Below are 57,671 nucleotides of genomic sequence, written 5' to 3'. Positions count from 1 at the left end.
GGCGAGGCGTCCGGATACGATTATAACTTACCACAGGTTTTACAATTGACATAAACACCAGATTTTATTTGACTTTTTGGAACTTCTGCGCCATTTTAGGGTCATCATCGACCCCTCAAGTGTCCGAAATCGAACATGTCTGACTCCCGCCGCAAAGCCCTGTTTCTAGATGATGACGCCGATATCCTGGCGGCGGGTGGTCTGGCCCTGCGCCGGCATGGCTATGACATGACCGGTGCCCAAACCCCGGACGAGGCCCGCGCGCACCTGGCTGACCAGACGTTCGATATCATCCTGCTGGATCTCAACTTTCGCCGCGGCGATACGTCGGGCGAGGCCGGACTGACCTTCCTTGAGGAGCGTAAGCGAGTCGATCCGCACACGCCCATCGTCGTCATCACCGGCCACAGCGGCCTCAGCATCGCCGTTCAGGCCATGCGTCTGGGGGCCGAGGACTTTGTCGTCAAGCCATGGCACAATGACCGGCTGATCGCCACACTGAATGCCGCCATCGAACAACCGCGTGTGGCGCCACCGCCTCCGCCGCCGGTTGACCTCAATCTGGAACGCTCGGAACGGGAACTAATTCGCGAGGCGCTGAACCGCCACGCTTTCAACATCTCCCATGCCGCCAAGGAGCTGGGTCTGACGCGCGCGGCGCTATACCGGCGGATGGAAAAGCATGGTCTCTAAAAATGGGCTTTAGCGGCTGGATCCGTCTCGGCGGGGCCCAGGCCGGCGTCTTTGTCTTTGGCGCCCTGTGCTGGGCCGCCGCCGGCGCTGGCCATGTCGCCACCGCCCTGGTCTGCGCCGTCGCCGGCCTGATCCTGATCAATATCCTGCTGCTGAACCAGCGCCGCCGACAATCTCCGGTCCAGCGCGCGCCCGACGCTACCTTCGCCTCCGAACAGAGCCGTCGCCGGCTTGGCGCCCTCGTCGACGAAACCCCCTCCCCCCTGCTGCTGCAGGAGGAGGACGGCCGGCTGATCGCCGTCAACCGCGCCGCCCGCCAGATGTTCGACGTCTCGTCCGAACTGCCGGTGGCCACGCGCTGGGCTCTTTTGGGGCCGGGCGACCGGCTGGACAGCCTGCGCGGCCAGATCGACTGGGCCGGCGGCCGTTACGCCATCCATAAGGCGCGGCTGGACCACGCCCTGCTGGCCATCCTGATCGACATCACGCCGGAAGTCCGCGCCGCCGAGGCCTCGGCCCTGCGCGACCTGCTCAAGGTGCTGAACCACGAGTTGATGAACGCCTTGACCCCGGTGGCTTCGATGAGCCGCAGCGCCCTGGAGCTGATCGATGACAATACGCCCGAAAGCCTGGCGACGGCGCGCGGCGCGCTCCGCACCGTAGTGGCGCGGACCGAAGGCCTGGTCGGGTTCGTCGATTCCTACCGCATCCTGACGCGGCTGCCGCCGCCTGACACCCGACCCATCGCGCTGGGGCCGTTCGCCGACGAAGTCGCCCGGTCCTTCCGGGCGCAATGGGACAGGCACGGCGTTTCCTTTGAACTCAGGACCGATATCGCCGGCGCCATTGCCGTGATGGACGCCGAACAAATCCGGCTCTGCCTGACAAATTTGCTGAACAACGCCGCCGAAGCCGCCTTCGACAGTGCCCAACCGCGGGTGCGGCTGGCTCTGACCCTGGCCGGCCACCAGGTCGAGGTCGCCATCGAGGACAGTGGCCGCGGCATCGAAACGGCCATGGCCGAGACCATCTTCCTGCCGTTCTACACCACCAAGGCCAATGGCACAGGCGTCGGTTTGAGCCTGGCACGGCAAATCCTGCAGGGCCACGGCAGCAGCCTGGTCCTGCGGCCGCCAGGCGAACTGGGCGGGGCGCATTTCTGCTTTGCCCTGCCGCGTCCGGCGAATGCTGCCAATCCCTGGGAAGCCAACTGAACCAGCCTTTCCGAAGGTTTACCGGCGCCCTCCGGCATAAGCGTAAAAATCTAGAGCGCAATCCGATAAGGTGTGAAGCCACCGCACGGGCATCCCCATTTTCGGATAAATTACGTTACACAACAAAAATTCAGAGCGGCACATTGGTTTGCATCAGCGCGCATTCCGCACTAGTTGCCAGGATGATAGGTGAACTGCACGCCATTATGACTCGCGCCATTGATCGTCAGGTCACCGGTCATTACCACCTCGGTTGACGCCTTGCCCTCCTCGACATAGGGCTGAATCTTGTCGAGCCGGACCGTGCCCGCAAAGGTCACTTCGCCGACCTGATCCTGGCGTCCCGTGAAAATGACCTTGTCATCGATAACGCTGTAGCTGGCCGGCATGACGTTCAGTCGTCCACGCTCTGCGCTGGAGACAACCACCCGCACCGGCGCCCAGCCGATGACATCGTCGGCGCTCTTGACGCTGACAAATTCGTCCTGGGAGCCCAGTACGATGTCCTCGATACGATAGACTCCGCTGACGATCGGTGCCATTGGGCGGTAATAACCGAAAAGCTGATCCGATCCTTCACGGACAAAGGCACCGTCCGCCGATCTGGCGTTGACTTGCAACGGATCGGCAAGAGCCGCAACCGGCGCTCTTGAGATCGATGCCTTGGCGGAACTGTCGTCGCTCAATTCGGGGTTCCTGATTTCGAACTTCGATTTCAGAAAATATAAAGCGATCGCCAGGTGCACGAGCACGAGCAGACCCAATAAACCACCAACAATCAGGGCGATGAGGCACCCCGGGTGCATTTTCTTGCCCGCCATTATCTCCCCCTGTCGAACGGCCACAGTTAGAGTAACTATCAGGACCATGACCTTATCTCAAGAGATAGCCGCCTGCCGGGTGTGTGCCGCCCACCTGCCGCTGGGGCCACGGCCGGTGGTTCGCGTCGGCGATGCGCGGGCGCGGATCCTGATCATAGGTCAGGCGCCCGGCACCAGGGTCCATGCCTCGGGCGTTCCGTGGGACGATGCCTCGGGAAAGCGTCTGCGAGACTGGCTAGGGGTGACTTCCGGGCAATTCTACGATGAGGCGCTATTTGCCATCATGCCGACGGGTTTCTGCTATCCCGGCCGCGGCAAGGCAGGCGACAATCCGCCTCGGCCCGAATGCGCGCCTCTGTGGCATGATCGCGTGATGCAGACCTTGCCCGATATCCGCCTGACCGTGCTGATCGGCACCTATGCCCAGGCACGCTATCTCGGCGAGAGGCGCAAAGCGACGTTGGGGCAAACCGTGCGCGCTTGGCGCGACTATATCGGAGATGGCTTCCTGCCGATGGTGCATCCCAGCCCGCGCAACAGTATCTGGCTGCGCAAAAATCCCTGGTTCGAATCCGAAATCGTGTTGCACCTACGAACCGAGGTTGCCAGATGGACATGACCACGCGCACCATCGCCCGCATTCTGAAGGTCAATCATGCCGGCGAATTCGGCGCCATCCGCATCTATCGTGCCCAACTGTGGGCGGCCCGGCGCTGGCAGCCGTCGTTGATAACTTTTTTGACCGAGACCTTGAGCCACGAGATCGACCATTGCGGCAAATTCCTGAAAGCGATGCAGGAACGCAAGGCCCGGCCCTGCACCGCCATGTGGTTATGGGGCATTGGCGGCTATGTCCTTGGCCTGGCCACGGCAGCGATGGGCGTAAACGCCGTCATGGCCTGCACCAAGGCGGTCGAGCAGACTGTCCACCGCCATCTCGACGCGCAGATCCGGTATCTGAGCGGGCGCGACGAGCCTTTGCGAGACATTATACTGGCCATTCAGGTCGAGGAAAACGCCCATCTTAGCCATGCCGTCGCGCATTTGCGGCCGTCTCTGCTCAACGGGCCGCTGGAGGCCGTCATCGTCGCCGCCACCGAAGCCGTCATCTGGCTCTCAACACAGGGCGCGGTCTCACGCATGGAACACGAACTCCGCCGAAAAACATAGTCGAAGTGAGGGGGGGCTGACGTTCTTTCGGATCCGAGAGCGGGAGGTGTTTTGGTAGAATCGAAACCCCGCTCTGCTAGAGCGCAATCCGATAAAGTGTGCAGCACTTTTCGGATAAATTGCGCGAAAAAACAAAAACTTAGAGCGAGATGGCGATTCTACCTAAAGCCATCCCGCTCTAGGCATCAAGGACCTCGTCAGACCATCCCCTTCATTTTTTTCGCTTTCGATTTGGCAGGGGACCTCTTTATTCCCCGAAAAACTCCCTCTGGGCCTTTTCCAGTTCTTCGGCGTAGCGCCGGTTGACATAGCGCTCGGTCAGCAGGCCCAGGAGCTTATGGTCTTCATTGACCACTGCCAAATCGTCGACACCGAAATGTTCGAACATCCGCAGGATGGCGGCGATATCCATGTCCGGCCGAACATAGACTTCGGTCTGTTTGGCCAAGGCGCTGAGCGGCGTCGCAAGGTCATGCTTGTCCTGGTAGGCGTCGGCTGTCGGCAGGATGCCACGGTAATCGCCGTTGCGGTCGATCAGAAGCACGCGCGCCGTCGACCCCAGGGGGACCTGTTCGCGCATCCGGCCCAGACTTTCCTCGTCACGCAGGGTGGTATGATTGCGCCGCATCAGGCTCTGGGCGGTCAGGGCCCTGACCCAGCCGACATCGCGGGCGGTGCGAATCGAATGGCCACGCAGGTGCAGCCGCCACGTTGAGAACGAATAACCGAACTTGTCGCGGACGATGGCGGCGCTAACCAGAGCAGCGGTCACCACGGCGGCTGTAAGGGCAAAATCCTGGGTCACTTCCAGCACCATGAATGACATGGTCATCGGCCCGCCCACCACGGCTACGGCCAGGGCGCCCATGCCGACCAATGCGGCGTTGGTGGTGTCGAGCATGGCTGCCGGATAAATGAAGTTGACGGCTTGTGCGAAGGCTGCGCCGACCAGCGAGCCCAGGAACAAGGAGGCAAAGAACAGGCCGCCGCGAAAACCGAAGGCCAGGGAAATCACCGAGGCGCAGACCTTCAACGCGAACACCGCCAGCAGAGTGGTCATCAGGGGCTGCTGATCGAGATAGAGATGCATGGCGCCGTGCCCCGACGACAGGACTTGGGGGGCAATGAAGGCGAGCGGCATCAGGAGGATGCCGCCAGCCAGGGGACGCCAGATCTCGCCGATCGGCAGCTTGCGCACGATCGACTCGGCGAGGGCGATCAGGCGCATGATCAGAATCCCCAGACCGGCGCAGATGAGGCCCAGAACGGCATAGAGCAGATAGCCCTGAATCTCGATCACCCGGCCGATCGTGCTGGCCATCACAAAGGGTTCATTGTTCATCAGGGTCGCGGCCAGGACGGCCATCAGCGAGGCGGCCGCGACGGGCGCCAGGGCCGCCGGGGTATAGGCGCCCAGCACGATCTCGAAAGCGTAAAAGGCGCCGGCTAACGGCGCTCCGAACGCTGCACCGATGGCCCCGCCGGCCCCGGCGCCGACCAGAGTGCGCAGGTATGAACGCTTGAGTTCGAGCCACTGGCCGATTTTCGACGCCACCCCACCGCCCATTTGGGCGAAGGCGGCTTCCAGGCCGACCGAAGCGCCGAAACCATTGGAAATCAGGGTTTGCAGCGAGACAATCAGGGTGTCGCGGGCCGGGATGCGGCCGCCGTGCAGGGCATTGGCTTCGACGGCGTCGATCGGCGCGCGGGTCCGGCGTGGGAAGGCAAAACGGACGGCGCCCAGAACCAGCCCACCGGCTGGCAGGGCCAGCAGATGCCACCAGTCGAGCTCAAGTTGGCCGCTCAGTCGCATATCGGGCGAGAAACCGTAAAGCAAAACCTGAATGGCGTGGGCGACGTGCGCCAGCGCTGCCGACATGACTCCGGCCAGCAGCCCGACTCCAGCGGCCAGGACGATGAACATCAGGTCGGAGGTTTGCAGCAGCCTGCGGAGGCGGGCCGCACCGCGCATCATGGGTCGGCTGACAGCTTTGCCCAGGTCTAGTTCGGTTTCAAGCGCCATGGCCGGTCCCGGTGACTCAACGGCGCGAGCTTAGGGCCGGACGATGGATTATGCCAGCAAATCCCGCAACATCGCCTTGGCCGAATCGAACGCCTGGGTACGGCGCTGCCGGGGTGACCGCCGCCCTGTCGGGTGCGACCGTGATCATGGGAGGGGACCACGGCCAGGCGAGGCTGCTGCCGCCACTGATCCTGTTCATTGAGTCATGAGCTTTCAGCCAGGGCGCGGTCATCTGGGTCTAGATGAGCGAAATCTTCCCAAGCCCGGTCCGCGCCACCGGCCAGAGACTGGGTTCGGCAACTCACTGGGTCGCCAATGCGGTGATCGCGCCGGTGTTTCCATGGTCGCCGCCCAGACCAGGGCCCTGCCGTTTGTTTTTTGCCGCCTGCACGCTGGTGCAGTTGATCGTCGTGGCAAAGTCCTTCCCGGTGACCAAAGGGGTAGAACCGGAAGATATGGAGAAGCGGATATAGCATCGAGTGGCTCGCAGCAGAGCCAGTCCGCGATAACCTTGACGCGTTGCGGGTTGGCAAGCGCGACTGCGTACGTCTCTGGGGCTCCCGAGCTTTTGCGAGGCGCCATCGGGGCCGCCCGTGCGGCGGCACTTGAGCTGAAAAAATGCAGATACCAGGCGTCATTCTTTGTGAGGCTTGGTAACAAGACCATAAGCCCCTTGCCTTTCGCCTTGTTTTGCCGTGACATGTGACAGTGCAACAGGAACTTCCCGCCATGCCCGATACCTACGCCGTCGCCGCCCTCGCTACCTTTGTCGATGGCCTGCCCAAGGCGGAACTGCACCTGCACATCGAAGGCTCGCTGGAACCTGAATTGATGTTCGCCCTGGCCCGGCGCAACCATATCGCCCTGCCCTTCGCCGATGTCGAAGCCGTGCGCGCCGCCTACGACTTTTCCAATCTCCAGGACTTTCTCGACATCTATTACCAGGGCGCCAATGTCCTGCAGACCGAGGACGACTTCTACGACCTGGCCATGGCCTATTTCCGCCGCGCCGCCGCCGACAATGTCCGCCATGCCGAGATCTTCTTCGATCCGCAAACCCATACCGACCGCGGCATCCCCTATGCCGTCGTCATCGACGGCCTGTGGCGCGCCATACAGGATGCCAAAACCCTGAACCTGTCCGTGTCGCTGATTCACAGTTTCCTGCGCCACCTCAGCGAAGACGCCGCCTTCGACAGCCTGGCGATGGCGCAGCCCTATCTCGACCGCCTGGTCGCGGTTGGGCTCGATTCATCCGAACTCGGCCATCCTCCGTCGAAGTTCGCCGGTGTGTTCGCCAAGGCGCGCGACATGGGCCTGATGCTGTGCTGCCATGCCGGTGAAGAAGGCCCACCAGACTATGTTTATGAAGCGCTCGATGTCCTGGAAATCGACCGGATCGATCACGGCAACCGGGCGCTTGAAGACCCGCTGCTGGTCGCCCGCATCATTGACGAAGGCCTGACCCTGACTGTATGCCCGCTGTCGAACCACAAGCTGTGCGTCGTGCCCGATCTGGATTTTCATCCCATTCCGGCCATGCTGAAACAGGGGCTGAAGGCGACGATCAATTCCGACGATCCGGCCTATTTCGGTGGCTACGTCAATGACAACTTCAAGGCCCTGACTGGGCGCGGCCTGATCGGCAAGAAGGACTGCGTCACCCTGGCGCTGAACAGCATCGACGGGGCCTTCATCGATTTCGACCGCAAGGCGCAGCTACGTGCCGAGATCGAGGCGTACGCGGCCGGCCGGTGACCGTGACACGGCCGGTGTGAGTTTGCCGCCGATCCGGCGTGACAGGCCCTCGCCCATGGCCGCGGTCCATAACACCACGCCCAGGCCCAGCACCAGCATGGCAACCGCGAGGCGCAACATGTCGAGATCGTAGGCGTGTACGAAGCGGACCAGGAAGATGACGGCGCCGAAACCGTAGGCCGCCAGGGCGTTGCGCACATAGTGCCGGTCACCCAGGAGGCAGGCCAACAGCGAGGCGAAGATATAGAGGCTCGACAGATAGCCGTAGACCGCAACGACATAGACTGACGCCAGATAGGTCTGGACGGCATAGGCAGTGTAGGACCCTTCAAGGAAGTTGGTGGTGACATAGGCGGCGTCTTCGACGGTGCCACGATAGGTGTCCTCAATCCCGCCGGCGAAGGCATTGAGGCTGACATAGGCATCGTCCGACAACGGCAGGAAGACCTTGACGATCAGCACGGCCGCCACCGCCAGGTGCAGTTCAAACAGTTTTTCGACCAGCCAGACCAGGACGCGCTTAAAGCCCATAGCGGTAATGCCCCGTGACATCGTAGTCGAAGAGGACGGCCTCCTCCTTTGGCCCGGCGCCGATATTGTGCACGACCCGTTGCCGCTCCGGGTCGGTGACGACGGCGATGTGCGGCAGGTTACCTGGCAGGTTGTAGGTCACCAGATCGCCGGCGGCATAGTCCGATACCTGCCGGCTGACCGGCCGGGCTATGCCGAAGCGTTTGAAGAAGACGCGCAGATTGGGTACGCGGCGGTGGTCGATATTTCTGTCGGCGCGCTTCAGGCCCCAGGCCTTGGGATAGAGGGCGAAATGGGCCTTCATATCCTCGTGGACCTTCTGCTGCAGGTCGATGCCAAGTGCGGTTCGGTAGCCGCGGATGACGACGTCGGTGCAGACGCCGCGGTCGGCGGCGACATCGCCCATCGGATAGGGAATGCGGGTATAGGCGCCGTCATAGGTGACGCGGTGGCGGGTCTGTTCGCGTACGGCAGCGACCAGCTTCTGCGCCGGCGTATCGGCCCGGGCTGGAAAGGCAGCCAGAACCGGCAAGGCAAAAATTAAAGCACGTCGGTCCATCACCGATTCCCCTGTCACGGGATCAAGACGTAAAACGCAATTGCGACCGCATATAGACCAACCAGAAAATCATTCAGGCTGAGTCGAAAAGGGCTGGTTTCGAGAACCGGAGCGGAGCGTACTTAAGTACGTGAGCACCGGAAGCGCAGAAACCGGCCTTTTGCAGACCAGCCTCAATGATTTTCAAAGGCTGTATCGGTAGTGGCCAGTGAGTGGATAGGCGAACAGTTCGTCGTCTTCGCGTGCACCCAGACCTCCATTCTGGATCACCATCAGCCGGCCCGACCGCCAGGATTTTCGGTCGCCAACGACGGCAATATGGGTGCGGCCGTAAGGCAGGTTGGTGATGATGTCGCCGGGCTGGTAGTCGGCTGGATCTTTGGTCACCGGCAAAGACGCGGCAAAGCGCGAAAAAAAGACCATCAGGTTGGGCACCCGGCGATGATCGATATTCGGGTCGGGCGCTGTCAGCTCCCACCGTTTCGGATACAGCTCGAAATTGGCAGCCATGTCGTCGTGGACCAGCTTTTGCAGGTCCAGGCCCAGCTTGCGGTAGGCGCGGATGACGACGTCGGTGCAGACGCCGCGTTCCAGCGGCACGTCACCCATGGGGTAGCTGATCTTCGTATAGGCGCTGTCGTAGCTGACAGTTTTACGGATCTGGTCGCGCGCGGCGTCTACGAGGGTTTTGGCCCGGCCCTGGGTCGGAACGGTGGCGTGCGTGCACCCCGCAAGCACACCCGGTAAAGCCACGAGTACGGCGCGACGACCCCGGTTCATGGATTAATTGACGGCGTCTTCCAGGCCCTTGCCGACGGCGGTGACGTCTTCGCCAATGCCCTGGATGGTGTTGCAGGCAGTGGTCAACAGCGGCAGCAGGGCCAGCATCGAGATTATGACAAAACGCTTCATGGCAGACTCCTCAGATTCAGTCGTCGTGGTCCGGTATGAGTCCGGAATATGGCATTTTTTGGCGAGATGAGCTTACAATACGCAAAAGGCTGCGACGTGGGACGTCGCAGCCTCATGATGGCGTTTTCAGCCTAGTTGGCGGCGTCCTGAACGGATTCGCCCACGGCTTCCACGTCCTTACCTGCACCTTCGACAGTATTGCAGGCGGCCAGCGTCAGCGACATCGGGAAAAGAACGCAACAGGAAATCAACAGGAAACGTTTCATAAGAGTGGTCCTTTCGTGAACACACCTTATCATCCCCTATACGACGTAAGGATGTTGTACGCAGTACCAGCCAATTTTCGTAAAAAACACAGGCGTTGATCAGGTGATGCGAACAAAGAGATTACCGGTCAGCCGTCCGGTCCGCGGCTCGCTGCTGAAGGTGAAATTGTCGGGGATAAAGCCCGAATGCAACAGCGATCCCTGATAGATCAGCAGGCGGTTAAAGCGCCCATCGACGTGCAGGATCTTCTCATAGCGTTCGTCCGAATCACCGATGAATCCGGGTTTAGGCTGGCCGAATTGCGCGAGTTCCTGCGCCGCGGCAGCACTCAGCACTGGCAGGGCGTCAGGAGTAACGCGCTCGATTCCGGTGGCGCGGTGACGGTAGAAACAGGTGCCGGTGCCGGGAATATCGTTGAGATAGTGCAGCACAGCCAGAAGGCCGGGATCGGGCGAATCGAAGTGTGGCACACGCTGGGTCGCGGCCAGGTCGTCGCGTTGCCGTGTCACCAGTGAGAAGCTTGCCTCCACCAGCTCGAACGACTCGGCATCGAACACTCCACCGATAAAAGGTGACGCTTGCTCCAGCACGGCGACCATATAGGCGTCGGCGGCGCCATCCGCCTCAGTGACCACGCGGCGCAGGCCAGGATAGGCCGTACCGCTCTCGGCCGGGAATGGCGCCAGCGCCGCGGCGGCATCGACAGCATGGTGGGCGTCGGGCAAAAAGTTGTCTATGACCACAACCCGGTTCTTGCCGTGGCCGATTTCGTGAACCTCGATATCCATGGTTCATAGCTTTGCACAGAATGCGAACGAGGTTAAGGCGAGTTCATGCAGGTTGTTGTCATTGGCGCCGGTCCGGCCGGTTTGATGTGCGCCGAAGTGTTGAGCGCCGCAGGTCTTAACGTTGCCGTGTATGACCGCATGCCTTCGCCGGCGCGCAAGTTTCTTATGGCCGGACGCGGCGGACTGAACCTGACGCATTCGGAGCCGTTCGAACGGTTCGTGTCGCGCTACGGCAAGGCCGCCGCGCGTTTGCGCACCAGCCTGGAAGCGTTCACCCCGGCCGATCTGCGCGCCTGGGCCGATGGCATGGGCGCCGAGACCTTTGTAGGCTCCAGCGGACGGGTGTTTCCCAAGGCCATGAAGGCCTCGCCCCTGCTGCGCGCGTGGTTGAAACGACTGGAAAGCCAGGGCGTCACCCTCCATCAGCGTCACGACTGGCTCGGCTGGGACGAAGGTCAACTGTTGTTCCAACAGGACGGAAAGCTTTTGCGAATCAGAGCCGACGCCACAATGCTAGCCCTGGGCGGCGCCAGTTGGCCGCGTCTGGGCGGAGACGGCGGCTGGAAGGCTATTCTAGAAGGTTGCGGTGTGCCGGTTAAGCCATTTCAACCGTCCAACGTTGGTTTTACTGTGGCGTGGAGCGCGGTGTTTACCGGGCGCCATGCTGGCACGCCGTTGAAAACCATCGCCCTGACCTTTGGCGGCAAGACGGTGCGCGGTGAGGTCATGCTGACCCGAGGCGGCGTTGAAGGGGGCGCCATCTATGCCCTCAGCGCCGCTTTGCGTGATGCGATTGCCCGTGATGGTCATGCCGATCTCAGCCTCGACCTGCGCCCGGATCTGACCCAGGGGCAGGTGATCTCGAAACTGGGCCGCGCCTCGCCCAAGGACAGCCTCAGCAACCGCCTTCGCAAGGCCCTGGGCCTGACACCGGCGGCGATCGCGCTGATGCACGAAACAGACGCAGCGGACGTCAAAGCGGTGACGGTGCGGTTGACGGCCGTCCAGGGCCTGGACCGGGCCATTTCCAGCGCCGGCGGCATCGCACTCGACGCGGTCACCGACAGCTTCGAACTGAAGGCCTTGCCTGGCGTTTATGCGATCGGCGAAATGCTGGACTGGGAAGCGCCGACGGGCGGTTATCTGCTCCAGGCCTGTTTCAGCACCGCGGTCACCGCTGTCCGAGCTCTATCACAAAGCCGCGAACCATAGTGACAACCGCGCGCGGGCATGCACATCCTGCGCGTCGCGGAATGCCTCTTTTCTTTGCCGCTTCACAATAGTATCTGGCGTAACAAACAGCCCATTCAAGGAGCCACGCCCCATGCCCGACGCCAGCCCCGCGCGCACTTCGGACCCCGTTCAGGTCTTCGACTGGGACAGCCTTGACGACCACAAATATCTGTCCGATGCCGGTATCTGCGCCCGCTTGCTTCGTGACAATCCGCTGGATGACGAGACCCGCGCTGTCGTTCGCGCCGAGGCCGAATCCCTGGTCCGCGCCACCCGCAAGGCCGCCCAGCGCCAGGGTGTCGTCGAAAGCTTTCTGAAGGAATTTTCGCTCGGCACCCGCGAAGGCCTGGCCCTGATGTGTCTCGCAGAAGCCCTGCTGCGCGTGCCGGATGAAGCCACCCGCGACCAGCTGATTGCGGAGAAGATTTCCGCCGCCGACTGGGCGTCGCACCTCGGCCATTCCGACAACTGGTTCGTCAATGCCTCGACCTGGGGACTGATGCTGACCGGCAAGATCATCGACGTCGAAGACAAGGCCAAGACTGATCTCGGCGGCTATCTCGCCGGCCTGACCCAGCGCATGGGTGAACCGGTCATCCGCGCCGCGGTGGCCCAGGCCATCCGCATCATGGGTGAGCAGTTCGTTCTGGGCCGTACCATCGAGGACGCTCTGAAACGCTCCAAGAAGGACGGCTATCTCTGCTCCTTCGACATGCTGGGCGAAGGCGCGCGCACCGAACACGACGCCGTCCGCTATGCCCAGGCCTATGCCGACGCCATCACGGCGCTGAGCAAGGTCGCCAGGGGCGGGCCCGAGGCGGATCATGGCATCTCCGTCAAGCTGTCGGCGCTCTATTCGCGCTACGAGGCCGTGAAGGACGCCGATGTTCTGACCCATCTTTATCCGCGTGTTAAGGCCCTGGCCATCCAGGCAGCGAAAGCCGATATCAACTTCACGCTCGATGCCGAGGAAACCGATCGACTGGCCCTGTCCCTGAAGATTCTCGACCGCCTGTCGCACGAAGCGGAACTGGGCGACTGGACGGGTCTCGGCCTGGCCGTCCAGGCCTACCAGAAGCGCTGCCCCGAGGTCATTTCCGCTTTACGGGAATTGGCCAAATCCAGCGGCCGTCGGCTAATGGTCCGCCTGGTCAAGGGCGCCTACTGGGACACCGAAATCAAACGCGCCCAGGTCTATGGCCGCGAAGACTATCCCGTCCACACCACCAAGGCGGCGACCGACCTGTCCTATCTGGTCTGCGCCAGGGCCCTGATCGACGCGGCGCCCTACATCTATTCGCAGTTCGCCACGCACAACGCCCACTCGCTGGCCGCCGTACGCCGCATGGCCAATGCCAGGGGCGTCAAGGTGGAATTCCAGCGCCTCCATGGCATGGGCGAGCAACTCTATGCCGAGGCGCTGGATCAGTTCGAGCCCTTCCCGCTGCGCGCCTACGCCCCGGTCGGCGGCCATGAGGACCTGTTGCCCTATCTCGTCCGCCGCCTGCTCGAAAACGGCGCCAACAGCAGCTTCGTCAATGCCTTGCTGGATGAGCGCATCCGCCCAGCCGACGTCATCAGCGACCCCGTGGTCAAGGTCATGGCCCATCCCGCGCGCCACGCCCGCCTGCCACTGCCGCGCGACATGTATGGCGACCGACTGAACTCGCATGGACCCGACATCTCCGTTGCCGCCATCCGTCAACGCTTGACGGCGGCGGTTGCGGCACTCGACAACGACCCGAAGGACGCCAATGCCCTGATCGGCGGCAAGCCCCATTCAACCTATGCCGCGCACATTTACGCCCCGGCCGATCGCACGCGCATTGTCGGCGAGGCCCACGATGCCGATCCAACCATGATCGCCGAAGCCTTTGACCGCGCCGCCGCCGCGCAGCCGGCGTGGAACGCCCTGGGTGGCGACGGCCGTGCCAGGGTGCTGGAGGCCATGGCCGATGCCCTGGAAGACCGCCATGACAAGCTGTGCGCCGTCCTGGTGCGCGAAGCCGGCAAGACCTGGGGCGACGCCATTTCCGAAGTTCGCGAAGCGGCCGACTTCTGCCGTTACTACGCCAAGCTGGCGCGCGAGCAATTCTGCGGCCCGAAAATCCTGACCGGCCCGGTCGGAGAGCGCAATTCGCACGAACTGCATGGCCGTGGCGTCTTCGTCTGTATCTCGCCTTGGAACTTCCCGCTGGCCATCTTCACCGGTCAGATCGCCGCCGCTCTGGCGGCCGGCAATGCCGTCCTGGCCAAGCCGGCCGAACAGACCCCGCTGATCGCGCAGAAGGCGGTCAAGCTGTTCTATGGCGCCGGACTGAAGCCAGACCTGCTGGCCCTGTTGCCCGGCGGTGGCGCCAGCGTGGGCGCGGCCCTGGCGGCCCATCCCGGCATCGCCGGTGTGGCCTTTACCGGTGGCACGGACACAGCGCGAATGATCAACAAAACCCTGGCCGACAAGGAAGGGCCGATCGTGCCCTTTATCGCCGAGACCGGTGGACTAAACGGCATGTTCGTCGACACCACCGCCCTGAGGGAGCAGGTGGTCGACGATGTCATCGCCTCGGCCTTCGGCTCGGCCGGTCAGCGCTGCTCGGCCTTGCGCCTGCTGTTCCTGCCCAGCGAACTGGCCGACGACTATATCGCCACCTTGAAAGGGGCCATGGATCAACTCCGCCTCGGCGATCCGGCACATTTCGATGTCGATGTCGGCCCTGTCATCGACGCCGACGCTCAGGACATGCTGCAACGGCACCTCGATACCCTGACGGCCAGGGGGCAGGTGCTGCATCGCTCTCCCATGCCCGCCGATTTGAACGGCTATTTCTTTGCCCCGACCCTGGCCGAAATTTCGGGCCCGCAGGAATTGGAACGTGAGGTCTTCGGCCCGATTCTGCATATCGTTCGCTATGATTCTCAAAACCCGGAAGCGATGACCGAGGCCCTGAAGGCCAGCGGTTACGGCCTGACGCTTGGCGTTCATTCGCGCCTGGAAGCCTTTGCCGAACGCATCATGCAGGCGGTTCCAGTCGGCAATGTCTATGTCAACCGCACGGTCATCGGGGCCGTGGTCGGGGTTCAGCCGTTCGGCGGCGAAGGCCTGTCGGGCACGGGTCCCAAGGCCGGTGGTCCGCTGAGCCTGACCCGGTTTGCCTCGGAGCGGGCGGTGTCGGTGAACATCACGGCTCAGGGCGGCGATCCGGCCCTGCTCAATTTGTGATGCAGCGGTTTCTGTTTATCTGCACCGCCAACAGACTACGAAGCCCGACGGCGGAGCAGGTGTTTTCGCAATATCCCGACATCGAGGCCAGTTCGGCAGGACTGGCTCACGATGCCGTCGATCCGCTGACGCCTGAGCATTTCGAAGGCATCGACATCATCTTCGTGATGGAGAAGGCCCCCCGCAACAAGTTGAGCCGCCATTTCAAAGCCTATATCGGCAAGGCACGAGTCGTCTGTCTCGATATCCCGGACGACTACGACTATATGCAGCCGGATTTGATCAGCCTCTTATAGCCCGACTCAAAAGTTCATGAGACATAGCAGTACCTTGCGAGTCTCCGGGTCAGGAGCCTGACGCTGGCGATGACGGTCCAAGCGGTTGCGCTTTGGATGGATGTTTCCCAATCTTTGGCCAGCCGCCTGCATCGTCCCAGCCAAGCGAAGGTGCGTTCGACGACCCAACGGCGTGGCAAGACTTCGAAGCCTTTGGCGGTATCACAACGCTTTATGATCTCTACGGTCCAATCCCCGTGGTCCTTCATAGCTCCCTTAAGTTTGTCGCCAGAATAGCCACCATCAGCGAAGACATGGCGTAACCAGGAAAGTGGTAGCGAACGGCGCGAAGTACAGCGGGTGCGCCGTCGCGGTCCTGAATATCGGCCGAATGGATGATGACAAACAGCAGCAGCCCCAAGGTGTCGGTAAGGACATGTCGTTTGCGGCCTGTGATCTTTTTCCCGGCATCATAACCACGCACACCGCCGCTTTCGGTCGTTTTGACGCTTTGACTGTCGATGACACCAGCCGTAGGGCTGGCATCGCGGCCTTCCAGTTCGCGAGCTGCCATGACCAGCAGATGATTGATTTTCTGCTATAGACCACGGCTATCGTGCCAAGTGCCATCAAATGGCATTGGCCGTCTGCTCGCTCGAACAACTCCAGCTCGGTGGCGAAACGCTAATGCAAAAGCTTGTAAAAGTCGGCTGTCACATAAAAATTGTCGTCGGGTACGTTCTTGGCGACCAGCTTATAGCCATAGGGCGAAGGCGAAATCTCCTTGACCTCGAAAAGGAACATGAGGAGTTCACGATCGAGCGTGAATTCTATAGGCTGGGCCGGCAGAAATAGATCTTCGCCTTTTGATATCGAACTCAAGAACAGCCGAAGGCTACCAGCCTATTTTTTTAACAAGATTCAGCGAAGTCTAGGTTCGTTGGATTTCGACACTGTACATATGTCCGCTTTCAGGCGCGGGTTCGAAATCAAAACCAACATTCCGCATAGGGCGCCAAGCGGATAATCCGGTATTTCAGCTGCCCATCAAATGCCCCGCCAATTCCGCTTGCTTGCAAGCCAATTGAAGCGCATGAATAGAGCTTCGTGAAGCGGGGTCTGGGGCGAATGAACGGACAATTCTGCTTTTTCACCGATCCCGCCCTGTTGAACGCGCAGAATGCTTCGCAGGGTTTCGGCTATACGGATTTCGACGGCACGCGCGACCGTTTTCGCACCACCGACGCCCACACGGTTTCCGCTGACGCCCCGGTCTACGCCTTTTGCAAGGGTCAGATTTGCGCGCAAAAGGATGATGGTGGAACGTTGAGCCTCATTCTCAAGCCGGAGCCGCCCGGCCCGGCCAATTTCCCGGCCATCCGCTATATCATTTACAAGGGCGTCGATCCGGCCAGCCTGCTGACGGCCGATGGGAAAAACGTCAACACTGCGCTTGCCGGCAACGACCTGATCAAGGCTGCGGGCAAGATATGGAAAACGCCGCGCAACAACAATGATAAAACCCAACTCCCTCTGAGCAAGCTCCTGGGGCTTCATCTCGACGCGACCTTTCCCGTCCGGCCGGAGCGCTTCGATGGCCAGGCGCCGCTCGACAATCTGTTTTACGGGGCCGATCCGGATGTCCAACTGCCGACCGTAGAGGGTAAGGATATCCTGGGCCGGTTCAAGGCCAACACGCCGTGCGGGATCGACATGGTCGTCGACCGCATGGTCTTTCCGGCCCGCATCGAAGCGGCGCGTATGCGGGATTATTACATCAAGGCCGATCCCTTGCCTTCCACCACCGACCCTGCAGACTATGGCAGTTTCAAGTCCTGGCACGATCGGGAAGCCTGCCTGACCTTCATCGATCCCTGCGCCCTGTGGGGATCGTTTTTCAACCCCAAGGCGACATCGTCCTCGAACCTTTACGCGTTGAAGAACGGCTTGCTCTGTCCTGCAAAGGGTCCGGAAATCTATTCGAACATACTCAAGGGGGCCAGCGGCGCGGGCTTTGCGAACCGCAATCGCGTGTGGCTCGATATCCGCAACGGTCACGGCTATTCCGTCAATTATTACAAGGAGGCCGGCCGGAACATCCAGTTCACCTTCGATCCAAACGTGTCCCTGGCGCCCTACATCGCCGACACCAGCCTGTTGCGCGCAGCCTCGATGATCGACTACTACGCCAGTGGCTGGCCCATTTGCTCGATCAACACTTCGGTCCCGCCGGCAGGTGTCGACGGTGACCAGGTCCATCCGCGATTCGGCCTGCCCAACACCGCCAATACCCGGCCCCTCATCTACCTGTCGAAGGCGCGGCGTGACATTTCCAGGACCCTGAACGATAGCGAGCGCTTTCTGGAATGTCCGGCAGGTCCGGATCCGGGCTTTCTGGACGAAGTCAAAATCGCCTGGCCACTGGTCGCCGACGGCACGGCGAAAATGCTCGTGGCCGGTTATAACAAACTATGCCATTTCAAGCGCCCGATGCCTGGCGAGGCGCCGGCCGCCTCGGGCCTTGAGCCCGTTTATGCCGGAGCCCTCAGCTACGCATTTCCTGCCTTTGACTCGACCGTTTTTCCGCCCGTGACCGCGCCAACCCTGGTCAGGATTTTCGACGAAGACCTTCTGGTAAGCTGGTCAACAAAAGATTTTGACGCGGTTATTGCCAGGCCAGGCATTGCACGTGACGAATTAAATATCTACTTGTTCCTTGCCCCGATGGTTTACTATGATTACGAAACGGTACAGTCGGAGGTCGGACGCGGCAAGGCTTACAAGGCCAAGACTAGGACGCCGGCACAGCACCTAATATTGCCTGGCTTTTCGTCCAAGACTTTGCCGGGGTTCATCGGTGATTTTTTGCCTCCGAAATTGGAGCAAGTCGCCGTCAAACGCAAATTCAACCCGGCGGCTACCACGCTCACGCCTACCGGTATGACCGGCATCGACGTCGGATATTTCCCATCGAACGATACACTCTTCATCTTGGCTTTTACCAGGGCCGAATACGAGGCAGGCTTTTCGCCGGCGGCGCTCACCGCACGAAATACGCTCTGCCTGCCCTTCATTTCTCTGCCTGGCTCGCAGGAGCGGCATAAGGCCCTGGACGACAAGAAGGGTTACTACGAGTCAGGGCCGGTTGTATCTTTTATCGGGAAAACCGGGACGATTGTTTCACGGCAGAACGACCCCAACCTACCGACGGTTTATGCCCATGCCGATCTTTAGCACCGCCGCCGTCGACTGGAGCGATTTCGAACCGGTTCCTCCACAGCGAACCACATTTCTGGCGATTGAATCGCGAATAGATCTGCTCTTCGGTGAATTCGCCAAATTTCTTCGGGCCAAAATCAGCCGTTCGGTCCGGAATGATACCGACACCGCCAACATAAACCAAAACGATGAATTATTAGACCGAATCAATAGCATTTTCTTCGTGGCCATGATTAACGACAATGCCGTTCCATCCGATCCCAATGGCGGCCTGATACTTGTGGACGGCATTGCAGACAACAACAGTTTCTTCGACAGTATAAACGTCTATTTTTCAAACCTTGCTACGGATCAGCAGAAGTTCCTTTTTCAATATTACCTTTATCTCGGACTTTATCACTTCGCGGTCTGGTATCTGTGCGAAAAAAAATGCTGCCGCAATGCCGCCGTCGCCTACAAGCATGTCAATTGGGTGAATGCCAAGCTGGCGCTGTTCGACTTCGCCATGACGGCAAATTTCAATCCATCGACACCGACCGGCGTCGCCGTCCGGATCAAGCCGTCTTATGACTCCCAGCCGGTATCGCTGGTTTACGATCCCTCATCGGAAACCTTGCTTGACGGATCCACTAAAAAATATAATTGCCCCGTTCGCTTTCACGCCTTTTATTCAGATGTTCGCGACGTCGTGACGGACAAGGTAAAATGGAAGCTAAAATGCAAGCGTTACGACATTTCTTCGTCGTTTTACGAAAGCTATTATTACAGGCGGTGCTTTAGTCCTGAACTATATATAAACGACCTGATTTCACCCAATTGCCTGGGTATCCTGACCAAGCCCCTCCTCTGTTCGAAATTCAAGGTAACGCGCCATACGGGCAGCAGCCGATCGCCGAAGGAAAAGGTCGACCTTGCAATGGAAGGCATCCAGGTGCGGCGCGTGATGGTCGAGGCATTCCATGACTCCATCACAGACATAGTCGAAGAGGAAATGCAGTGGCTGGTTTCGCAATTGGGGCCGGCCCTGAGCGAGTCCTACGGCAGCATCCGGTTTTACGGTGTCGGCGACGGCACGGAAACAAAAGGTCTTTTCGGCCTCGACAATTATGGGCTTTGCTTCGTAAAATACGACCTCACCGCCGACGGCGCCGGGGTCGAGCCCGCGATTGCAAACGTCAATATCCTGATGGAAACGGACAGCCCCAGGACCAACGCATCGGTTCTGTATTACGGACTCGACAACAATTTCGTCAGCAAGAGATCGGAGGCCCCGAAGATAAGCTTCACGGCTGTCGGCATCGGCAACATCAGCCCGGCGAGCCGCCAGTGCCTTAAGCCGGAGATGTGTTTTCTCTTGAAAGAGACGGACAAGAAGCTTCCAATTGGCCGTTATCCCGACCTCCCTATCAATTTCGCGGATAACAATAACAAGCCGATGACCCTGAACGCGATGCTTAGTTCGAGTGGGGGACAAGGCGGGTTGGAAGAGCTTGTCTATATTATCTTTAAATACAGTACGCCGCCCGTGCCGGTTCTCGTGGCCGAAAATCTGTTCGGCACCGATGACTTTCGTGTCGATCCGGCAAGCAGCCTCCAGTTCTTCACGCAAGGCAATGCGCCGCAGGCACTCGAGGCCATGATCCTGGCACTGAAGGGCGCCAATAATTTTACGTTCACCGTAAACTCAAATCTCGCCGGTCGCGGCGTGGGCCAGAAAACCCCGGCGACCGGCGCCATCAATACGGTTGTGAGCGCCGAAGTCCAGAAGGACAATAAGGACAATAATGACCCGGCACTGCGTCGCGCCACGGCCAGCATCTATGTCAGCCCCGACCCAGCCGGCCTCGGTATGCGCATCAGTTTCGACGTCGCCGGTTACGTATCGCCCTCGCCGTGCAGCTGGGCGACATGGACTTCGCTGAGCCACGATCAAAAACAAGACGCTAAGACGTTCTTCGGCGACCACCTGCGCAAATCCGAGAACAACGAACCCATATATAATCCCGCCTTGAGCGCCATGCGCGCCTTTGCCATGCTGGACGCGGTGACTGGCCGCATTGTCGCCGCCGCCACGGCCATGGTCGCTAACGGCGACATTACCGCAGCCGATCTGACGATCATCACCAATACGCTGAACGCCCACGTCCAGACCGAGGCTGCGGCTCGAATGTCGCAACCGGGAACGAGCCGAATTCCGCAAGCCGGGCCTCTGGTGAGACGCAGCAGGGACGACCAAGACGCGGCGCGCGGCGTCGGCGGCCTCAAAGACAGTATCGTCTACATCGATTTCAAGCTCTTCAATCTATTAAAATACTGGTGATCAGGTTATGCCCCAGTATCCGCCCCTGTCGCTACTGATCGACGCCGACGTCATTCCCGGCGACATCACAGGGCTGGAGAATGCCGTCGATCAAGTGCTTTCCAGCGTGCGCTACCGCGAGCTGGTCGTCGAAACGACGCCGGAGAACGACGGGAAATTCTACAGCCTCGTCCTGCTGACCCCCGAACTGGGCTTCGACGTGTTCGGCTCCGGATTAAGGATCATCTTCTTTCCGGCCGACGACGAGAGCAGTGACGAAACCGATGACGATTCCGAATTGCCAGTCTCTTTCGACTACCGCTGGCCCATCCTGAAATACGTGTCCGATTTCGAGACCCTGAGCTTTTCCGGCAGCGCCCAGGGGTTTTTCGATATCTTCCTCAAACTGGCTGACATCGACGAGGCACAGTTCCTGGAAGGCGTGGTCGCCTGCTTCATCGACGATCCGCAGCCCTACGCGGCGCTGGTCAACCTGCTGAAAGGCTGGCAGGGAGGCGCCTCGCCACTGGCCGGCCTGACCCTCGCCAATCCGCCGGTCGGCTATAGCGAGATCGAATATATTCTCCAGCAGGTCGAGACGATCAGCCAGACCGCCCAGACCGACATCGATATCTTCCAGGCCGCCTTCGAAACCGTCATCGAGGACCTGAACGACCTCGATGGCAGCATCGCCAAGCTGGTGATGCTGTTCCGGGGCTGGCTGGGCGGCATCACCCGCGACGATATCGAGGCCCTGCTGCTGCCGCAGTTCTCGCTGGGGCTGAACAGCGTCAAGATGGCAATCGAGGTGCCGCGCACCGTCCTGGTGCCGATCGACGCCAACAACGTGCCTCTCGAAAATCCGCCCCAAAATCCACCGCAAAATCCGCCCCCAGAACCACCGAAGTCGCGCCTGACCTTCACCGCCGGCGGCATCGCCTACGACAGCGCCACCGGCTTCGCCATCCATATCGCCGAGGACGTCGAGGCCAGCCTGACCCGCTCGATGATCCCCGGCTTCGGGCTGACGCTCGATTTCGATGACATCAAGATCGACCTCAGCCGTACGTCCAACATCGCCGAGGCTGATGCCGACGGCCGGCCGGCGGATTTCATGGGGGTTTATGTCGGCAATGCCGTCATCGGGCTGCCGGAAAAGTGGTTCCACCAGACCCCAGTTGACACGACGCTCGGCATCGTCGGCCGCGGCCTGATTATCGGCACCGGCGGCTTTACCGGGACGGTCCGTCTTGAGGCACTGACGGCGGGGCTGCCGGACCCGGCCGCGACCAGCCCGCCGCCCGATGGCGCTGCCCTGACCTTCACGCTCGGCCGACAGACAACAAGTGAACCGCGCAGGGGGTTTACGGTTGGCTTTTCATACTTTGACATGACGTTTCAGCAGAACATCCTGTTGGAAAGCAATATCAAGGGTAGCCTCATCGTCGCGGGCTTCAAGACGACAAATAGTCCCAGCGGAGCCGATCAGGTCATCGACATCGAGATGCACCTGGGCAAGGACGGCGAGTTCGAAGTTACCGCCAGCAAGGACGACGGCTACGATTTTATCTTCCCCAACGTCTTCATCTTCAAGGCGAAAAAGATCAAGGTCGGCCGGGACGACGATCGCGTTTATATCGAGACCAGCGGCGATCTCGATTTCAGTATCAACAGCGTGCTCTCGTCCTTCATCAAGGCGCCCATTGCCGTTGAAGGCCTGCTGTTTCATTCCGACGGCAGTATGGAGATCAGGGGGGGCGATATTACTCTGCCCGAAAGCGTGGTGATCGCAATCGGCCCTGCACGGATTGCCATCACCGCGCTGCATTTCGGCACGCACGAGCAAGTGCACGGAAATACCATGCGCAAATATTGGTATTTCGGATTTGACGCGGCGATCAGCATGGACCCTGGCCGGTGCGGCGGCCGCGGCGACGGCATCAAGTTCTACTTTACCGTTGACGACCATGCCACAGGACAGCCGCAGCACTGTTTCATGCGTATCGAAGGCCTTGAGATCGACATGGTCATCCCGGCCACGGCTGCGGGCGGGGATGAGGTCCTCGTCCTCAAGGGCTACTTGGCCCTGAAGGATCCCGTTTACATCGGCTCCGTGTCGTTCAAGCTGCTGAGTGGCAAGATCGTCGGCGGCGCGAAAATGAAGTACGACACAAGCTATCCGGCCTGGGTCGTCGACGTCCAGCTTGAGCTTCCGAAGGCCTTGCCGCTCGGGTCGACCTCGCTCGGCATCTACAGTTTCAGGGGCGAGTTTGGCTACCGCTATATTGCCTCGAAATCCAAGATACCGACGCTTCCGAGCGATGCAACCTGGGGCGACTATCTGCTGGCTCCTCCAAGGGGCATCAACGAAGACAAGTTCGCAGGACCGGAAGTAGCCGTCGGCACGGACAATCCTTTCTCCGTCGGCATCGGCATGGGCCTTGAAACCATGGCGGACAAGGGAAAGACTTTTTCCGCCCAGCTCTTCCTATTGGTCCAGAACCCGCTTCTTGTCGTCCTTGAAGGCCGCGCCGACGTCCTGGCTGACCATCACGTTTCTATCGACGATGATCCGCCGTTTTACGCCTATATGACGCTGTCCCCGGAATCGGTCGAGATGGGGTTGGGTGTCAACTACCTGATCCCGCGTGACAACGGCAAGGTGCTGAAGCTCGACGCGGTCATGCAGGCCGCGTTCTTTTTCCACAATGCGTCGGCATGGTACGTCCACTTCGGCACCAATGACTCGCCCGTCAAGGCGCGTGTTCTCAACCTCTTCGATGGCTACGCCTATCTCATGCTCTCAGCGAGTGGCATGGACATGGGTGCGGGGGTTCATTTCAACTTCGACAAGACCTATGGACCGGTCAGCCTGTCGGCCTATGCCTATCTTGACACCTGGGCGCACATAGCCTTCGAACGTTTTCAGGCCGGGGGAGGCGTGGCGTTGGGTGGCCACATCGACGTCAGGCTATTCAAGCTAGGCCTCTATATCGAGCTGGCTGCCGTCTTGACCGTCGAGGTGCCAACGCCGTTCCTGATCGCTGGTTCGGTTGAGATTTGCGTCAGCGTGGATCTTGTGGTCAAGAAATACACGAAGTGCTTGACCCTGGACTTCAAGTGGGAGCAATCGACCACTGTGCTCCGCGATCCGGTCCCCGTACTTGGGAAACCCAGCGATCCGCTTCCGGCGGTAGGCGTGCATATGCGGTCCGGATCCACCTACGAGGTCGTCTTCAACAACGACCCAAATTTTGTTCTGCCGGCAAATACGCCTTCGATCCCGCTTGACACCTATATCGATGTCAAGTTCAAGAAGCCGGTCGCCGCCTCGCTTGTCACGAACATCGGTGGGTACACCAGCCCGCCGTCGGGCCAAGTTGAACGCATGCCCCCGCAATATGGTTCTCGCGTAGTTACGCATGCCTATGCGCTGCAAAGCGTCGAGATTCATATTCGTAACCTGGCCGGCACAGGCTGGCTTAGCTACAATCCCTATCGGGCCCTGGCGCCAGCGGCCGCCTTGCCGGACCTGACTCAAGCCCAGATCGATAACATGCCGATCGGCGTTTGGCAGAAACAGGACCCCGGCTATAGCCAGATCCGATTCCTCGCCCTCACGCCGTTCAGTTGGATGCAGGATGCGGTCGGATTTGTCCCTGAAGAGATGGGAATGACCGCCCGCTCGACCTATTGCGTCGCGCGCGCGCGCGAGAACCAGTGCCTGACCTGGACCGTGCCGCAGGGGCTGTTGACAGGATTCGATTATCAGCATGGCAACATACTTTATCGGGTCGAAGGCGACCGCGTGGCGGCGGTGCCGCTGTCCCTCCCAGGCTTCGATCCTGTATCGCTGGGGATTGCGCCCGAGGGAACGGCGACATTCCGGCTTATCTCGCCCAGCGTCTATTGCAAGCTGACGATCACGACCACGGCGCCTCAGGTGACGATACGTTGGCAGCGCGTCAAGGCGGTACCCGGCGTCGCTAATCTCCCATGGATTCCACCGGTGTACGAAGATGTCGGCGCTCCATTGGTGAAGTCGCGCAACGCCCTAATTGGCGGTCCGGTCATCTATGATGATCCGTCTGTGCCGATCGATCGCGTCGTGCTCGAAACACCAGCGCCGGACACCCAGGGACAGCAGGCACTGATCGACAAGATCGTTTTGCGGCAGGACGACTTCATAAGGGCCAGTTCGGCACAAAGGCCGTCAATCGCCGCCGATATCAGCACTTTGGTCGGCCAATGGATGGCCCTGCACAACAAGGCGTGCGCTCCGCACGGCGATTTTGGAAGCCATCTCGAAAATCTTGTGCACCAACTCGGGATCGTCGACAAGCAACTGACGGCGGCTGAGGCGAAATATACGAAATCTTGCCCGTTGCCCGACCACTCCGGCGGCGAAACCGGGTCAAAGGGGCACACCCAGGGATTTTTTGCCGGAATTTTCAAACGCATATCCTCCGTGTTTTCCTTTGGCAAAGCCCGCGGCATGACGGCGGCGCAGTGTGCTGCGCTCGCAACCGACATCGCAAATCTGAAAGGTACGAAGGTAAACTTCCAGGCGCAGATCGACTACATTCGCCAAATGGCCCCCGGCGACGCAAACATGTTCCCGGCGGACTGGCAGTGCGGTACGTTTGTTCATGAAGTCTGCTGGCTGACGCAAAGCGATTACGCTTGGAACCAGACCCTGCCGGATATCGACGCGATTGCCGCCGATTATACGCGCATGCGTGACGCCATCTCCGGAGTCATCGCGCCGATCTGGCAGCCGAATCAGACTTATCGCATAACGCTTAAGACAACAGACGCCGTCACCGACGAATACAACGTGACCACGCTCTCAGCGCCACAGGTATACTGCGTTCATTTCCGCACGAGCGGCCCGCTCGGCCATTTCGACGGCGTCGCCATGGACACCCCGAGTTCGCTCGACGCAGTAAGAGACGATGGTCGTCCCGAAGTGCCAGAGCGCGCCTTCAGGTTCTATGCCGACGGCAGTTCTTCTTATCCTGATCCGGGTGGTGATTTGCTCTACAGCAAACCCCTCTATTACAAAGCGGTGATCTTGAGGCTGGCCCTTAGCCCGCCCTACGCTTACCATTTCTTCACCATCTGGACCGATCTCGGCGGCCCGGCCTGCCGTTACAACCTCGAACTGGTCGTCAAGGACCCGGCCCAAGTACCCCCGCGAGACCCGCAACTCCCAGCTGTGGCGGCCAATCAGGCGCCATTCCAGTCAACACCCTCACTGGGGACCCAAAGCTGGTATGACAGCCTACCTTTCCAGACGCCAGAAATCACCGCAGTAAACGCCTTTCGTGCGCCGGTGCCGGATGCCGGCGAAAACGCGACCGCGTGTCTGACGATCGGTGGAGATCCAATCGCCCCAAGGCGCCAGTCGCTCAAGGTCGCCATGGGCGATCTTAAGCCTGGCAAGCTCTATACGGCCGTCGTGTTGAACCGTAACCTCCAAAGCGATTTGGCCAGCGAAACCGGCCGCTATCCCTTCAAGACGTCCATCTACCCTGATTTCGCCACCCACATTGCCAGCTATAAGCTTGGTGAGGGAGCGGATTCCCGTCTGGCCGTTTTTGCCGTCGATCACAATTTGGCGAACGCCGCTAGCGAAGCGACATTGCTGAGCACCGCGCGCGACATCCTTGCGCTAGGAGTCAGTAACGACACGCAAGCCTATGCCGATGTCTTCGACCACCTGATTTTTGGCCACCTGCAATTGCTGCCGCCCGGACCAGTCATGTCGTTGGAATTCAATTTCCTCTCCAACACCGGCGTGTCTCCGTCGACCCCCTACGGGCTTTGGATACGTAGTCCGGAACCGCTGTTGCACGCGCATCTGCCGGCTTCCGGATGCCTGTCGCTGCGTTCGGGTGACGACGACGTCGCCATCCACGTCCTTTATTCGCGTGATCGTTGCCAGGCCTTCGTCATGACAGATCAAGGCGCTTTCCCCACTCAGAACGTCTCGGTCCTATTTGCCATTCAGGCGTGGGCAGGAAACGACTTCCAAAGCGAAACCGCGATGTGCGGTCCCTTCGACAAACCCTGAGGAACCCTGCCGTGACTTTTGCCAAAACCTACAAGTTCACGACGAGCAGCCGATTCCGCAAGATCTTGCAGGTGGGTGGTAAGAAGGTCGGCAAGGGCAAGGCACGGTGGCTGGCGATTGGCGGCAAGGCGGGGGCCGGCCTGGTGTCCTGGCTTGGTCAGGATGGCGTGCTTCTGACGTCAAAGACTTATAAGCTCCAGTTTCCGTTTGTTTTTGTCGACGGCGTCGTTACGGATAAAGGCGATTTTCTGCTTTTGGGCGGAGTCGGCCCGAGCCCGGACGACATGCGCTATTCTGGTTTCGTCCTTCTGCGCATCGACGCAGGTGGTGTCGTATTATGGTCGAAGCGTCTGTCACCCAAGGGATGGTCCAGTTGGGGGCGTGTAATACGCGGACCCGGAAAGACGGAACGTTATCTTGTTGTTTTCTGGTACGCGCTCGCCGGCAACAAGGGGGTCGCCCAGCAGGCCGAGTTGATCCTGCTCGATGGCTCGGGTGTTCAGAAGCGCGCCGGCCGGTTTGAATTGCCGGACGCGTGGGCGCGGATGTACGATATCTTCGTCAAGGGCGATGGTTACGTCATTGTCGGCGATTACCAGTCAGCTTCATGTCCAGCTCCAAGTCCCTGGGCATCTGCATCCGATGTTATCGACTACCAGGCGCTTGGAAATTCCGGCATGGTCCTTTTCCTTGCCGCCGATCTGGCGACCAAGGCGCTATGGTCCGTGAACTCGGAGTCAGATGGTCCCGGCTTTTCCCTGCGGACAGGACTTTCAACAGACTATCCGTTTGAGTTTTTGGTGTCGGGTTGCATAGGCACCGACTGGGTTGGCGGACGCGGCACGCTTTTGGCCGTGCTCCCATTCGACGGGGTTAGTGAGGGCATGGAGGGTAATGTCTTTTCCCTTGCTGACCCTGCAGTTCAGCCCATCAGCCTGCAAAGTTGTGGAAATGATTTTTTCATCTTCAGCGCCGCGCTTCCGCTCTCGGCATTTAATTCGGCGACGGCCCTGCGAGTAACTCCAGCGGGCGACACCTACCTAGGTTCAGCTCTCACGGGCTATTGGGGGCAGTCCTATGTCGCTAAGATCCGGATCGGCTTCCAGTTCGACCAGGCAGCGTCGGTTCTTGATCTTCGGGTGTCGATCGACCAGACGGTTCAGGCGGCTGGGTCGACATACAGCAAGACGGACCACTCCGACTCCTGGATGTTAGCAACAGACAGTGCGCTTGAATGTTGCCGGACAGTGAATCTTGAGTTGCCGACACACACGAAGATGATTCCATCAATATCACCGATCGACCTTCGCCCTGGAACAACGAAGGAGATCAAGACCGCGCCTTTTCACGCAGAAATTGTGAATGTCAATGTGGCGGTTCAATCCGACTTTGCAAAAACGGCTTCCTTATGCGGCGTGAGTTTGGAACGAAAGGGTGAGCGCAAGCTTCAATCCCCGGATCTCAATCTCCGGACGGCGGGCTCGGACGGCACGGAGGCTTCACACGGTATTCTCCTCCGATGGTTCCTAACGGGCGCGTTGTCAAACCATCTGCCACAGGGAAACAATGCGACGGTTGTCAGCGGCTTCAATCGTCCTGATGACTTCGTCACCCTTTATCGCGCCAAATGGCCGAGCGTCCTACCCAAGCTCACGCTTGACCTGATGACCGCCAACCCGAGCTATGTCGACACGTCCAATCCGACAGTCTTCTTCTGCGCCGGCCCCGGCGCCAATGCCCAGGTCTTCGGCGTCCGTTTTCTCGATCAGGCCGCGTTCGATGCCGCGAGCACAACGTCCGACCCGATGACCAATTTTACGAGCTTCCTCGCGGCCTATGGCAGCCAACCGCTTGAAATCGAACTACGCAATTCTATCGCCATCGCCTGCGATGTCACGATACAGGGTTTTGGATCGCAATCTATCGACATCGAAACGCACTCGGTCGGCGAAAACCGTCCGAGTGCGCCGCGGACTGTGTCGTCCCGGCGCACCTTGACGGCAACTGATGGACCGACGGTAAGGCTTTTTGCCGAAAACATACGTGCCATCCGCGTGCGTGCAACGTCGGGTCTGGCCTCTTCGTTTGCCTTCACGATCTACGACGACGTTCTCGCCGATATCGATGCGCGCTCGGCTTGGACGCAATTGGGCCGCTTCGCATTGACCACGGTTCAGAATGAAGCGTTCAAACGCCTTGAGGACCCTTCCCGTTTTCAAGTCGATGGTCTGTGGCGCAAATTCAATGACGGCGCCTTCGTCAAAGTCGACAACTACAAGGATCGTTGGACGACTCCAACGGACGGCCTCGGCGCGGCCGTGCAAATCTATTTGCAACTGAGTCAGTCGGACCCAATGGCCAATCGGTCCGTTGTCAGCAACGATCCCGATAATGGGTTGATCACGCTCAGCTATCTGGAACTTCTCCAGCTCGCGTCGCTTGACTATCACGTGGCTCGGATGCTGGGCCTTGGTTACGTCGATGACCAGATCGTAGCCGGTAATGACTATGTTCACATGGCCGAATACAGAACCGTCGCTGACTTGGGCGACGGGAAGGGGCCGCGCCCCGTCCAACACCTATATATTGGCCTGCCGACAAATTTGAGCCAGAGCCGATTGCCCCTGGTACCCGACCTCGACTCCGTCGGTTACGGCCTCACCGTTCCGACCGGGTCAGGCGTGCCGTACGCCCTGACCGACTCCGCGGGTTATACTCCGGACGGCACGGTACGTTTCATTCGCCTGAATCCTGGTTGCGTACCGCTCTACACGCCGGGCCAGTCGTTTTTTCAGCCGTCCTTCAATTTCGACCTGTCAATGGCAAGTCTTCCGGTCACCTATGGCGTTGAATACCGCAAACAGGGTGAAGCCGTCTGGCGGAAGCCGGAAATCGCCCATGATCCAACTTACAAGGACACGTCGAACCCGGCACAGTTCGAAATCCTGACCACGCCTTTTCCGGGAGCGCAGTTTGACCGGGCATTCATCCATGCCGAAACGGAAGCAGGTATTCACGAATATGCCGTCTTCGGCGTCAACGTGTTTTCGCGTCCATCGAACCTAAGCCCTGTCCAGGCCACAGATACGACCGTCTTCAAACGGCGCAACACCCTGCTGCCGCCGACTGATATCCAGACCCAGTTCATTCAGGCCGAAGCGGTGCTGACCCTGACAACATCGGACGAACAGGACCTGCTCCCGCCACTCGTCCAGGCAGGCGATGCGTCGCTTGTCAGGGTCTGCTTCAACTATGGCATGGCGCACGATGACGCTTATGGCTTCAATGACGGGGCGACGCACGTTTTCGCCGACACGATCGAGTTTGTCCATCGGCAGAACCTTCCGCGCAATGTCAACGGCGCGGTAGGTGTCGTGGGTACACTAGCCGATGCCGGACAGGCGAGCCTGGCTTGTGTTCCGTATACCTACTCGAACGGTCAAACCGCTTCGCCCGCCCTATCTGCTGCCCTGAAGAGCAATTTTATTGGCGGAGTCGTGGTCGCTGGCGGGCAAAGACTGGTCATTGAGGATATCCAATGGCCCGACCCGAATTCGGACGCCAACCCAGTGTTCATCGTCCGCAAGGATGTCACGTCGGGGGCAATCAATAACAGTGGCGTCAATACGCTTATCAGGCAGAATGTTCCGGTCGCCGCTGCGCCCGGCGACCTGATGATGGCCATAGAAAATATGGCGTCGGCATCGAGCTGGGGTTTCACAACGACTAACAGCCCAAATCCCCTTACCGCCAAGGTTCAGATCGGTGGCACTGGCTGGTCGTACTATACAGAAGATTTCACGCGTTCCGACAATTCCAGTGTCACTCGTTACCTTAGGGGCATCTGGGAGCAGGCAATCATCGCGCCGTCACTCGTGCCAACAACGCCGCCGCACTATACGATAAGCTTTACGACGTTCAAGTTGGATCCACACCCTCAAGCCGGTGAACCAAATCCCGTAAGCTGGTGGAAAGGCCACGCCCGTGCGTCGGTCTTCGGTCGCGACCTCGACGACCGACGGTCCCTGAAGGTCCTCCAGATCGCGACCGACGCGTCAGGCTACCTGGTCTTGCACGTCATTGATGACAGCGGTGAAGCCGATCATATCTTGACCGATCCATCGACGTCGATCCTGGTCAACTACTATCCTGGATACAAGGTCTATCTCAAAGCCGAAACGGCGGCGGCTTTCGATAAGAACAGCCTGCTTCCCGCTACTGGAGAAGGTTCTCGGACAACGCTTCTGGGTCTAAGGTCGAAGGACAGCACGACGCTTGACACGACGAGCCACGCCTATTGCTCGAACATCGGCGTGCCGCAGTTGGTTACGGCGTTGGAAGTCATCGCGCCGATGCGGCCGCGGCAGCCGTCAGGGCCCAACTACGCAACGCCGCCGGACAGTCGGGGCGTCGCGAGCTACACCATGTCGTTGACGTTTGAGCATGAACCCTTCGCGGCAGTTGTCTATCGAGCTGACGCACTCAGTATCCTGGGCGCGCTTTATTCGAATACCAAGGATGCGGTCACGAACAGCAGTACGCTTGATCTCGTTCGCGCCGTCGTATTTCCTGACGGCGGTGACGTCTGGGTGCGAGATCGATTCAAAAACCTTTTCGACTTCATTACGGGGACAGATTCCCTCACGGCCTTTCCACCCTTGCCGGACACGACTGGTTACATCTTCCCCATGCCTGACGCGGAAAGCGCCTTCGTGACAAACGGGGCCGCCGATACCGCATCCATCCAAGCGGCCCTCTTCCGGGCTTTCGTTCCCCTGACCGAGCAACCGCTGTTCTACAGTCAGATAAGGCAGGACTCGTCCTATGTGCCTCATAATGGTCCACAGGTCTTTCGCGATGCCAATGGCGATTTGTTGGCTCCGGGCAAGCCCGGATTCGACCTCGCGCCGATGGCTAAGCGGCCGAGCTCCAATGACGCCAATGCGATCGCCAACAGCTTTCAGTTCACTGACTTTACGCTCGATGGATCAATGAACGCCAAAACGCTCTATTTCTATACCGCTCGCGAAATCGGCAACCGAATGCTGTTGGGTAATTTCAGCGTCATTTCACCGCCGGTCAAACTCGTCAATCTGACCCCGCCGGCCGCGCCAGTTCTGCGCAAAATCCGCTTTATTCCGTTCGAACCTGCAAGCGGGACCAACCCTCAGGTCACCTTCGCAATCTTGGCGCCCAGGGCCGTTGATCCCATGGAAACCTTACGCATCTACCGCAGCAAGAACCACGGCGACGCACAAAGCCTTCGGACTATGCAACTCGTCAAGGATGTCCCCGTGGCAAGTCTAGGCGCGAATGCAGATGGCACCGTAAATACAGATGACACCGTAATTGTATTCGACGATTTTGCCGATGACATTGCCGTCGACGGCTATCCTCCGTACGGCGACGACTTGTTTTACCGTCTCGCCTGGACAAGAAAGGTGACTTACGAGGACAAGACACAGGCAGTCGTAATGACGCTGGTTGTTTCCGAACCCACGCGTATTTTGCAAACCTCCATCATCGACGTCGTCAACCCGGAGGCTCCAACGCCGGTTGTCAGCCTATCCCCTGCGCAAGACGGCTATAAGCTTGTGCATTTGGCATGGAATAGAACCGTGCATAACGGCAAATATTATGTTTTCCGTATGAACGCGCAGGGTAACTGGCTGCTCGTCGGAACAGTGGTGTCCAACGCGCTCTCGCTATCAATGGACCTGCCGGAGGCGCTTCCCGTCTACGATGTCGAAAACAATCTTATCTACTACAGGTTCAAGGTCGACGTGGAGGGTGCCTCTGGCCTTGTCAATATTGTCAGCGCGCCTGTCATCATTAGCTTGCACAGTTCTTGAGGGTTTTAGAAAAATATTGAGTTGAAACATATTGATGTTGCACCGAACATTTGCGTTGCGCCGACAGGCCAAAAGTGAGTGGCGCTCGTGGACGGCATCATTCCGTTCGCCTCGCCAAAGCCGAACCTAATTTGAAAATGCAAAGCGAAGCACGGCGAGCCGCAGGAAAGTCAGCGAACGTCGCCGGTGTTCGCTGTCAGGCGTAATCTTGTTGATTTGCGCTCAGGCGTGGTGGAAAGGAAGCCTCCTGCCAAGGGTTTCGCGATATGCCAAAATTATGTTTACAGAAGGAGGCGAGGAGGCGACCAAAGCAACTTTCGTCCTCGCACGTGTGGATGTCTCCCTTGGGCGCGAAGGAGACGAATAGCGGTCACCGCTGACAAGGTACCGGCCGGGGGCCGTCCAGCATGTTTCGCCGGTCCCGTCCAGTTGTTGTTGCAACGATGAGAAAGTGGGTTCGAAAATCCAAGCCACTGAACAAAAGCCTCGGCCAAAGCACGGCTTGGCACGGTCCTGACTTGGCAGGGCCGCGCCCATAAGCCAACTGCGCCGTCTGAGGTGTGAGAGCCCGCGTCGGCGGTTAATGGAAAAGATCCCGCGAGGTTCTTCTCCGTCGTTTTTGGCCAAAAGCGAAAGGGCGGCGTCAAGCCGCCCTTTTACCAAGGTCGTCCGCCATGTGCACCCGCCCATATGATGCAGCCTTCGACAAACGGCCGGATCTTCAGCCTGCTCACGGATCACCCGGCAAGAGCCATCTCTGGCAACGCTTCAGAAGCAAATTGGGCATGGCGGCATTTGAGGATCATGTCACACGCCAGATGTGCCTTGCCGGCTGCTTTGAGCAACTCGTTCGGCCGATCTTTCAGCAGAGCCGCCCAATAGCCAAGATAGGCGATATGGTCCTGAAAGACCGACTGCGATGGGTAAATACTCAAGTGAAGTGAGGTAAGATGCGAGGTCAGCTCTGCTACGAGTTCCTCCCGAGCTTAGTCCTCCCGGCTTTCATGAACGGCAAACCGGTCGAGACGATGCTTTGCGACTGTCGCATGGCCATATTCATGAAGTAGCGTCGCGACGTAGGCGTCCTTGAATTCCAGCAGGCGCTGAACCAGGTTTTGGTCCAGACCCTCCACAGCGCCGTAGTTTGCGGACTGGATATTGTGCGTGTAGCTGACCTTCAGGTCGCGGTCGTCGATGTAGTTGCCCTGCTGCGAGAGAACTACCTTTTCAAACATGCTGCAGACCTGGAGTTTGAGCGCCGCTGAGAACGAACTGGCCAAGGAACACTGGAGGCCACGGACAGCCATTTCGGTCGCCAGACGGTGGAAGGCATTGCTCTCGCCTTCGGTGTCGATCTGGATCTTGTGTTCCGGAACGGTGTCAAAGGCGCGGGGCTCGGCCTTGGGTGCCGCATCGATCGCAACGCACTTGGACTCCTCCCAGGCGCTGAGGTCTTCGACATAGGTGGCAAACTTGAATTCCAGCAGGGTTCTGTCTCCCGGAACGATCAATACAGCCCTGACAGGCATCGGCGCCAGGCGGGCAACTTCCTGGTCGAACAACGCCCGGCAGAACGGCTCAAGATTAGCCACATCGAACGCACCACTCTCCGGCACCGGCGGCAATGCTTCGCGGGCCGTGGCCAATCTGGCCTGGGCCTCGGCAAGAGCTTTACGCTCCTCCTTGCTGCGGCTGTAGCGGTACCCCGGGTCACCGAACTCTCCCGGAAACTCTGCGTCCTCATCAGGGTTGATAAGCGTCGTAATACCGAGCCCTTCGAACACCTGCCTAAGCGGCTGAAGCCTTTCGGCCCAAAGCGAGGCGGCAACCGGGGTATCCAGGCACATGTCCGGCAACTCATTCAGCAGGTCGGAAGATACCCTGCCCGCCGCTGCGACATAGGCATCCACGCCTACGATCTTCATTATCGACGAGGCGACCGACAGGCTTTCCTGATCAAGATAATCACGAACCTGGCATGCACTGAGGTGACCGTACTGCCGGCCCTGTTTGATGACGGCTTCCTGCTCGGCGAGCGTTGGAATACGGGCGACCATTTTAGGGTATTGAAGTCGATGAATTTGGTCTTGAATGCCATGATGGCATCCAGGTGGGCGCGCGAGACAACGTGGAATTTCTTGACCTCGACCAGATCCATACACAGACCGCGTGCGATCTTGTCGTCCGAGAATTTCTTTTCGGCCATGGCCCGGATCGCCAGGATCTTGTCGGCAGGGCCAACTGGAAGCCGCGCACCATCGGCGGTAACCGGGGCGGCAGCTATCGCCTCCTGAGTCTCGCAAAGTTCCGCAGATATGACGAGGTCTTCGGTTATCAGACCCTGTTCCTGCAGACTCCGGAAACCCAGAAGCCGGCGCCGGCCGTCCAAGACCATAAACGGCCTTTCCTTTTTCGTGCCCTTGCGGACTAGCAGGGGCAGCAATTGCCACGCGGTGTCGGGGTGCCAGGCTTTGAGCCAGGTCATTAGAGACACGGGTCGCCCCGCATATCCGCTGATCACGCACCCGTCACAGCAAGTTGGGACGGTGAGTCAGGCCCGCTGATGAAAGCGCGCAGAATTTCTGATATGACCTTGGCGCGAAGCTACGCTATAGGCGAAACTACACCAGGTTGGTCGCCTTTGGAACCGACACGGGTGCGGCAATTCCTGCCATGGTCCTCAACGACCACGACGTACAACGACTTCGACCTGTATAGGCCGTCATGACCGCATCCACCGCCGCGCAGCCGACCAACGGCACGCCCGAGAATTTTACCCCACCCCACCCCAGCCTGCACACCAATCGCGTGCTGCCGGGCTTCAAGATGTCGCTGGGCTTCACCATCGCCTACGTGTCTCTGATCGTGTTGATCCCCCTGGCCGCCCTGGCCGCGCGGCCGTGGGAACACGGCTGGGACGGCTTCTGGTCTGTCGTTACCGACGGCCGCGTTCTGGCCTCGCTGCGCCTCAGCTTTGTCACAGCCGCCGCCGCCGCCACCCTGAACCTGTTTGTCGGCCTGATCATCGCCTGGGTCCTGACGCGCTACAAATTCCCCGGCGTGAACATCCTCGACGCTTTCGTCGACCTGCCGTTCGCCCTGCCAACCGCTGTCGCCGGCATTGCTCTGTGTACCCTCTATGCCACCAATGGCTGGGTCGGCAGCCTTCTGGCGCCGCTGGGTATCAAGGTCGCCTATACGCCGCTTGGCATATTCGTCGCCCTGGTCTTTGTCGGACTTCCGTTTGTGGTCCGCAGCGTCCAACCGGTCCTGGCCGACTTCGATGCCGAGGTCGAGGAAGCCGCCCTGACCTTGGGCGCTTCGCCGTGGCAGACCGCCATCCGTGTTATCCTGCCGGGTCTGGCGCCGGCGCTGCTGACAGGGTTTTCCCTGGCCATGGCGCGCGCCGTCGGTGAATACGGCTCGGTCATTTTCATTGCCGGCAACATGCCCTATGTTTCGGAGATCACTCCGCAATTGATCATTATCAAGCTGCAGGAATACGACTATGCCGGCGCCGCTTCGGTCGGAATGATCATGCTGCTGTGTTCGCTGGTTATCCTGGCCATCATCAACGCCTTGCAAATCTGGCTGTTCAAGCGAGGCCGCGCGTGAGAGCCCGTCCCGCTGAAGCACCAAAGACGCCCGCCGCCGTCGGTCTAAGCCTGGTCGCCGTCTTTTGGCTGGCTCTTATCATTCTTCTGCCCTTGGTCACTGTCCTGGTCGAGGCCTCAAAGGAAGGCGCTGCTCCCTTCCTTGCTGCCGTGACCGAACCTGACACCATCGCTGCCATCCAGCTGACTCTGCTGGTCGCCGCCATTGCTGTGCCGCTCAATGCGGTTTTCGGCATCGCCGCCGCGTGGTGTATCACGCGCTTCGAATTCAAGGGCAAGGGCCTGCTGCTGACCATTATCGACCTGCCCTTTACCATTTCGCCGGTCATTGCCGGCCTGGTCTGGATGCTTTTGTTCGGGGCGCAAGGCTGGTTCGGCGCCTGGCTGCGCTTGAACGACATCCACATTGTCTTCGCCCTGCCCGGCCTGGTCCTCGCCACGGTCCTGGTCACCCTGCCCTTCGTGGCACGCGAACTGATTCCGCTGATGAATGACCAGGGCACGGACGAGGAAGTTGCCGCCAGGACGCTGGGGGCGCGTGGCTGGGATATTTTCTTCCGCATCACCCTGCCCAATATCAAATGGGCGCTGGTGTACGGCGTCCTGCTGTGCACCGCCCGCGCCATGGGCGAATTCGGTGCCGTGAGCGTTGTCTCCGGCCATATCCGCGGCCAGACCAATACCCTGCCGCTGCAGATCGAGATCCTGTACAATCAATACGAAGCCGTCGCGGCCTTTGCCTGCGCCTCCATCCTGGCCGGTCTGGCCATTGTCACCCTTATTCTGAAATCCGTGCTGGAATGGCGCTTTGCCGATGAGCTGGCCGCCAACCGGAGGCATTAATGTCGCTAACTGTTTCGAACATCACCAAGACCTTCACCAAGTTCGCAGCCCTGTCGGACGTCACCTTCGAAGCCGAACCAGGAGAATTCCTGGCGCTTTTGGGTCCTTCGGGTTCGGGCAAGACAACCCTATTGCGGCTGCTGGCCGGCCTGGATCAGCCCGATTCCGGCGCCATTGCCTTCGACGGCGAGAATTTCCTGTCGCTGAACGCCCGCGAACGCCGCATCGGCATGGTGTTCCAGTCCTACGCCCTGTTCCGCCACATGACAGTCGCCGAGAACATCGCTTTCGGGCTTACGGTGCGGCCGGCCGGCGAGCGCAAGACCAAGGCCCAGATCAAGGCGAAGGTCGAAAGCCTGCTGAAGCTGATCCAGCTCGAAGAGTACGGCAAGCGCTTTCCTGCCCAGTTGTCCGGTGGCCAACGCCAGCGTGTGGCCCTGGCGCGGGCCTTGGCGATCGAGCCGCGCATCCTGCTGCTCGATGAGCCTTTCGGCGCCCTCGATGCCCTGGTCCGCAAGGACCTGCGCCGCTGGCTGCGCCGCATCCACGATGAGACCGGTGTCACCACGGTTTTCGTCACCCACGACCAGGAGGAGGCGCTCGATCTTGCCGACCGCGTGGTGGTTTTGAAAGAGGGGCGTATCGAGCAGATCGGCGCTCCGCTGGAACTGTACCGCGAACCAAAGTCGGCCTTTGTGTTCGAGTTCTTAGGCGCCAATAATCAGGCGCCGGGCACGCTGCTCGGCGGCACGATCGACTTCGGCGGCTTCACCGCTACGGCCATCGTCAAGGGCGCTTCGGATGGCGCTGTCACCGCGCGCTTCCGGCCGTTCGACACCCAGATCAGCCGTTCCGGTCCGGGCTTTGCCGTCAAGGTGCTGTCGGTCCTGCCGGCCGGTGCCAACCTGCGCCTGGAGTTGCAAACGGCTGACGGCCAGGTGTTCGAAACACAGCACGCCCACGATTCCGAAGCCAGTGACCTTCATGTGGGCGACACGGTCAGCCTGCTACCGACGAAAGTCTACGTCTTCGCCTGATCAGATCGGGATTTCGACCAGGTCGGCCAGGTTGCCGGGTTCGACGTTAACGCCCACCCACAGATCGTCGCGATCGCCGAGGTCGTCGGCGTCGCCGCAACCCACCCAAAACCAAGCTTCGCCGTGTTCGTGAACAATGGTGTGCCGGACGCCGACGATCTGTAGAATATCGTCCAAGCCCGGCGCCTGGAACAGCCGAACCTCGGCCAACCTGCCACCCTGGATAGCTTTCCACGGACCGTCGAAGGTGCATCGGATACGGTCCAGGCTGTTCGGCAACCAATCGAGTCGATTATTGGCCATCAAACGGTATTGATGGTCTTGCTGTTTCCAGGTCAGGTACAACTCGGTACCACAGGCAGGCGCAAGCAAAACCGCGCCGGAAAAAACGAACGACGGCGATCCCAGATTAGCGACCACGTCCGGTGTATCCGCCGGGATCGGCAACCAGGCCAAGGCCTCGATCTCACCCTCCAGCAGCGCTGCGTAGGCATCGTGCCATTCGGAAGCGGTGCCCATCATATTCTAAGTCTTCGCCTGATCGTCCGGTGTATCCTTCTTGGCATTGAACGGGAAGGCGCCATGCGGCTTCGAACTTTTCGGCTTGATCATCAGCGACAGAAGGACCGTAAATGTCAGGATCACCGCCGTAGCACCCAAAGACCACTGGATCGGGATCTTGTAGAGGTCGATCAGCAGCATCTTGGCGCCGATCAGCACCAGCACCAGGGCCAGGCCGTAGGGCAGCAGGTGGAAGCGTTCATGCACCCCGGCCAGAAGGAAATACATCGCTCGCAGGCCCAGGATGGCCATGACATTCGACGTCAAGACGATAAACGGGTCGGTGGTGATGGCGAAAATGGCCGGGATGGAATCGACGGCGAACACGACATCGACAATACCGATCAGCAGCACCACGACCAGCAGCGGCGTCGCCATGGTCTTGCGGTCGACACGGGTGAAGAACTTTTCGCCGTCGTAAGTCGGCGAAATGGCAAAGCTTTTGCGCACCCAGTTCAACGCCGGATTGGAGTCGAGATCGGCCTCCTTGCCAGCGGCGGCCCACATCTTGAAGCCGGTAAAGACCAGGAAGGCGCCGAAAACATACAGGACCCAGTGGAATTCATTGATCAGCCAGGCCCCGACCAGGATCAGGGCGCCGCGCAGCACCAGGGCCGCCAGGATTCCGATCATTAAGGCGCGCTTCTGGAACTCGGCCGGGACAGCGAAATAGGTAAACAGCATCAGGAAAACGAAAATGTTGTCGACCGCCAGGGCCTTTTCCACCAGATAGCCGGTTAGGAATTCCAGGGCCTTATGCTGGGCAAAGGCTTCCAGGGCCGCGTCGCCACTGCCGCCGCCCATCCGCCACCACAGGAAGACCATGAAGGCCATACTGGCCGCAATCCAGATGAACGACCAAAGGGCGGCCTCGGCCAGGGACACCTTGTGGGCGCCCTGCCTTTTCATGGCCGAGAAGTCGATGATCAGGGCGATGACGACGAAAGCCCCAAACAACGTCCACAATAAGGGCGAGCCGATGTCTTCCGGCCCGGCTGGCGGCTGATCCCATTGCGCCAGCAGCGAACGCGCCATGGCAGGAACCTCGGACAGGTCGGGCAACTCAGGCATATTGGGGATCATGTCGGACTTTCGTAGGAAAAACACGTGCCTGCCCGGTCACGCTGGCAACGCTCCAAGGACCTGAAATGTTAACCAGCCCTGCGGCGGACCTGTCAACCAGCAAACCTGTCAGGCCTTTACGGATGTGTATACAGCAAGGCGTGTGACACTTTTGCCTCCCCCCGCTGAAATGCGTCGATCGCGAAAACGGCAAAACTTTTCAAAATTATTTTGAACCAGCTGTATGTTTGAGTCGCCTTGAAACGTCTGTGGTCGACCGGACGCTGGATCCGGTGGCTACAAAAGGACTTATCTCATGGTTTTTTCGACTCTCAAGACCTTGGCTGGCGTCGTCAGCCTAGCCCTCCTGGCTGGATCGGCCCAGGCCGAAACTTTCACGCTTTTCATTTACGAAGCCCCGAGCCAGTTTGCCTTGCGTAATGACCGCAGCGACGCCGGGAAAGCCTATTGGGCAGGTTATAACCAATTTGCCGCCAGCCTCATGCAAGCCGGAGCGCTGCGCGGCGGCACGGCCCTGGACGCAACCGATGTAACGACGCTCGATCAGTCCGGCTGGCACAAGGGCACGTATCTTGATGGAAACAAGATCTTGGGCGGATACTTCATCATTGAGACCGATGACCTGGCCGCCGCGCAAACCCTGGCGGGTCAAGCGCCGGCAGTCTTGACGGGCTCGATCCAAATCCATCGCACCGCGCCCAACCCGACGCAAAATGCCGACATGACGGGCGCCTATTAGTGCGGGATGCGTTTTGATGGACTCAATACCCCGCTCTAGTTTTTTGTTTTGTCGCGCAATTTTTCCGAAAAGTGCTGCACACTTTATGGGATTGCGCTTTTGTTCGCTAACCTCACTCTAGAAAGTTACAAAACCATGCAGTTTGCACTTATGATTTCTGAAACTCACGAAGGCTTTGAAGACCGGAACAATGCCCGGGCGGGCGAATACTGGGGCGGCTGGATGGCCTATTCGCGCGCTATTGCCGAAAGCGGCATTTTTGCCGGCGGGGCCGGACTGGAATTGCCCTCAACCGCTACGCGGGTCGTGTTCGACGGCGCATCCAAAACCGTCCAGGATGGCCCGTTTCCTGACGCGCGTGAGCTTCTTGGGGGCTTTTTCGTGATCGAGGTCGACAGCCTCGACGACGCCATCGCCTGGGCCAAACGTTGTCCCATCACCAAGGGCGGTACGGTCGAGGTACGTCCGGTTTTGCCGCCGCCGCCCCAGGCCGACTGAGTGCCTACCGTCGAAGCCATAGCCCGTCGCCACTATGGCCGCTTACTGGCCTGGTTGGCGGCGGGTTTCCGGGATCTTGCGGCAGCGGAGGATGCTCTCCAGGACGCCTTCGCCGCGGCCTTGTGGCGGTGGCCAACCGAGGGGGTTCCCGAGCATCCCGATGCCTGGCTGCTGGCGACTGCAAAGCGGCGAATATTCGACCGCCTGCGACAGCGCAAGGTATCCGATGCTTTCGCGGTTGACCTTCGCCACACCTTGACCGAAGCGGAGGATGCCGTGACCTGGCAATTTCCCGACAACAGGCTGAAGTTGATGTTCGTCTGTGCCCATCCCGACATCGAAGCCTCGATGCACGCGCCCCTAATGCTGCAAACTGTGCTGGGGCTGGACTCGCGAAGCATTGCCGACGCCTTCGTCGTCTCGCCCTCCGCCATGAGCCAGCGCCTTGTCCGGGTGAAGGCCAAAATTGCCGCCGCAACCCTCGCCTTTGAAATCCCGGAACGCGAGGCCTTGCCACAGCGTCTCGACAGCGTACTCCAGGCCATCTATGCCGCCTATACCAGCGCGTGGACGACGACACCAGATTCTGACACGCGCGGCCTGGCAGGCGAAGCCGCCTACCTGGCACAGCTATGCGTCGATCTCAGTCCTGGCGAACCCGAAGCCCTGGGTTTGCTGGCCCTGATCCGCTTCTCCGACGCGCGCGCAGTCGCACGGTTCGCTGCCGATGGAGCCTATGTTCCAATGGACGAACAGGACGTAACGCTGTGGGACCGCGGCCTGATAGCCCAGGCGGAGGCGACCCTGGACTTGGCCAGCCGCAACCTCACGTTGGGGCGGTATCAGTTGGAGGCCGCCATCCAGAGCGCCCACATCTCGGCCCGACAGCGCGGTGTGGCGCGATCGGCAGTGCTGCCGCTTTACCGGGCGCTGGTTTCACTGCACCCCAGTTTCGGCGCCTGGACGGGATATGCCGCGGCCCTGGCTCAGGCCGGGGAAACCCGGGCCGCCAAACAGGTACTGGACGACCTGGGCGAGGACCGGATGCGCCTCTATCAGCCCTGGTGGGCGGTCATGGCCGAAGTGGCGACCCGACTGGGCGACACGGCATCTGCACTCAGGGCCTACGACATGGCCGAAGGTCTGGAAGACGCCGCCACCGTCAAGGCGTGGCTGCGCCAACGGCGAAATCGTCTTCTGCAATGATCTCAAAGCTGCTCCAACCGCATAGGCGCAAGCCCCAACCCGGTCTCGCACCAGCAGCCATTAATGCAGGGTAAACTCGCCGCCGACCGCGCGCCATTCGCCCGGCCGGATAAGACGCTGGTGGTTATAGCGCACCGAATGCAGCGGGCCGTCGAGATTTTGCTCCCAGAAATCGAGGAACTTGCGCATATGCGGGAAATCCGGAGCGATATCGTACTCCTGCCAGACAAAGGTCTGCAGGACGGAACGGAAATCCGGCATGTGATAGAGTATGTGGGCTGTCGTTAGACCATAGCCCTGCATCTGGAGACGGAACTCAGGCGATACGCGCATTACCGATAGACCTCAGGTTGACACACACACAAAATGGTGCCACAAGCCCGCGGTTTAGCAAGCTATTTTTACAATAAATTCAATTTGTTAGCAGCACTTTACAGCGAGTGCTGCCAATCACGCGGCGTCATCGACCAGCAGACTCGCTTCGTAACCTGTCAGGCGGCCAAGGAAATCGAGCACCGTAGCGACAAAGGCATCGGGTTTGTCGATGTGGATGGACTGGCCACTGTCGATAGTGACCAGAAGTGTATTGGGTCGCCGGCGCACCCTCTCTTTCACATCCTCCCCCTGCACGACCGGACGTTTGCCAGCACGCAGCACAAGGGCAGGCAACGACGTCGCCAGCCAGGCCTTCAAAGACTCCTCCCAGTCAAGGGCATAGTCATGCTGGTGACGCACAATCATGTCCTCAATGATCAGGGCACGCACACGCTTGGGATGGGCGGCGGCAAATCGTGAGGCAATTTCCCCGCCCAGCGAATGTCCCAGCAGGGCCACCGGCCTGGCAATGGACAGATGGTCCAGAAGCGCACCCACGTCGCCAACATAGTCCTGGGGCTTCACGTTTTGCGCCGGACTGGTCTCGCCGTGGCCGCGCTGGTCGAGGGCGACCACCCGCCAGCCTGGCGCAAATCGGCCGGCAACTGAGTTGAAGTCGGACGCTTGCATCCCGCGGGCATGAAGCAGCAGCAGGACAGGGGCCTCGCCGCCACTATCGAGGTAGGAGAATCGCAAACCGTCGTGGTTGAAGAGATGGCGCTGCATGGTAAAACTCCTGCGGGACTTGTACATACGCCATAAGTGCCCTTTCGCAAGGTTTCAGTGGGCTTGGCCTATCACAACGCGCTATCATCACATTGAATCCTTATGCGGAGTTCCATTCTAAATGTGGAGCTGGGGAGACACGCGCGTTGGCGGATACGGCACGACCTGACATGTTAGATTCCGCTGCCGCCGACCTGTTTCGGGGCGAGAGCGAGACCGCCGCCCTGATGCGGCAGTTCGACTGGTCGCGGACCTCGCTCGGCCCCGTCTCCCACTGGCCACAAGCGCTCAAGACCGCCGTCCGCATAATGCTGACGTCGCGCCAACCGATCTGGATCGGCTGGGGACCAGACCTCGTCTTCCTCTACAACGATCCCTACAGGTCGATCATCGGCGGCAAACACCCGCACATGCTGGGTCAGCCGACCTCGGTCGTCTGGGCCGATATCTGGGGGGATATTGGCCCAATGCTGGCCACTGCCATGAGCGGCAACGAAGGCACCTACGTCGAAGAACAACTCCTGGTGATGGAGCGCAACGGCTATCCCGAAGAGACCTATTACACTTTTTCCTATTCACCGATCCCCGACGACACAGGCGAACCCGGCGGCATCATTTGCGCCAATACCGAGGACACCCGCCGGGTCATCAACGACCGCCAGGTTGCCCTGCTGCGGGACCTGGCGTCTTCCCTTACCGACGCCCGTACCGTGGCGCAGGCCTGCGCCCAGACCCTGAGCGCCTTGAGTAACAATCCGCACGATCTGCCCTTCGCTCTGATCTATGTTCCGGACGAGCACGACAGCGACGACCTGATCCTGGCCGGTGCCACCGGCATAGCGCCCGGCCATGCCGCGGCGCCGCACCGCCTGATGACCGGCTCCGCGCCATGGCTGATAAGTGATAGCAGCGAAACCCGCCTGGTCAGCGGCCTGGAGAACCTCCCCCGCGGCGCCTGGCCGGTAAGCCCGAGTTGCGCCCTCGTCCAGCCCATCGTCGCCGCCGGCGAGCAAGCCAGCGCCGGCGTGCTGATTGCGGGTTTGAACCCCTATCGACTCTATGACGAAAACTACAAGAGCTTCATGACGCTGGTGGCCGGCCAGATTTCAGCCGGCATCGCCAACGCCCAGGCCTATGAGAACGAACGCCGCCGTGCCGAGACCCTGGCCGAGCTCGACCGCGCCAAGACGACCTTTTTCTCCAATGTCAGCCACGAATTTCGCACACCTCTGACCCTGCTTCTGGCACCGCTGGAGGAGGTTCTGGCTGACCCGGCGACGACCGCGCGCGACCGCGACCGGCTGAACATCGCCAACCGCAACGCCCTGCGGCTGCTTAAGCTGGTCAATGTCCTGCTCGACTTTTCGCGCATCGAGGCCGGCCGCGCCCAGGCGATCTTCCAGCCCGTAAACCTCGCCAACTTTACCAGCGAACTGGCGAGCAACTTCCGCTCTGCCATGGACAAGGCCGATCTCGACTACCGCCTCGACATCCCGCCCCTGACGCAACCCGTCTACGCCGATGTCGAAATGTGGGAAAAGATCGTCCTCAACCTGATCTCCAACGCCTTCAAATACACTCTGGCTGGCGAAGTCGAAATTCGTCTGAGCGAAGACGACGGCCATGCCGTCCTGGCGGTGCGCGATACTGGCCCCGGAATCCCCGAGCACGAGCGCGACCATATCTTTACGCGCTTCCACCGTATCGAAGGTCTGAACGGCCGCAGCATCGAAGGCAGCGGAATCGGCCTGGCCCTGGTGCGCGAACTGGTGCGACTGCATGGCGGCGAGGTCCGGGTCGACAGCGAGGTGGGCCGTGGCAGCACCTTTTACGTCCGCCTGCCCTTCGGCACGTCTCACCTGCCGGCCGACCAGATCCGTGACGAGTCCGCCATACCGGGCAGCCGCCGGGCTGACGTATTTGTCGAGGAGGCCCTGCGCTGGTTACCCCAGGCGGCGGACTCCGTACTTGCTGTGCTGGATAGGCCGGACCGGGCGCGCCCGCGCGTCATTCTGGCCGATGACAATGCCGATATGCGCCACTATATACAACGTCTTCTCAGTGACGACTACGAGGTCGTGGCCGTCACCGACGGCGAGCAGGCCTGGCAGGCGATCCAGGCTCAAAGTCCGGCTGGGGCGCCCTCCCTGGTCCTGACCGACGTCATGATGCCCAATCTTGACGGCTTTGGCCTGCTGCAGCGCCTGCGCGGCCAGGAAACCACCCGGCAGATTCCGGTCATCATGCTGTCCGCCCGCGCCGGCGAAGAAGCCCGGGTCGAGGCACTTGGCGCCGGAGTCGACGACTATCTGGTCAAGCCGTTCAACGCCCGTGAGCTGGTGGCTAAGGTCCGCTCCCAGCTGGAAATGGCCGCCCTGCGCCATGAGGGTGAGGCGCAGGTCAAGCGCGTCCTGGAAAGCATCCGGGACGGTATTATGGTGCTGGACCGGGATTGGCGTATCACCTACATGAACGGCGCCGGGCGGGATATCATTGCCAGCCGAGGCGTCGACCCGGACGCCCTCATCGGCATCACCCACTGGGAGGCCTTTCCCCACGCGGTCGGGACATCGACAGAAGATCACCTGCGCCGCGCCATGGCGGAGCGCACCATGGTCGAGTTCGAAAACTTTTATGCGCCATGGCAAAGATGGTTTTCAGTGCGCATCTATCCGGTCGAAGGCGGCGGCGTCTCCGTGTATTTCCACGACACTACGGAGCGCCGCGAAGCCGACATTGCCCTGCGTAACAGCGAGGAACGGTGGCGCGGTCTTGCAGAAGCCATGCCGCAACTGGTGTGGATTGCGACCGGTCACGACGCCGGCGTGTCGTACATCAACGAACAGTGGGCCCACTATACCGGTCGACCTATGGCCGATCTGATCAACGAGGGCTGGGTCGACAGCCTGCACCCCGACGACCATCACGCTATGTTCGACGCCTGGAATGCGGCCGTCGCCAGCGAGGGCCTGTACGAGACGGAATACCGCCTGCGCCGCTTCGACGGCGGCTACCGCTGGTTCAAGGCCCGCGGCGTGCCGGTGCGCGAGGCTTCCGGCATACGCAACGCCTGGTATGGTACGTGCACCGACATCCAGGACATGGTCGAGGCGCGTATCGCCGCCGAAAGTGCCAACCGCGCCAAGTCGGAATTCCTGGCCAACATGTCGCATGAGATCCGGACGCCGCTGAACGCCATCGTCGGCCTGACCCATATTATGCTGAATTACAAGACCAACACGGACGCCTATCCGAAATACCTTCAGACCATGAAGGACAGCGCAGACACCCTGATGCAGTTGATCAACGACGTGCTGGACCTGGCACGAATCGAGGCCGACCGGGTCGAACTGGAACGGGCCCCGTGCTTGCTGCACGCGACGCTGCGCGAATGCCTCGACATCGCCGAGGTCAAGGCGCGCGAAAAGGGGCTGGACTGCGGGCTCAGCTTCGGCCTGCCCACCGAGACGGTGGTCGAAACCGACGTCCTGAGGGTAAAGCAGATCGTGATGAACCTGTTGTCCAATGCGGTTAAGTTCACGCAATCCGGCCGTATCAAGGTTGAGGTCACGGCAGAGCCGATGCGCGGCGACCTGTTGCCTTTGACCATCCGGGTCAGCGACACAGGAGTCGGAATCGCCGCCGACAAGATCGAGCACATCTTCAACAAGTTCACCCAGGAGGACGCTTCGATCTCCCGGCGTTTCGGCGGATCAGGCCTGGGCCTCGCCATCAGCCGCCGCCTGAGTGAAATGCTGGGCGGGCGGCTGACGGTCGAGAGCACGGTCGGCGAAGGGACTGTATTCGCGTTGTCCCTGGCGCTTCCCCTCCTGGCTTCGGGCCAACCGGAACCGCATGGCGCTGACACGGACAGCCACCCCGGCTCCGCGCGCCACCGCATCCTGCTGGCCGAGGACCATCCGGCCAACGCCCTCGTCGCCACCACCCTGCTCAAGCGTTTAGGCTACGACTGCGACGTCGTTGGCAACGGAGGCAAGGCCATCGAGCACTGGTGGACCGGTCGGTACGCGCTGATTATGATGGACGTCCAGATGCCGGATATGGACGGTTTCGAAGCGACGCAGCAGATTCGCCAGGCCGAGCGGGCCTGCGGCCGGACACGCATCCCGATTCTGGCCATGACGGCGCACGCCCTGAAGGGCGATCGCGAGACCTGTCTGCAAGCGGGCATGGACGACTATATCTCCAAGCCGTTCGATGCCCGCGAACTCGAGCAGAAGGTCGAGGCGCTCTTGAAGGTGCAGGCTAGAGCGGGATGAGTTTTGATGGAATCAAAACCCCGCTCTAAGTTTCTGTTTTGTCGCGCAATTTATCCGAAAACGGGAGCGCCCGTGCGGTGGCGTCCACCTTATCGGATTGCGCTTTAAAGGGCGTCGTCACCGCAAAGCTCACGGCCGACAAAGCCGATGACGTCGCCGCTTCTGGAAAGACTCCAGAAGACGAGATTGGGCTTATGCAGGTCGCCTGTCAGCATACCTTCGGCCGCCAAAAGGTCACGTAAACCTGGCGCCTCGGCGGCTATGGGGTCGAACGTGGCTTCGTTCGCCTGTTCAGCTTGACGCACGGCGGCCGTCAGCATCGATCATCAACTCACCGTCTTCCTTGTGGAAGGGGCCAGCAGGCCATGTATCCAGCACATCAAGCACGGATTCGGACGGGCGGCACAACTTCGTTCCCCTGGCTGTGACAACAAACGGTCGATTTACCAAGACGGGTTCCTGCACCATCGCCGACAGAATGTGCGCGTCATCGACGCCGGGCTCCAGCAGCCCCATCTCCTTCGCCGGCGACTTGGTTTCGCGCAGGGCCTGGCGCGGTGTCAGGCCTGCGTCGGCAAACAGCTTGCGCAGTTGATCAAGCGTCCAGCCGGTCTTCAGATAGTCGATCACGGCTGGAGCGTATCCGGCCGCTTCTATGGCCGCCAGGACATTGCGCGACGTGCCGCAATCGGGATTATGATAGATGGTTACGTTCACAGTTCAACCTCAGCTTTGATCGTGTTGGCGGTCGTTTGCTGCGACAGAAGCCAACGGAAGACTATGACAGCCAGTACGGCGCCGACGCACTGGGCGGCGACGAACAGTGCAACGGACGATGGCGCGATGCCCGCAAACGTGTCCGAAAGGCTGCGAGCGATCGTCACAGCTGGATTGGCAAACGCAGTCGAGGCCGTGAACCAGTAGGCGGACGTGATGTACAGGCCGACGGCGATGGGTGTGAAGTCCGGTTTGAAGCGCATGCAGCCCAGGATCGTCGCCAACAGCCCAAAGGTCGCCACGGCCTCCGAAAACGCCAGCGAAGGTCCGTCCCGAAGCCTGGTCGAAACCTGCATAATGGACTGGCCGAACATCGCATGGGCGGCAAAGACCCCAAGAACAGCCCCCACCGTCTGGGCGAGGATGTATCCGGCGGCCAGCCCCAGGCTCATCTCCCTGCGGAGAACGAAAGCCAGTGTTACCACGGGGTTGAAATGGGCGCCCGATACAGGGCCGAACAGGGTTATGAGAACAACGAGGCCCGCCCCGGTCGCCAGCGTATTGCCCAGCAAGGCGATGGCCGTGTTGCCGGCGGCCAGCGTCTCGCCCATAATGCCCGAACCGATGACGATCGCGAGAAGCAGCGCAGTACCCAGGCCCTCAGCCACCAGCTTGCGTAATGTGGAGAAACTGTTCGTCACGATCTTAGCACGCGCAGGTTAGTTCGGCGATAACCGGCTGACACAACTCCGGGGTACCGCCGCAGCAGTTTTCCATCAGGAAGCTCAGCAAGCCCTTTAAGCCGCTCATGTCCGCAAAGTAGCGGATGCTGCGCCCCTGGCGCGCGCCGCGGATCAGCCCGGCGTGCGCCAGGACGGACAGATTGGCGGACATGGTGTTTTGGCGAACACCGAGACGCTCGCCGATCTCGCCCGCAGGCAAACCTTGGGGGCCTACCTGTACCAGCAGACGGAAAACGTCGAGGCGGGTTTCCTGGCTGAGTGCACCCAAGGCATTAAGCGATTGCATCTTATCCATACATCAAGATTACATGATATATGGATATAAAGTCAACAGCGACACGCTTTATACCAACCCGCGAAAATCTTGACTCATCGTGGGTTGGCAAGTGCGACTGCGCGCCCGAGCTTTTGCGAGGAGCCATGCGGCGCTTGAGCTGAAAAAATGCGAATATCAAGAGTCATTCTTTATGAGGCTTGGTATTTGGTGGGGCGCATCGCGCCGCCACGTAACTACTTTATCACATACGACATTGTGTGGCGATCAGCCACAAATCAGTCTAATTTTCTACACGATCAGTTTAGTTTAAATACCATTGACCCGATTGCCATTAAAACATATCAAATTGGTGTAGATTTAATCGGGCATCGGAGAGGCAACACATGCTATCCATGAAAGCCAAATACGCGTTGAAGGCGCTGATCCATATGGCTCAAAGCACCTCTGCGACCCTGCCCAGCAAGCAGATCGCGGAGGCTGAAGACATACCGCAGAAGTTTTTGGACAATATTCTTCAGGAACTGCGCCAAAATGGCATCGTCGATTCCAAGCGTGGCATCTTTGGTGGCTATTTTCTGGCCCGGCCGGCCGCCGATATCTATCTCGGCGACGTTATTCGCATCATCGATGGTCCGTTGGCGCCCATCCGCTGTGCCAGCCTGACGGCCTACCAGAAATGCGACGACTGCCGCGACGAGACCACCTGTCACCTGCGCCGGCTAATGCGCGATGTCCGTGACGCCATGTCGGCCATTTTGGACGGCCGATGTTTGCAGGACCTGGTAACCGCACCTGATCTTCTCGAAGCCCGATCCGCCTAAATCCTTTTCGTTTCCTCCCCTATCCTGCTTTCCAGACGAGGATCACATGAGTGTACCGTCAGACCTGTCCGTGCGCCCAGATTTCAACCTCAGCGAGGCCGAGCGTCACATCCTGAACACCCTGCGCAACATCCGTTTCGGCGCCCTGGAGATTGTTATCCATGACTCCCGTGTCGTGCAGATCGAAAAAAGTGAAAAGACCCGCTTCGACGTGAACGGCAAACCCCTCACAGAAAGCATCTCCTGAAATGCGGAAATAGTCCGCACAAATGGCCATCTGACCGGACCTCTGGAAGTCGCGCCGTTCTTAACAACAGCACACAGCCACAAAAAGAGACCTGCCATGAGAAACCTGCTTCTGGCCACGACGGCCCTTGCCTTTGCCCTCCCCGTACTGCCTGCCTTTGCCGATGCCGCGGCCTCGCCTCAGACAACGCCCGGCGAATCCGCTGCCGTCTCTGGCAACACCACGACGGTCATCATCAGCGCGCGCCGCCGCAACGAAAACGTCCAGGACGTGCCGGTCGCGGTGTCGGTTCTGTCCGGCACCCAGTTGGAAGCCACCGGCACCTATTCGATCGAACAGGTAACCAAGCTACAGCCCAGCCTGCAGTTCCTGTCGCAGAATCCTCGCAACACTGCCGTTACCATCCGCGGTCTGGGCAGCAATATCGGCCTCACCAACGACGGGCTGGAGTCAGGTGTCGGCATCTATGTCGACGAAGTTTATTACGCCCGACCCGGCTCGGCTGTCGTCGACCTGCTCGACATCAACCGCGTCGAAGTCCTGCGCGGCCCGCAGGGCACGCTTTTCGGCAAGAACACCACGGCCGGCGCACTGAACCTGGTCACCAACGCCCCGACCTTTACGCCGGAAGGCAATGTCGAGGTAACCGGCGGCAATTACGGCTTCGTCCAGGCCAAGGCCGTGCTTTCGGGTGCGTTGACCGACAAGATCGCTGGCCGCATCGCCTTGGGGTCGACCCGCCGCGACGGCTGGTTCTACAACACCACCACCAAGACCCATCAGCAGGATGTCAACAGCCAGGCCGCCCGCGTCCAACTTCTGATCCGGGCGACGCAGGACGTCGACGTCAAGCTCAGCTACGACTACGCCTATCAGGACCCGGAAGCCAACACCCAGGTCTTCGTGCGCTACGGTGCAACCCAGCGCCCGGCCAACACCCAGTTCCCTTTCCTGGCTGGCCTGTTCAACTACGCCCCGGCCTCGACCAATCCCTACGACCGCCTGGTCGATGTCAACTCACCGCTGCAAGCGCGTCAGATATTGCAGGGTGGTTCGGCCCGTGTCGACTGGGACCTGGGCGATGTCACCTTCAGCTCGATCTCCGCCGTAAGGGCCTGGGACTGGACACCGCAGAACGACCGCGACTACACCGCCCTCTCGATCCGGACCAAGTCGAACAACCCTTCCGCCCAGAACCAGTGGAGCCAGGAGTTTCGTCTGTCTTCGGATGGTGACAGCAATTTCAAGTGGGTCGCCGGGATTTACGCCTTCGGCCAGGAGGTCCAGACCAATGGCGTTGAGGAATGGGGCTCCGACGCGGCCTTGTGGCTGATCGGGTCCAGCGTGCCCGGCAATCTCCTGACCGGTTACCGTGCCGACACCGACGTCCATTCGGAAACCACCTCTTATGCCGCTTTTGGGCAGGTTACCTGGGACGTGACACCCAGGCTGCACCTGACCGGCGGCCTGCGCTACACCTATGAGGAAAAGTCGGCCAAGTTCGCCCAAACCGTTTCCGGCGGCCTGGCGACCCTTGATGCCACCCTGATCTCGCGCAAGAACGGCATCGCCCGAAACCAGACCTATCAGGCCGCCTTTGTTGACCAGAGTCCGACCGGCCTGCTCAGCGTTGCCTATGATTTCAGCGACGATATCCTGGGCTATGTCACCCTGGCCAGGGGTTACAAGTCGGGCGGCATCAATGCCGCCGGCATCCCGACAGATGCGGCCGGCAATCCGTCCCTGGTCAGCGCCGTGATCAAGCCGGAGGACACGTCCAATCTGGAACTGGGCCTGAAAACGCAGTTCTTTGACCGGACCGTCACCGCCAACTTCGCCGCCTACGCCACCGACATCGACGACTACCAGGCCAATGTCGTCGACAATGGTCCGGGGTCGTTGCGCGGTTACCTGGCCAATGTGGAAAAGGTGACCGTGCGCGGTTTCGAAGTCGATACTGCCTGGCGTCCCAGTGCCTGGTTTACCGGCTATGCCACCCTGTCGTGGACCGACGCCAAGTACGACTCGTTCCGTAACGGACCGCCGCCGCTGGAATTCCTGACCGCGACCACGGCGGCTTATGACCTTTCTGGTAAACGCCTTCCCGGCGTGTCCGAATGGAGCGGATCCGTGGGCGGCGAATGGCGCAAGTCCGCCAAACTTAGCTCTGCCAATGGCGAGGTGTTCGGTAGTTTCGATCTGAGCTACCGCTCCGACTGGTATTCCGACGCGTCGGTGTCGAAATATGCATTGATCGAAGGCTCGACCCTGCTCAACCTGCGTACAGGTTTCCGCGGTGACGGCGGCACCGACGTCACTTTCTGGGTAAAAAACGCTCTCGATGAGGAATACCTCGCCTTCACTACGGTTCAGGCCGGTAATTCGGGCGCCATCTATGGTCAACCCGGTGACCCGCGTACCTACGGCGTAACGGTTCGCAAGGCATTTTAATTCACTTGTATTTTTTTACCCGCGCCGCCAATTTCCGCGGCGCGGGTAAACTCGCCTCTACGAAAGGACAACCTTATGAACCGGCGTGAACTTTTCGCGGGCTCCCTGGCCGCCTCGGCCGTTGCCCTCGGTGCCTGCTCCAGGCCCGCAGCAAAGATGAATGCGACGAAGCTGCTGAACGTGTCCTACGACCCGACGCGCGAACTTTACGAACAGTACAATGCCGCCTTCGCCGCCTGGTGGAAAGGCAAGGGTAATGCTGACGTGACAGTGCGCCAGTCACACGGCGGTTCCAGCGCCCAGGCACGGTCGGTCATCGACGGCGTTAATGCCGATGTCGTTACGCTGGCGCTCGCAGCAGACATCGACACGATCGCCGAAAAGACCGGCTTCCTGCCCAGGGACTGGCAGGGCCGCCTGCCGCACAACTCTTCACCCTACACCTCAACCATCGTCTTCCTGGTCAAGAAGGGCAACCCGAAGGCCATCAAGGACTGGGGCGACCTGGTCAAGCCGGACGTGGGTGTCATAACCCCCAATCCAAAGACCTCGGGAGGGGCACGCTGGAACTATCTCGCCGCCTATGCCTATGGCCGTCAGGCTGGCGGCGACGCTGGCGGGCTTGAGTACCTCAAGGCTTTGTTCAAGAATGTGCCGGTGCTGGATACCGGTGCCCGCGGCTCGACCGTGACCTTTGTCGAACGCGGCGTTGGCGACGTATTGCTCGCCTGGGAAAGCGAAGCTCACCTGTCGGTTGAGAAACTGGGTAAGGGTGAGTTTGAAATCGTTGTGCCGTCGATTTCTGTTTTGGCCGAGCCGCCAGTCGCCGTTATCGACAAGGTTGCCGAAAAGAACGGCAGTCTCGAACTCGCCAATGCCTACCTGAACTATCTCTATGACGATGCGTCCCAGGAGATTATCGCCCAAAACTACTACCGCCCGACCAGCGTGGCGGTGGCAGCCAGATATGCCGATCGTTTCCCGCAACTCAAGCTGGCCTCGATCGCCGACTTTGGCGGATGGACCAAGGTCCAGAAGGAGCAGTTCGAATACGGCGGCGTCTTCGACCAGATCACGAAGAAGTAGGATAATTTCAGCCTGCACCGTGTGAGCCTGCGGCCTTTATGTATCTCGGTTTTATCGCTTATCTTGCGCCTCCCCGCTTGTCGGGGAGGCGCAAGTGAGGGGATATCTGGCGAGAACCAACGAGGCACTGAAGGCCCAAACGGCAAAACTGAAGGCCGGATGACGCCAAATACCCTTTTGCCCCCTTTAAAAATGGGTTAAGACGGGCCACATGTTTACGGATCGGGGGGCTGACGGCTCCCCGCATGGGCACTAGGGAGCTGTTTTATGTTCAAGCGCATTTTGGGTCTGGTTGCTGTTGCCGGTCTGGCCCTCGGGTTGGCGGGCTGCGGTTTCAACACCATCCCAACCAAGGAAGAAGCCGCCAAGGCCAAGTGGTCCGAGGTCGAAAACCAGTACAAGCGCCGCGCCGATCTGGTGCCGGCCCTCGTCGCCACGGTGAAGGGTGCCGCCAAGCAGGAAAGCACGACCCTGATCGCCGTGACCGAGGCCCGCGCCAAGGCCACCCAGGTCACCGTGGACGGCTCGACCATCACCGATCCGGCCAAGTTTGAGCAATTCCAGAAAGCCCAGGATGGGCTGTCGTCGGCGCTCGGCCGCCTGATGGTCATTCAGGAGCAATACCCGCAACTGAAGTCGAACGAGAACTTCCTGACTCTGCAGTCGCAACTGGAAGGCACCGAGAACCGCATCGTTATCGCCCGCAAGGACTATAACGAGGCCGCTCAGGACTTTAACACAACTCTGCGCACCTTCCCCAGCATCGTTTGGGCGAAAACGGTCTACGGCAGTTCCAAGCCGATGCAGTACTTCACGGCCCCCGCAGGTGCCGACGTCGCTCCGACCGTCGACTTCTCGGATGTCGGCGCAAATACGTCCAAGTAAGCCGCAGCAGCAAGGCCAAAGCCAATGATCCGCCTCGCCCTCTCGGCCATCCGGCCATGGCTCGTGGCCTTGCTGACGCTCGTTCTTTGTGCGACAGCGGCTACAAGTGTCGCCTTCGCCGCGCCGCAGTTCCCGACGCAGAACAATACCCGCGTCATCGATGAGGCCGGCATCCTGTCCGATGCCGTCGAGCGCGACCTCGATCTGAAACTGAAGGGTCTGGAAGACGCGACCACCGATCAGGTGGTCGTGGTCACGGTCAAGGATCTGCAGGGCTACGCCATCGAGGACTATACCTACCAACTGGGCCGCGCCTGGGGTATCGGCCAGAAAGGCCAGGTCCAGGCGTCCAACGGCGAGACTTACAAGAATAATGGCATTGTGCTGCTGGTGGCGCCCAATGACCGCAAGGTGCGCATCGAGGTCGGCTATGGCCTGGAACCGGTAATGACTGACGCTCTGTCGTCGATCATTATCCGCAACGTCATTCTTCCGGAATTCAAGGCTGGCGATTACGAGGCGGGCGTCACCAAGGGGGCTGACGCCATCGTCGAGCAACTGGCCATGGACCGCCAGGTCGCCGTTCAAAAAGCCCAGGCTGCGGCCACCCAGAACATCGAAAGCGGCAGCTCCAATGGCGGTGGTTTTCCGATGATCATCATCATCGTCATCCTGTTCATTCTGTTCCTGTTCTCGCCCGGCTGGCTGAAATGGTTCATCCTGGGCCAGTTGCTCAGCGGCGGCCGGGGCGGTGGATGGTCCGGCGGTGGCGGTGGCGGCTTCTCGGGCGGCGGTGGGTCGTTCGGCGGCGGCGGTTCAAGCGGGAGCTGGTGAAAATGACCACAATGACTATCGACCACAGCCGCATCAATGCCGCCATCGCCAAGGCCGAGTCCACGACGTCGGGAGAGATTACCTGCATCGTCAAGGTCAAGGCGCTCGACTACGGTGAAACGCCGCTGGGCTGGGCGGCCGCTTTGGCCATGATCCTGCCTCTGATCATGGCAGGGACCGGCATGCTGCCCCACGACTGGCTGGCTGGCGTGCTGACCTCTGTCCTCGGCTGGAACAGCATTGCCGTCGACGGTACCCTGGCCATGTGGGAGGTAATCTTCACCTATGCCTGCATGCAACTGGCCGTCTTTGTCGCGGCCTATGCTCTGATCCGCTTCACGGGCCTCAAACTGGCGCTTACGCCGCTGGCGACGCGCCGCGCCAAGGTCCACCAAAAGGCTCTGGAGCAGTTTTACGCCCGAGGCCTGCACCTGACGGCCGCCCGGACCGGAGTGATGATCTTCCTGGCGGTCGAGGAACATGTCGTCGAGGTCATTGCCGACAGCGGCATCTATGCCAAGGTCGACAAAACCTTCTGGAACGACACGGTCACCATTCTGCTGAAGCACATCAAGGCCGGCGACACTACGGGCGGCTTCGAGGAGGCCATCGCCGTATGCGGTGCGGCCCTCAGCCAGCACTTCCCGCCGACCGGCGACAATCCCAACGAATTGCCGGACGTGCTGATTGAGATATGACCGACACGCCCCTAATCGTCCGGGACTACCGTATCGCCTGGCCGAACTATCACGATTTCGTCCTTGCTTGGGTGGCCCGGTTTACCCTTAGCCGCAGCAACATGATACGGTTTGCCGTCTACGCAGTCATTATGGCAGCCGTTACCCTAGTGCCTTTTCTTTGGGGCACTTCGCTTGATGCAGAGGGCGTTGTGTTCTTCGGTGTGCCCGTGGAGGCTGGGATGCGCGGCTTGTTCATCGTCACCGGCCTGATGACATCTTTTGGATTCGCAGCGATCTTCGCCTTTGTGATCGGCCCGGTCTTCGCCTATCTCTGGCAATCCGCCGCCTTTCTGGTGCGGTCCCCCACGACCAGCACCCTGACCCTGTCGCAGACCGGGCTGATAAAGGCCGGGGCGCATGGGGAAACGGCATGGTCTGACGTTGCGGACGTCCGCGAGACCACGGCGACGATTCTGATCTTCACCGGCTCCAACCACGCCCTGATCGTGCCCAAGGCAGCCTTTGCGACGCCGGAAGCGGCCGAAACCTTCTTTGCGAGCGCGCAATCTGCCTTTTTGCGCGCTCATTGCTAAGTTCGGCGCCCCTTCCCGTTACCGACTTCAGTTCTCGCGGCCGGCTTTCTCGACGTTGAGATCGACGCGACTGGCGCCGGCGCGGGCGACCATGATCCGGTCGCCCAATTCTGATAACCCGAAACTGGCATAGACATTACGCGCCGAAATCACGTCGATGGCCTGGCGCGTCTGGTCGTCCGGCACGATATTGAAGGTCAGGGCCTGGATGGTGACGCCACGCTCGGCCAGTTTCTTGTTGATCCTTGCCAGATAGGCCGCCTCGAACTTGGCCTGGTCGAAATCGATGATCGAGGTAGCGATCAGGTCCTCGGTGGCAATATCGCGCAGGATGATGTCGATCACCATGTTCTCCGCGCCTTCATAACGGCCGGAATCGTTGGCCTTGTCGTCCGCCTTAGCGTTCTGCTTGCCGAGGTATTTCGCGTTGGAGATGAACTTCAGCGGATCGGTGATCTCATAGGA

At 60.1% G+C, this 57,671-nt stretch carries 47 protein-coding genes and 2 pseudogenes (1 of these 49 cut by a window edge); 29 read left to right on the top strand and 20 right to left on the bottom strand.

Annotated features, from left to right (window positions below):
* Positions 1-135 precede the first annotated feature (135 nt).
* Together ABAC402_RS29575 and ABAC402_RS29570 are read left to right on the top strand one after the other, a co-directional pair.
* Positions 136-693 (top strand): response regulator transcription factor, encoded by a 558-nt coding sequence (locus ABAC402_RS29575; protein WP_023449366.1) that lies wholly within the window; start codon positions 136-138, stop codon positions 691-693.
* A 2-nt stretch (positions 694-695) separates the two neighbouring features.
* Entirely contained in the window at positions 696-1,907 is a 1,212-nt protein-coding gene (locus ABAC402_RS29570) for a PAS domain-containing sensor histidine kinase (protein ID WP_023449365.1), read from the top strand.
* Positions 1,908-2,077: 170 nt separating this feature from the next.
* Here the strand turns inward: ABAC402_RS29570 and ABAC402_RS29565 are convergent, their stop codons facing one another.
* On the bottom strand, positions 2,078-2,728 hold the full coding sequence (locus ABAC402_RS29565; RefSeq protein ID WP_023449364.1) for a hypothetical protein: 651 nt from the start codon (positions 2,726-2,728) through the stop codon (positions 2,078-2,080).
* Positions 2,729-2,774: 46 nt separating this feature from the next.
* On the opposite strand from ABAC402_RS29565, the gene ABAC402_RS29560 reads away from it, so the two are divergent.
* Entirely contained in the window at positions 2,775-3,347 is a 573-nt protein-coding gene (locus ABAC402_RS29560) for a uracil-DNA glycosylase family protein (RefSeq protein WP_031235523.1), read from the top strand.
* Entirely contained in the window at positions 3,338-3,898 is a 561-nt protein-coding gene (locus ABAC402_RS29555) for a demethoxyubiquinone hydroxylase family protein (RefSeq protein WP_023449362.1), read from the top strand. The genes ABAC402_RS29560 and ABAC402_RS29555 overlap by 10 nt, the downstream gene beginning before the upstream one ends.
* 247 nt (positions 3,899-4,145) lie before the next feature.
* On the opposite strand, the gene ABAC402_RS29550 is transcribed toward ABAC402_RS29555, so the two are convergent.
* Positions 4,146-5,921: a chloride channel protein gene (locus tag ABAC402_RS29550; RefSeq protein WP_023449361.1), complete on the bottom strand. Its 1,776-nt coding sequence runs from the start codon at positions 5,919-5,921 to the stop codon at positions 4,146-4,148.
* Between the two features lie 242 nt (positions 5,922-6,163).
* Between ABAC402_RS29550 and ABAC402_RS0120065 the strand changes: the two genes are divergently transcribed.
* Complete coding sequence (locus ABAC402_RS0120065) at positions 6,164-6,394, top strand: MFS transporter (RefSeq protein ID WP_031235521.1); 231 nt, start codon at positions 6,164-6,166, stop codon at positions 6,392-6,394.
* A 256-nt stretch (positions 6,395-6,650) separates the two neighbouring features.
* Positions 6,651-7,679, top strand: a complete 1,029-nt coding sequence (locus ABAC402_RS29545; protein ID WP_023449359.1) for an adenosine deaminase — start codon at positions 6,651-6,653, stop codon at positions 7,677-7,679.
* Here ABAC402_RS29545 and ABAC402_RS29540 read toward each other — a convergent pair.
* The 6 genes from ABAC402_RS29540 to ABAC402_RS29515 all read right to left on the bottom strand — a co-directional run bounded on the left by ABAC402_RS29540 (position 7,641) and on the right by ABAC402_RS29515 (position 10,736).
* Complete coding sequence (locus tag ABAC402_RS29540) at positions 7,641-8,210, bottom strand: hypothetical protein (protein WP_023449358.1); 570 nt, start codon at positions 8,208-8,210, stop codon at positions 7,641-7,643. The genes ABAC402_RS29545 and ABAC402_RS29540 overlap by 39 nt on opposite strands.
* Positions 8,200-8,769, bottom strand: coding sequence for a DUF1287 domain-containing protein (locus tag ABAC402_RS29535; protein WP_023449357.1), 570 nt, complete (start codon positions 8,767-8,769; stop codon positions 8,200-8,202). Before ABAC402_RS29535 ends, ABAC402_RS29540 begins: the two co-directional genes overlap by 11 nt.
* 183 nt (positions 8,770-8,952) lie before the next feature.
* Complete coding sequence (locus ABAC402_RS29530) at positions 8,953-9,549, bottom strand: DUF1287 domain-containing protein (RefSeq protein ID WP_023449356.1); 597 nt, start codon at positions 9,547-9,549, stop codon at positions 8,953-8,955.
* Positions 9,550-9,552: 3 nt separating this feature from the next.
* Positions 9,553-9,681, bottom strand: a complete 129-nt coding sequence (locus tag ABAC402_RS29525) for an entericidin (protein WP_023449355.1) — start codon at positions 9,679-9,681, stop codon at positions 9,553-9,555.
* Between the two features lie 131 nt (positions 9,682-9,812).
* Entirely contained in the window at positions 9,813-9,947 is a 135-nt protein-coding gene (locus tag ABAC402_RS29520) for an entericidin A/B family lipoprotein (protein WP_023449354.1), read from the bottom strand.
* A 99-nt stretch (positions 9,948-10,046) separates the two neighbouring features.
* Complete coding sequence (locus tag ABAC402_RS29515; RefSeq protein WP_023449353.1) at positions 10,047-10,736, bottom strand: DUF6445 family protein; 690 nt, start codon at positions 10,734-10,736, stop codon at positions 10,047-10,049.
* 45 nt (positions 10,737-10,781) lie between these two features.
* Here ABAC402_RS29515 and ABAC402_RS29510 point away from each other — a divergent pair, with 45 nt between their 5' ends.
* The 3 genes from ABAC402_RS29510 to ABAC402_RS29500 all read left to right on the top strand — a co-directional run bounded on the left by ABAC402_RS29510 (position 10,782) and on the right by ABAC402_RS29500 (position 15,485).
* On the top strand, positions 10,782-11,948 hold the full coding sequence (locus tag ABAC402_RS29510; protein ID WP_023449352.1) for a TIGR03862 family flavoprotein: 1,167 nt from the start codon (positions 10,782-10,784) through the stop codon (positions 11,946-11,948).
* 112 nt (positions 11,949-12,060) lie between these two features.
* Complete coding sequence (gene putA, locus ABAC402_RS29505; RefSeq protein WP_023449351.1) at positions 12,061-15,189, top strand: bifunctional proline dehydrogenase/L-glutamate gamma-semialdehyde dehydrogenase PutA; 3,129 nt, start codon at positions 12,061-12,063, stop codon at positions 15,187-15,189.
* A complete protein-coding gene (locus ABAC402_RS29500) occupies positions 15,189-15,485 on the top strand; it encodes a low molecular weight protein tyrosine phosphatase family protein (RefSeq protein ID WP_023449350.1) in 297 nt (98 codons plus the stop codon). The genes putA and ABAC402_RS29500 overlap by 1 nt, the downstream gene beginning before the upstream one ends.
* Before the next feature lie 14 nt (positions 15,486-15,499).
* Here the strand turns inward: ABAC402_RS29500 and ABAC402_RS29495 are convergent.
* Positions 15,500-16,059, bottom strand: a pseudogene (locus ABAC402_RS29495) (IS5 family transposase); the annotation flags it as partial.
* Positions 16,060-16,592: 533 nt separating this feature from the next.
* Between ABAC402_RS29495 and ABAC402_RS29485 the strand changes: the two are divergent.
* Genes ABAC402_RS29485 through ABAC402_RS29470 form a run of 4 tightly spaced genes read left to right on the top strand, consistent with a single transcriptional unit; the run spans position 16,593 to position 32,910 of the window.
* Positions 16,593-18,698 carry a hypothetical protein gene (locus ABAC402_RS29485; RefSeq protein ID WP_023449346.1) on the top strand — a complete coding sequence of 702 codons (2,106 nt, stop codon included), beginning with the start codon at positions 16,593-16,595 and terminating at the stop codon, positions 18,696-18,698.
* Positions 18,685-21,003: a hypothetical protein gene (locus ABAC402_RS29480; RefSeq protein WP_031235518.1), complete on the top strand. Its 2,319-nt coding sequence runs from the start codon at positions 18,685-18,687 to the stop codon at positions 21,001-21,003. Before ABAC402_RS29485 ends, ABAC402_RS29480 begins: the two co-directional genes overlap by 14 nt.
* A 7-nt stretch (positions 21,004-21,010) precedes the next feature.
* The gene (locus tag ABAC402_RS29475) at positions 21,011-27,058 is read left to right on the top strand and encodes a hypothetical protein (protein WP_023449344.1); all 6,048 of its coding nucleotides are present in this window, start codon (positions 21,011-21,013) and stop codon (positions 27,056-27,058) included.
* A gap of 11 nt (positions 27,059-27,069) precedes the next feature.
* Positions 27,070-32,910, top strand: coding sequence for a hypothetical protein (locus ABAC402_RS29470; protein ID WP_023449343.1), 5,841 nt, complete (start codon positions 27,070-27,072; stop codon positions 32,908-32,910).
* Positions 32,911-33,647: 737 nt separating this feature from the next.
* Here ABAC402_RS29470 and ABAC402_RS41230 read toward each other — a convergent pair.
* Together ABAC402_RS41230 and ABAC402_RS29465 are read right to left on the bottom strand one after the other, a co-directional pair.
* Positions 33,648-33,884 (bottom strand): annotated as a pseudogene (locus tag ABAC402_RS41230) (hypothetical protein); the annotation flags it as partial.
* Positions 33,885-33,896: 12 nt separating this feature from the next.
* On the bottom strand, positions 33,897-34,967 hold the full coding sequence (locus ABAC402_RS29465) for a hypothetical protein (protein WP_031235516.1): 1,071 nt from the start codon (positions 34,965-34,967) through the stop codon (positions 33,897-33,899).
* A gap of 71 nt (positions 34,968-35,038) precedes the next feature.
* Here ABAC402_RS29465 and ABAC402_RS0120055 point away from each other — a divergent pair, with 71 nt between their 5' ends.
* The 4 genes from ABAC402_RS0120055 to ABAC402_RS29450 all read left to right on the top strand — a co-directional run bounded on the left by ABAC402_RS0120055 (position 35,039) and on the right by ABAC402_RS29450 (position 38,404).
* Positions 35,039-35,341, top strand: a complete 303-nt coding sequence (locus tag ABAC402_RS0120055) for a hypothetical protein (RefSeq protein WP_031235515.1) — start codon at positions 35,039-35,041, stop codon at positions 35,339-35,341.
* Positions 35,342-35,634: 293 nt separating this feature from the next.
* On the top strand, positions 35,635-36,525 hold the full coding sequence (gene cysT / locus ABAC402_RS29460; RefSeq protein WP_023449339.1) for a sulfate ABC transporter permease subunit CysT: 891 nt from the start codon (positions 35,635-35,637) through the stop codon (positions 36,523-36,525).
* A complete protein-coding gene (gene cysW / locus ABAC402_RS29455; protein WP_023449338.1) occupies positions 36,522-37,367 on the top strand; it encodes a sulfate ABC transporter permease subunit CysW in 846 nt (281 codons plus the stop codon). Before cysT ends, cysW begins: the two co-directional genes overlap by 4 nt.
* Positions 37,367-38,404, top strand: a complete 1,038-nt coding sequence (locus ABAC402_RS29450) for a sulfate/molybdate ABC transporter ATP-binding protein (protein WP_023449337.1) — start codon at positions 37,367-37,369, stop codon at positions 38,402-38,404. Before cysW ends, ABAC402_RS29450 begins: the two co-directional genes overlap by 1 nt.
* On the opposite strand, the gene ABAC402_RS29445 is transcribed toward ABAC402_RS29450, so the two are convergent.
* The gene (locus tag ABAC402_RS29445; RefSeq protein WP_023449336.1) at positions 38,405-38,926 is read right to left on the bottom strand and encodes a hypothetical protein; all 522 of its coding nucleotides are present in this window, start codon (positions 38,924-38,926) and stop codon (positions 38,405-38,407) included.
* A 3-nt stretch (positions 38,927-38,929) separates the two neighbouring features.
* A complete protein-coding gene (locus ABAC402_RS29440; protein WP_023449335.1) occupies positions 38,930-40,048 on the bottom strand; it encodes a TerC family protein in 1,119 nt (372 codons plus the stop codon).
* Positions 40,049-40,343: 295 nt separating this feature from the next.
* Between ABAC402_RS29440 and ABAC402_RS29435 the strand changes: the two genes are divergently transcribed.
* From ABAC402_RS29435 to ABAC402_RS29425, 3 genes are all read left to right on the top strand, one after another.
* Entirely contained in the window at positions 40,344-40,787 is a 444-nt protein-coding gene (locus ABAC402_RS29435; RefSeq protein WP_023449334.1) for a YciI family protein, read from the top strand.
* Positions 40,788-40,922: 135 nt separating this feature from the next.
* Complete coding sequence (locus ABAC402_RS29430; protein ID WP_023449333.1) at positions 40,923-41,285, top strand: YciI family protein; 363 nt, start codon at positions 40,923-40,925, stop codon at positions 41,283-41,285.
* On the top strand, positions 41,286-42,491 hold the full coding sequence (locus ABAC402_RS29425; RefSeq protein ID WP_023449332.1) for an RNA polymerase sigma factor: 1,206 nt from the start codon (positions 41,286-41,288) through the stop codon (positions 42,489-42,491). It abuts the gene before it with no gap.
* A 60-nt stretch (positions 42,492-42,551) separates the two neighbouring features.
* Here the strand turns inward: ABAC402_RS29425 and ABAC402_RS29420 are convergent, their stop codons facing one another.
* Both ABAC402_RS29420 and ABAC402_RS39200 read right to left on the bottom strand, forming a co-directional pair.
* A complete protein-coding gene (locus ABAC402_RS29420; protein ID WP_023449331.1) occupies positions 42,552-42,824 on the bottom strand; it encodes an usg protein in 273 nt (90 codons plus the stop codon).
* A 117-nt stretch (positions 42,825-42,941) separates the two neighbouring features.
* Positions 42,942-43,592, bottom strand: coding sequence for an alpha/beta fold hydrolase (locus ABAC402_RS39200; RefSeq protein ID WP_052025294.1), 651 nt, complete (start codon positions 43,590-43,592; stop codon positions 42,942-42,944).
* 170 nt (positions 43,593-43,762) lie between these two features.
* Between ABAC402_RS39200 and ABAC402_RS29415 the strand changes: the two genes are divergently transcribed.
* On the top strand, positions 43,763-47,872 hold the full coding sequence (locus ABAC402_RS29415; RefSeq protein WP_023449329.1) for an ATP-binding protein: 4,110 nt from the start codon (positions 43,763-43,765) through the stop codon (positions 47,870-47,872).
* A gap of 104 nt (positions 47,873-47,976) precedes the next feature.
* Here ABAC402_RS29415 and ABAC402_RS29410 read toward each other — a convergent pair whose 3' ends face one another.
* From ABAC402_RS29410 to ABAC402_RS29395, 4 genes are read right to left on the bottom strand one after another with little or no spacing between them, the layout of a single operon-like run.
* On the bottom strand, positions 47,977-48,177 hold the full coding sequence (locus ABAC402_RS29410; protein ID WP_155847361.1) for a hypothetical protein: 201 nt from the start codon (positions 48,175-48,177) through the stop codon (positions 47,977-47,979).
* Positions 48,164-48,589, bottom strand: coding sequence for an arsenate reductase (glutaredoxin) (gene arsC / locus ABAC402_RS29405; protein ID WP_023449327.1), 426 nt, complete (start codon positions 48,587-48,589; stop codon positions 48,164-48,166). The genes ABAC402_RS29410 and arsC overlap by 14 nt, the downstream gene beginning before the upstream one ends.
* Positions 48,586-49,290, bottom strand: a complete 705-nt coding sequence (locus ABAC402_RS29400; RefSeq protein WP_031235512.1) for an MIP/aquaporin family protein — start codon at positions 49,288-49,290, stop codon at positions 48,586-48,588. The genes arsC and ABAC402_RS29400 overlap by 4 nt, the downstream gene beginning before the upstream one ends.
* A 4-nt stretch (positions 49,291-49,294) precedes the next feature.
* Positions 49,295-49,618, bottom strand: a complete 324-nt coding sequence (locus tag ABAC402_RS29395; RefSeq protein WP_369751395.1) for an ArsR/SmtB family transcription factor — start codon at positions 49,616-49,618, stop codon at positions 49,295-49,297.
* A gap of 374 nt (positions 49,619-49,992) precedes the next feature.
* On the opposite strand from ABAC402_RS29395, the gene ABAC402_RS29390 reads away from it, so the two are divergent.
* From ABAC402_RS29390 to ABAC402_RS29355, 8 genes are all read left to right on the top strand, one after another.
* Entirely contained in the window at positions 49,993-50,430 is a 438-nt protein-coding gene (locus ABAC402_RS29390; RefSeq protein ID WP_031235510.1) for an Rrf2 family transcriptional regulator, read from the top strand.
* 46 nt (positions 50,431-50,476) lie between these two features.
* Entirely contained in the window at positions 50,477-50,677 is a 201-nt protein-coding gene (locus tag ABAC402_RS29385; RefSeq protein ID WP_023449323.1) for a YezD family protein, read from the top strand.
* Between the two features lie 96 nt (positions 50,678-50,773).
* A complete protein-coding gene (locus ABAC402_RS29380) occupies positions 50,774-53,128 on the top strand; it encodes a TonB-dependent receptor (RefSeq protein ID WP_023449322.1) in 2,355 nt (784 codons plus the stop codon).
* A gap of 75 nt (positions 53,129-53,203) precedes the next feature.
* On the top strand, positions 53,204-54,214 hold the full coding sequence (locus tag ABAC402_RS29375) for a sulfate ABC transporter substrate-binding protein (protein WP_023449321.1): 1,011 nt from the start codon (positions 53,204-53,206) through the stop codon (positions 54,212-54,214).
* 267 nt (positions 54,215-54,481) lie between these two features.
* Positions 54,482-55,099, top strand: a complete 618-nt coding sequence (locus ABAC402_RS29370) for a LemA family protein (RefSeq protein ID WP_023449320.1) — start codon at positions 54,482-54,484, stop codon at positions 55,097-55,099.
* Between the two features lie 24 nt (positions 55,100-55,123).
* A complete protein-coding gene (locus ABAC402_RS29365; protein WP_023449319.1) occupies positions 55,124-55,933 on the top strand; it encodes a YgcG family protein in 810 nt (269 codons plus the stop codon).
* Between the two features lie 2 nt (positions 55,934-55,935).
* Positions 55,936-56,631, top strand: coding sequence for a TPM domain-containing protein (locus ABAC402_RS29360; RefSeq protein WP_031235508.1), 696 nt, complete (start codon positions 55,936-55,938; stop codon positions 56,629-56,631).
* Complete coding sequence (locus ABAC402_RS29355; protein ID WP_023449317.1) at positions 56,628-57,206, top strand: YcxB family protein; 579 nt, start codon at positions 56,628-56,630, stop codon at positions 57,204-57,206. The genes ABAC402_RS29360 and ABAC402_RS29355 overlap by 4 nt, the downstream gene beginning before the upstream one ends.
* Before the next feature lie 27 nt (positions 57,207-57,233).
* Here ABAC402_RS29355 and ABAC402_RS29350 read toward each other — a convergent pair whose 3' ends face one another.
* Positions 57,234-57,671, bottom strand: the 3' portion of a protein-coding gene (locus ABAC402_RS29350) for a hypothetical protein (protein WP_023449316.1). It continues 258 nt past the right edge of the window; the window shows 438 of its 696 coding nt (coding positions 259-696); the start codon falls outside the window, past its right edge; the stop codon is at positions 57,234-57,236.

Source organism: Asticcacaulis sp. AC402, assembly GCF_000495835.1.
Classification (GTDB): Bacteria; Pseudomonadota; Alphaproteobacteria; order Caulobacterales; family Caulobacteraceae; genus Asticcacaulis.
Note: the sequence above shows the minus strand (reverse complement) of the source record. Positions and strands in the feature narration are given on the sequence as shown.

Bases quoted from the DNA above. Each gene is read 5' to 3' on its own strand.
- ABAC402_RS29575 (WP_023449366.1), top strand. From the start codon at position 136: ATGTCTGACTCCCGCCGCAAAGCCCTGTTTCTAGATGATGACGCCGAT.
- ABAC402_RS29570 (WP_023449365.1), top strand. From the start codon at position 696: ATGGGCTTTAGCGGCTGGATCCGTCTCGGCGGGGCCCAGGCCGGCGTC.
- ABAC402_RS29565 (WP_023449364.1), bottom strand. From the start codon at position 2,728: ATGGCGGGCAAGAAAATGCACCCGGGGTGCCTCATCGCCCTGATTGTT.
- ABAC402_RS29560 (WP_031235523.1), top strand. From the start codon at position 2,775: ATGACCTTATCTCAAGAGATAGCCGCCTGCCGGGTGTGTGCCGCCCAC.
- ABAC402_RS29555 (WP_023449362.1), top strand. From the start codon at position 3,338: ATGGACATGACCACGCGCACCATCGCCCGCATTCTGAAGGTCAATCAT.
- ABAC402_RS29550 (WP_023449361.1), bottom strand. From the start codon at position 5,921: ATGGCGCTTGAAACCGAACTAGACCTGGGCAAAGCTGTCAGCCGACCC.
- ABAC402_RS0120065 (WP_031235521.1), top strand. From the start codon at position 6,164: ATGAGCGAAATCTTCCCAAGCCCGGTCCGCGCCACCGGCCAGAGACTG.
- ABAC402_RS29545 (WP_023449359.1), top strand. From the start codon at position 6,651: ATGCCCGATACCTACGCCGTCGCCGCCCTCGCTACCTTTGTCGATGGC.
- ABAC402_RS29540 (WP_023449358.1), bottom strand. From the start codon at position 8,210: ATGGGCTTTAAGCGCGTCCTGGTCTGGCTGGTCGAAAAACTGTTTGAA.
- ABAC402_RS29535 (WP_023449357.1), bottom strand. From the start codon at position 8,769: ATGGACCGACGTGCTTTAATTTTTGCCTTGCCGGTTCTGGCTGCCTTT.
- ABAC402_RS29530 (WP_023449356.1), bottom strand. From the start codon at position 9,549: ATGAACCGGGGTCGTCGCGCCGTACTCGTGGCTTTACCGGGTGTGCTT.
- ABAC402_RS29525 (WP_023449355.1), bottom strand. From the start codon at position 9,681: ATGAAGCGTTTTGTCATAATCTCGATGCTGGCCCTGCTGCCGCTGTTG.
- ABAC402_RS29520 (WP_023449354.1), bottom strand. From the start codon at position 9,947: ATGAAACGTTTCCTGTTGATTTCCTGTTGCGTTCTTTTCCCGATGTCG.
- ABAC402_RS29515 (WP_023449353.1), bottom strand. From the start codon at position 10,736: ATGGATATCGAGGTTCACGAAATCGGCCACGGCAAGAACCGGGTTGTG.
- ABAC402_RS29510 (WP_023449352.1), top strand. From the start codon at position 10,782: ATGCAGGTTGTTGTCATTGGCGCCGGTCCGGCCGGTTTGATGTGCGCC.
- putA (WP_023449351.1), top strand. From the start codon at position 12,061: ATGCCCGACGCCAGCCCCGCGCGCACTTCGGACCCCGTTCAGGTCTTC.
- ABAC402_RS29500 (WP_023449350.1), top strand. From the start codon at position 15,189: ATGCAGCGGTTTCTGTTTATCTGCACCGCCAACAGACTACGAAGCCCG.
- ABAC402_RS29485 (WP_023449346.1), top strand. From the start codon at position 16,593: ATGAACGGACAATTCTGCTTTTTCACCGATCCCGCCCTGTTGAACGCG.
- ABAC402_RS29480 (WP_031235518.1), top strand. From the start codon at position 18,685: ATGCCGATCTTTAGCACCGCCGCCGTCGACTGGAGCGATTTCGAACCG.
- ABAC402_RS29475 (WP_023449344.1), top strand. From the start codon at position 21,011: ATGCCCCAGTATCCGCCCCTGTCGCTACTGATCGACGCCGACGTCATT.
- ABAC402_RS29465 (WP_031235516.1), bottom strand. From the start codon at position 34,967: ATGGTCGCCCGTATTCCAACGCTCGCCGAGCAGGAAGCCGTCATCAAA.
- cysT (WP_023449339.1), top strand. From the start codon at position 35,635: ATGACCGCATCCACCGCCGCGCAGCCGACCAACGGCACGCCCGAGAAT.
- ABAC402_RS29450 (WP_023449337.1), top strand. From the start codon at position 37,367: ATGTCGCTAACTGTTTCGAACATCACCAAGACCTTCACCAAGTTCGCA.
- ABAC402_RS29445 (WP_023449336.1), bottom strand. From the start codon at position 38,926: ATGATGGGCACCGCTTCCGAATGGCACGATGCCTACGCAGCGCTGCTG.
- ABAC402_RS29440 (WP_023449335.1), bottom strand. From the start codon at position 40,048: ATGATCCCCAATATGCCTGAGTTGCCCGACCTGTCCGAGGTTCCTGCC.
- ABAC402_RS29435 (WP_023449334.1), top strand. From the start codon at position 40,344: ATGGTTTTTTCGACTCTCAAGACCTTGGCTGGCGTCGTCAGCCTAGCC.
- ABAC402_RS29430 (WP_023449333.1), top strand. From the start codon at position 40,923: ATGCAGTTTGCACTTATGATTTCTGAAACTCACGAAGGCTTTGAAGAC.
- ABAC402_RS29420 (WP_023449331.1), bottom strand. From the start codon at position 42,824: ATGCGCGTATCGCCTGAGTTCCGTCTCCAGATGCAGGGCTATGGTCTA.
- ABAC402_RS39200 (WP_052025294.1), bottom strand. From the start codon at position 43,592: ATGCAGCGCCATCTCTTCAACCACGACGGTTTGCGATTCTCCTACCTC.
- ABAC402_RS29415 (WP_023449329.1), top strand. From the start codon at position 43,763: ATGTTAGATTCCGCTGCCGCCGACCTGTTTCGGGGCGAGAGCGAGACC.
- ABAC402_RS29395 (WP_369751395.1), bottom strand. From the start codon at position 49,618: ATGCAATCGCTTAATGCCTTGGGTGCACTCAGCCAGGAAACCCGCCTC.
- ABAC402_RS29390 (WP_031235510.1), top strand. From the start codon at position 49,993: ATGCTATCCATGAAAGCCAAATACGCGTTGAAGGCGCTGATCCATATG.
- ABAC402_RS29385 (WP_023449323.1), top strand. From the start codon at position 50,477: ATGAGTGTACCGTCAGACCTGTCCGTGCGCCCAGATTTCAACCTCAGC.
- ABAC402_RS29380 (WP_023449322.1), top strand. From the start codon at position 50,774: ATGAGAAACCTGCTTCTGGCCACGACGGCCCTTGCCTTTGCCCTCCCC.
- ABAC402_RS29375 (WP_023449321.1), top strand. From the start codon at position 53,204: ATGAACCGGCGTGAACTTTTCGCGGGCTCCCTGGCCGCCTCGGCCGTT.
- ABAC402_RS29370 (WP_023449320.1), top strand. From the start codon at position 54,482: ATGTTCAAGCGCATTTTGGGTCTGGTTGCTGTTGCCGGTCTGGCCCTC.
- ABAC402_RS29365 (WP_023449319.1), top strand. From the start codon at position 55,124: ATGATCCGCCTCGCCCTCTCGGCCATCCGGCCATGGCTCGTGGCCTTG.
- ABAC402_RS29360 (WP_031235508.1), top strand. From the start codon at position 55,936: ATGACCACAATGACTATCGACCACAGCCGCATCAATGCCGCCATCGCC.
- ABAC402_RS29355 (WP_023449317.1), top strand. From the start codon at position 56,628: ATGACCGACACGCCCCTAATCGTCCGGGACTACCGTATCGCCTGGCCG.